55 protein-coding genes, 1 pseudogene and 1 riboswitch (2 of these 57 only partly in view) are annotated in these 57671 nt (G+C 41.0%); of the genes and pseudogenes, 37 read left to right on the top strand and 19 right to left on the bottom strand.

What is annotated here, in order from left to right; all coding sequences use genetic code 11:
* The 11 genes and pseudogenes from ACEN82_RS12470 to ACEN82_RS12420 form a co-directional block, all read left to right on the top strand.
* Nucleotides 1–715, top strand: partial view of a bifunctional YncE family protein/alkaline phosphatase family protein gene (locus ACEN82_RS12470; protein ID WP_413317175.1) — the 3' end only. It extends 2024 nt beyond the left edge of the window; only the last 715 of its 2739 coding nucleotides appear in the window; its start codon lies beyond the left edge, outside the window; it ends in the stop codon at nt 713–715.
* Nucleotides 716–1004: 289 nt separating this feature from the next.
* Complete coding sequence (locus tag ACEN82_RS12465; protein ID WP_090525541.1) at nt 1005–2114, top strand: deoxyribonuclease II family protein; 1110 nt, start codon at nt 1005–1007, stop codon at nt 2112–2114.
* Nucleotides 2115–2275: 161 nt separating this feature from the next.
* Nucleotides 2276–3021, top strand: a pseudogene (locus ACEN82_RS12460) (nucleoside hydrolase-like domain-containing protein).
* 17 nt (nt 3022–3038) lie between these two features.
* The gene (locus ACEN82_RS12455; RefSeq protein ID WP_413317174.1) at nt 3039–3302 is read left to right on the top strand and encodes a hypothetical protein; all 264 of its coding nucleotides are present in this window, start codon (nt 3039–3041) and stop codon (nt 3300–3302) included.
* Nucleotides 3303–3395: 93 nt separating this feature from the next.
* A complete protein-coding gene (gene mqnE, locus ACEN82_RS12450) occupies nt 3396–4589 on the top strand; it encodes an aminofutalosine synthase MqnE (protein WP_413317172.1) in 1194 nt (397 codons plus the stop codon).
* A 91-nt stretch (nt 4590–4680) separates the two neighbouring features.
* Nucleotides 4681–5307 carry a histidine phosphatase family protein gene (locus tag ACEN82_RS12445; RefSeq protein WP_413317170.1) on the top strand — a complete coding sequence of 209 codons (627 nt, stop codon included), beginning with the start codon at nt 4681–4683 and terminating at the stop codon, nt 5305–5307.
* A 13-nt stretch (nt 5308–5320) separates the two neighbouring features.
* Nucleotides 5321–6064, top strand: coding sequence for a menaquinone biosynthetic enzyme MqnA/MqnD family protein (locus ACEN82_RS12440; RefSeq protein WP_413317168.1), 744 nt, complete (start codon nt 5321–5323; stop codon nt 6062–6064).
* A gap of 149 nt (nt 6065–6213) precedes the next feature.
* Nucleotides 6214–7026, top strand: coding sequence for an SDR family oxidoreductase (locus tag ACEN82_RS12435; RefSeq protein WP_413317166.1), 813 nt, complete (start codon nt 6214–6216; stop codon nt 7024–7026).
* Nucleotides 7027–7251: 225 nt separating this feature from the next.
* The gene (locus tag ACEN82_RS12430) at nt 7252–7728 is read left to right on the top strand and encodes a hypothetical protein (RefSeq protein WP_091164597.1); all 477 of its coding nucleotides are present in this window, start codon (nt 7252–7254) and stop codon (nt 7726–7728) included.
* Nucleotides 7729–7878: 150 nt separating this feature from the next.
* On the top strand, nt 7879–10086 hold the full coding sequence (locus ACEN82_RS12425) for a bifunctional alpha,alpha-trehalose-phosphate synthase (UDP-forming)/trehalose-phosphatase (RefSeq protein WP_413317164.1): 2208 nt from the start codon (nt 7879–7881) through the stop codon (nt 10084–10086).
* 233 nt (nt 10087–10319) lie between these two features.
* Nucleotides 10320–11168 carry an N-acyl homoserine lactonase family protein gene (locus ACEN82_RS12420; protein WP_413317162.1) on the top strand — a complete coding sequence of 283 codons (849 nt, stop codon included), beginning with the start codon at nt 10320–10322 and terminating at the stop codon, nt 11166–11168.
* Nucleotides 11169–11267: 99 nt separating this feature from the next.
* On the opposite strand, the gene ACEN82_RS12415 is transcribed toward ACEN82_RS12420, so the two are convergent.
* Nucleotides 11268–13052, bottom strand: coding sequence for a glycoside hydrolase family 15 protein (locus ACEN82_RS12415; RefSeq protein ID WP_373613854.1), 1785 nt, complete (start codon nt 13050–13052; stop codon nt 11268–11270).
* 145 nt (nt 13053–13197) lie between these two features.
* On the opposite strand from ACEN82_RS12415, the gene ACEN82_RS12410 reads away from it, so the two are divergent.
* The 12 genes from ACEN82_RS12410 to ACEN82_RS12355 all read left to right on the top strand — a co-directional run bounded on the left by ACEN82_RS12410 (nt 13198) and on the right by ACEN82_RS12355 (nt 26701).
* Nucleotides 13198–13833: a peroxiredoxin gene (locus tag ACEN82_RS12410; protein ID WP_176624642.1), complete on the top strand. Its 636-nt coding sequence runs from the start codon at nt 13198–13200 to the stop codon at nt 13831–13833.
* 139 nt (nt 13834–13972) lie between these two features.
* A complete protein-coding gene (locus ACEN82_RS12405; RefSeq protein WP_090525558.1) occupies nt 13973–14170 on the top strand; it encodes a cold-shock protein in 198 nt (65 codons plus the stop codon).
* Nucleotides 14171–14296: 126 nt separating this feature from the next.
* A complete protein-coding gene (locus ACEN82_RS12400) occupies nt 14297–15529 on the top strand; it encodes an MFS transporter (protein WP_413317159.1) in 1233 nt (410 codons plus the stop codon).
* Between the two features lie 282 nt (nt 15530–15811).
* Nucleotides 15812–16726 (top strand): oxygen-dependent coproporphyrinogen oxidase, encoded by a 915-nt coding sequence (gene hemF / locus ACEN82_RS12395; RefSeq protein ID WP_413317157.1) that lies wholly within the window; start codon nt 15812–15814, stop codon nt 16724–16726.
* Between the two features lie 91 nt (nt 16727–16817).
* Nucleotides 16818–17216: a hypothetical protein gene (locus tag ACEN82_RS12390; RefSeq protein ID WP_413317155.1), complete on the top strand. Its 399-nt coding sequence runs from the start codon at nt 16818–16820 to the stop codon at nt 17214–17216.
* A 162-nt stretch (nt 17217–17378) separates the two neighbouring features.
* Nucleotides 17379–19970: a DNA gyrase subunit A gene (gene gyrA, locus ACEN82_RS12385; protein WP_413317153.1), complete on the top strand. Its 2592-nt coding sequence runs from the start codon at nt 17379–17381 to the stop codon at nt 19968–19970.
* Between the two features lie 5 nt (nt 19971–19975).
* Complete coding sequence (locus ACEN82_RS12380; RefSeq protein ID WP_413317151.1) at nt 19976–21094, top strand: tetratricopeptide repeat protein; 1119 nt, start codon at nt 19976–19978, stop codon at nt 21092–21094.
* Nucleotides 21095–21099: 5 nt separating this feature from the next.
* Complete coding sequence (locus ACEN82_RS12375; protein ID WP_413317149.1) at nt 21100–22362, top strand: tetratricopeptide repeat protein; 1263 nt, start codon at nt 21100–21102, stop codon at nt 22360–22362.
* A gap of 511 nt (nt 22363–22873) precedes the next feature.
* Nucleotides 22874–23734, top strand: coding sequence for a glycosyltransferase family 2 protein (locus ACEN82_RS12370; RefSeq protein WP_413317147.1), 861 nt, complete (start codon nt 22874–22876; stop codon nt 23732–23734).
* A 164-nt stretch (nt 23735–23898) separates the two neighbouring features.
* Nucleotides 23899–24987 (top strand): GNAT family N-acetyltransferase, encoded by a 1089-nt coding sequence (locus tag ACEN82_RS12365; protein WP_413317145.1) that lies wholly within the window; start codon nt 23899–23901, stop codon nt 24985–24987.
* A gap of 8 nt (nt 24988–24995) precedes the next feature.
* Nucleotides 24996–25799 (top strand): phytanoyl-CoA dioxygenase family protein, encoded by an 804-nt coding sequence (locus ACEN82_RS12360; protein ID WP_354482803.1) that lies wholly within the window; start codon nt 24996–24998, stop codon nt 25797–25799.
* Between the two features lie 107 nt (nt 25800–25906).
* On the top strand, nt 25907–26701 hold the full coding sequence (locus ACEN82_RS12355) for an SDR family NAD(P)-dependent oxidoreductase (protein ID WP_413317143.1): 795 nt from the start codon (nt 25907–25909) through the stop codon (nt 26699–26701).
* A 74-nt stretch (nt 26702–26775) separates the two neighbouring features.
* Here the strand turns inward: ACEN82_RS12355 and ACEN82_RS12350 are convergent, their stop codons facing one another.
* Complete coding sequence (locus ACEN82_RS12350) at nt 26776–26973, bottom strand: hypothetical protein (protein ID WP_091164641.1); 198 nt, start codon at nt 26971–26973, stop codon at nt 26776–26778.
* A gap of 175 nt (nt 26974–27148) precedes the next feature.
* On the opposite strand from ACEN82_RS12350, the gene ACEN82_RS12345 reads away from it, so the two are divergent.
* Genes ACEN82_RS12345 through ACEN82_RS12330 form a run of 4 tightly spaced genes read left to right on the top strand, consistent with a single transcriptional unit; the run spans nt 27149 to nt 30171 of the window.
* Nucleotides 27149–27625 (top strand): DUF4442 domain-containing protein, encoded by a 477-nt coding sequence (locus ACEN82_RS12345; RefSeq protein ID WP_413317140.1) that lies wholly within the window; start codon nt 27149–27151, stop codon nt 27623–27625.
* Between the two features lie 9 nt (nt 27626–27634).
* Nucleotides 27635–28090, top strand: a complete 456-nt coding sequence (locus ACEN82_RS12340; protein WP_413317138.1) for a GNAT family N-acetyltransferase — start codon at nt 27635–27637, stop codon at nt 28088–28090.
* Nucleotides 28091–28103: 13 nt separating this feature from the next.
* Nucleotides 28104–28736 (top strand): AlbA family DNA-binding domain-containing protein, encoded by a 633-nt coding sequence (locus ACEN82_RS12335; RefSeq protein WP_413317136.1) that lies wholly within the window; start codon nt 28104–28106, stop codon nt 28734–28736.
* A gap of 52 nt (nt 28737–28788) precedes the next feature.
* Entirely contained in the window at nt 28789–30171 is a 1383-nt protein-coding gene (locus tag ACEN82_RS12330; RefSeq protein ID WP_413317134.1) for an MATE family efflux transporter, read from the top strand.
* Here ACEN82_RS12330 and ACEN82_RS12325 read toward each other — a convergent pair.
* The 6 genes from ACEN82_RS12325 to ACEN82_RS12300 are packed head-to-tail and all read right to left on the bottom strand — an operon-like array spanning nt 30168 to nt 34979.
* Nucleotides 30168–31070 (bottom strand): histone deacetylase family protein, encoded by a 903-nt coding sequence (locus tag ACEN82_RS12325; RefSeq protein WP_413317132.1) that lies wholly within the window; start codon nt 31068–31070, stop codon nt 30168–30170. The two genes, ACEN82_RS12330 and ACEN82_RS12325, sit on opposite strands and share 4 nt — an antisense overlap.
* A gap of 5 nt (nt 31071–31075) precedes the next feature.
* A complete protein-coding gene (locus tag ACEN82_RS12320; RefSeq protein ID WP_413317130.1) occupies nt 31076–31930 on the bottom strand; it encodes a bestrophin family protein in 855 nt (284 codons plus the stop codon).
* Between the two features lie 14 nt (nt 31931–31944).
* Nucleotides 31945–33228: a kynureninase gene (kynU, locus tag ACEN82_RS12315; protein WP_413317128.1), complete on the bottom strand. Its 1284-nt coding sequence runs from the start codon at nt 33226–33228 to the stop codon at nt 31945–31947.
* 25 nt (nt 33229–33253) lie between these two features.
* On the bottom strand, nt 33254–33856 hold the full coding sequence (locus ACEN82_RS12310) for a DNA-3-methyladenine glycosylase (RefSeq protein WP_413317126.1): 603 nt from the start codon (nt 33854–33856) through the stop codon (nt 33254–33256).
* On the bottom strand, nt 33853–34503 hold the full coding sequence (locus tag ACEN82_RS12305) for an alpha/beta hydrolase (RefSeq protein WP_413317124.1): 651 nt from the start codon (nt 34501–34503) through the stop codon (nt 33853–33855). Before ACEN82_RS12305 ends, ACEN82_RS12310 begins: the two co-directional genes overlap by 4 nt.
* Nucleotides 34503–34979 (bottom strand): GAF domain-containing protein, encoded by a 477-nt coding sequence (locus ACEN82_RS12300; protein WP_413317122.1) that lies wholly within the window; start codon nt 34977–34979, stop codon nt 34503–34505. Before ACEN82_RS12300 ends, ACEN82_RS12305 begins: the two co-directional genes overlap by 1 nt.
* A gap of 74 nt (nt 34980–35053) precedes the next feature.
* Between ACEN82_RS12300 and ACEN82_RS12295 the strand changes: the two genes are divergently transcribed.
* Nucleotides 35054–35755: a DUF3291 domain-containing protein gene (locus tag ACEN82_RS12295; protein ID WP_495644133.1), complete on the top strand. Its 702-nt coding sequence runs from the start codon at nt 35054–35056 to the stop codon at nt 35753–35755.
* Nucleotides 35756–35761: 6 nt separating this feature from the next.
* Nucleotides 35762–36010 carry a hypothetical protein gene (locus ACEN82_RS12290; protein WP_090525603.1) on the top strand — a complete coding sequence of 83 codons (249 nt, stop codon included), beginning with the start codon at nt 35762–35764 and terminating at the stop codon, nt 36008–36010.
* Nucleotides 36011–36236: 226 nt separating this feature from the next.
* Here ACEN82_RS12290 and ACEN82_RS12285 read toward each other — a convergent pair whose 3' ends face one another.
* The 4 genes from ACEN82_RS12285 to ACEN82_RS12270 all read right to left on the bottom strand — a co-directional run bounded on the left by ACEN82_RS12285 (nt 36237) and on the right by ACEN82_RS12270 (nt 40336).
* Entirely contained in the window at nt 36237–36950 is a 714-nt protein-coding gene (locus ACEN82_RS12285) for a Dph6-related ATP pyrophosphatase (protein ID WP_413317118.1), read from the bottom strand.
* A 38-nt stretch (nt 36951–36988) separates the two neighbouring features.
* The gene (locus ACEN82_RS12280) at nt 36989–37675 is read right to left on the bottom strand and encodes an SIR2 family NAD-dependent protein deacylase (protein ID WP_413317116.1); all 687 of its coding nucleotides are present in this window, start codon (nt 37673–37675) and stop codon (nt 36989–36991) included.
* A gap of 87 nt (nt 37676–37762) precedes the next feature.
* Nucleotides 37763–38335 carry a DUF6580 family putative transport protein gene (locus ACEN82_RS12275; RefSeq protein WP_413317114.1) on the bottom strand — a complete coding sequence of 191 codons (573 nt, stop codon included), beginning with the start codon at nt 38333–38335 and terminating at the stop codon, nt 37763–37765.
* Between the two features lie 51 nt (nt 38336–38386).
* The gene (locus ACEN82_RS12270) at nt 38387–40336 is read right to left on the bottom strand and encodes a TonB-dependent receptor plug domain-containing protein (RefSeq protein WP_413317112.1); all 1950 of its coding nucleotides are present in this window, start codon (nt 40334–40336) and stop codon (nt 38387–38389) included.
* A 120-nt stretch (nt 40337–40456) separates the two neighbouring features.
* Nucleotides 40457–40655, bottom strand: a riboswitch (cobalamin riboswitch).
* On the opposite strand from ACEN82_RS12270, the gene ACEN82_RS12265 reads away from it, so the two are divergent.
* Nucleotides 40629–41957: a serine hydrolase gene (locus ACEN82_RS12265; RefSeq protein ID WP_413317110.1), complete on the top strand. Its 1329-nt coding sequence runs from the start codon at nt 40629–40631 to the stop codon at nt 41955–41957. It overlaps the preceding riboswitch by 27 nt.
* A 65-nt stretch (nt 41958–42022) precedes the next feature.
* Entirely contained in the window at nt 42023–42757 is a 735-nt protein-coding gene (locus ACEN82_RS12260; protein ID WP_090525622.1) for an SRPBCC family protein, read from the top strand.
* A gap of 67 nt (nt 42758–42824) precedes the next feature.
* Here ACEN82_RS12260 and ACEN82_RS12255 read toward each other — a convergent pair whose 3' ends face one another.
* The 6 genes from ACEN82_RS12255 to ACEN82_RS12230 form a co-directional block, all read right to left on the bottom strand.
* Entirely contained in the window at nt 42825–43898 is a 1074-nt protein-coding gene (locus ACEN82_RS12255; protein WP_413317108.1) for an acyltransferase family protein, read from the bottom strand.
* 79 nt (nt 43899–43977) lie between these two features.
* The gene (gene rplT / locus ACEN82_RS12250) at nt 43978–44322 is read right to left on the bottom strand and encodes a 50S ribosomal protein L20 (RefSeq protein WP_022829871.1); all 345 of its coding nucleotides are present in this window, start codon (nt 44320–44322) and stop codon (nt 43978–43980) included.
* Nucleotides 44323–44403: 81 nt separating this feature from the next.
* Nucleotides 44404–44604, bottom strand: coding sequence for a 50S ribosomal protein L35 (gene rpmI / locus ACEN82_RS12245; RefSeq protein WP_090525627.1), 201 nt, complete (start codon nt 44602–44604; stop codon nt 44404–44406).
* 148 nt (nt 44605–44752) lie between these two features.
* Nucleotides 44753–45319, bottom strand: coding sequence for a translation initiation factor IF-3 (gene infC / locus ACEN82_RS12240; RefSeq protein WP_090525629.1), 567 nt, complete (start codon nt 45317–45319; stop codon nt 44753–44755).
* A 1-nt stretch (nt 45320) separates the two neighbouring features.
* Entirely contained in the window at nt 45321–47246 is a 1926-nt protein-coding gene (thrS, locus tag ACEN82_RS12235) for a threonine--tRNA ligase (protein WP_274988683.1), read from the bottom strand.
* A gap of 230 nt (nt 47247–47476) precedes the next feature.
* On the bottom strand, nt 47477–50080 hold the full coding sequence (locus tag ACEN82_RS12230; protein ID WP_413317105.1) for a M1 family metallopeptidase: 2604 nt from the start codon (nt 50078–50080) through the stop codon (nt 47477–47479).
* 217 nt (nt 50081–50297) lie between these two features.
* Here ACEN82_RS12230 and ACEN82_RS12225 point away from each other — a divergent pair, with 217 nt between their 5' ends.
* From ACEN82_RS12225 to rseP, 6 genes are all read left to right on the top strand, one after another.
* Nucleotides 50298–51248 carry a glycosyltransferase family 2 protein gene (locus ACEN82_RS12225; protein ID WP_090525633.1) on the top strand — a complete coding sequence of 317 codons (951 nt, stop codon included), beginning with the start codon at nt 50298–50300 and terminating at the stop codon, nt 51246–51248.
* Nucleotides 51249–51324: 76 nt separating this feature from the next.
* A complete protein-coding gene (locus tag ACEN82_RS12220) occupies nt 51325–52293 on the top strand; it encodes a glycosyltransferase family 2 protein (RefSeq protein WP_413317102.1) in 969 nt (322 codons plus the stop codon).
* Nucleotides 52294–52298: 5 nt separating this feature from the next.
* Nucleotides 52299–53075: a glycerophosphoryl diester phosphodiesterase membrane domain-containing protein gene (locus ACEN82_RS12215; protein ID WP_413317100.1), complete on the top strand. Its 777-nt coding sequence runs from the start codon at nt 52299–52301 to the stop codon at nt 53073–53075.
* Nucleotides 53076–53077: 2 nt separating this feature from the next.
* Nucleotides 53078–54577 carry a GH3 auxin-responsive promoter family protein gene (locus tag ACEN82_RS12210; protein WP_413317098.1) on the top strand — a complete coding sequence of 500 codons (1500 nt, stop codon included), beginning with the start codon at nt 53078–53080 and terminating at the stop codon, nt 54575–54577.
* A gap of 6 nt (nt 54578–54583) precedes the next feature.
* Nucleotides 54584–55771 (top strand): 1-deoxy-D-xylulose-5-phosphate reductoisomerase, encoded by a 1188-nt coding sequence (locus ACEN82_RS12205; RefSeq protein WP_413317096.1) that lies wholly within the window; start codon nt 54584–54586, stop codon nt 55769–55771.
* 19 nt (nt 55772–55790) lie between these two features.
* Nucleotides 55791–57125: an RIP metalloprotease RseP gene (gene rseP, locus ACEN82_RS12200; RefSeq protein ID WP_413317094.1), complete on the top strand. Its 1335-nt coding sequence runs from the start codon at nt 55791–55793 to the stop codon at nt 57123–57125.
* Between the two features lie 172 nt (nt 57126–57297).
* Here the strand turns inward: rseP and ACEN82_RS12195 are convergent, their stop codons facing one another.
* A protein-coding gene (locus ACEN82_RS12195; protein ID WP_413317092.1) for a DUF4199 domain-containing protein crosses the window boundary here: on the bottom strand, nt 57298–57671 show its 3' portion. It continues 193 nt past the right edge of the window; the window shows 374 of its 567 coding nt (coding positions 194–567); its start codon lies off the right edge, out of view; it ends in the stop codon at nt 57298–57300.

Below are 57671 nucleotides of genomic sequence, written 5' to 3'. Positions count from 1 at the left end.
CTTCCCGGGATCCGACGAGCATAAGATCAATGAACAGTTAAGGGCCACCGCTTTTATTAAAGAGCTACATGAATATGAGCAAAAGCCCGGCGACCAGTTACCGCAACTAATGATCATGGCCCTATCGGCCGATCATACCGTAGGCACCAGGCCAGGCTACCCGACACCTGACGCTATGGTAGCTGATAATGACCTGGCGCTCGGCCGTATTGTTGAAGCAGTTTCAAAAAGCCGTTTCTGGAAAAACACGGTAATATTTGTTACCGAAGATGATTCACAGGCAGGGTGGGACCATGTATCTGCATATCGTACTACAGGATTTGTGATTAGTCCGTATAGCAGGTTACAGCATAAGGTGAGCAAAAACTATAATCAAACCTGTATAGTGCGTTCTATTGAGCAAATATTGGGCTTACCACCAATGAATATCATCGATGCTACTGCATTACCTATGTTTGATTGCTTTACCGGCAAACCATCTGCATACACTTATACCAGTTTAAAAAACAGGGTTCCGCTCAATACAATCAACCGGCCTTTTTCTGCGCTCAAAGGTTCTGCATTACATTTTGCACGGTTATCATCAAGACCTGAATACGATCATATTGACGGCGGAAATGATGATGTGATGAACAGGATACTTTGGTTTGCAGCCAAGGGTAAAAAAGCTTATCCCGCTAAACTGGCGGGCAAAGATGAAGATCATGATGATTGATCGGGAAAATAGCTAACGTCAACATCATTCCCAGAGATTAACCGTATAATATTACATGGATGATTAGAGCTCGTTGTCTTAACCAGACAGCGAGTTTTTTTATAGCTGATTGCCTTAAATTTCTATTGATCTATTAATTGTTTTATGCGTAAAAATACGGGAAACTCTTCTGAAAATTCCGTGAAATTACGTGGTCATTTGTGCACGATATTACTTTATCTTTATTGCAAACCTCGTCAACGCCTGCAAGCAATTAATCAATCAATTTTTCAACCTAACCAAAAAAATTATGAAAATTTCTGCGCTTGATGAGAACGGCGCACCAGTCGACTGGTGGTTTATCTACAAAGTTCCGCAACTTGACGGAGGTGTGGGTAACGACAAAGCTACAGGGTACGAATATGTTTATTACGACTCAACCATCGATGCAAATACCGATGCCAGAAAAAGAACGATTACCAAATCACCCAATGTTTTGAATGGCGATAAAGGAGCACTCAACCTCACTATGGACTCCGTATTCAAAAACATTAAATCACCGGCTCCGAGTACCGGATGGGTTCTTTATAATGACGAGATGCCCGAAAGTGCCAATAAACATGATGATGGCACCAAAGGGCATACTAAGGGAGTATTGGCATTTGATACCGAATCTAAAACTGCATTTTGGTTACTTCACTCATGGCCGAAATTTGCTGACCCCGGTGCCATCAAAGATCCTACTCCCAAATACGGGCAAACCTACCTGTGCATTTCATTGGATTTGGATACCGCTAATCTTATTGCCAAACAGATGCTGAACCACCAGGAGCCGCAAATCTATCTTCATAATACCGCCAACCTGCCAGCAACTGCCGAGTTGCATTCGCTGACACAGCCTTTGGCGAGCCACCCGATCGCTCTGGGCGACTCGATCGATTTAAAGTCTATTGGCGGTATGCCATTCAAAGTTATAGCCAAGAACCGGGAATGGAATAAAGATTTTTGGAACGAATTGGTAGGGCCTATCCTAAACGACGATTTAGACATTGAAACCTGGATCCGCGGTCCTATTCCACCTATCGCTGATAGCGATGGCATTCATAAAACTTTTGACATCAAGTATATCAATTTAGGTTTCATGGGTGCACACTGGGCCTGGCCCGAAACACATGACCATGCCAAATGGGGAGTCACATTGCATGACCCCTGGGTTTGTGTTGGCGATATCAACCGCATGATTTCGCAAAGGAGACGCGGCGGCTGTACAATTGCATTTCAAAATCAAACTTTATGGTCGGGTTTATCCAAAACAAGTTTGCTTTTAGCGCCTCCGGGGCATAACAGAACTGAAGCTCACGTTCTGATCCAAAAAACACATCATCTTCATGCCGAAGCACCATTGAGGGAACAGCAGTAAACGTAATTTACAATTTAAAACTTTTCCATACACGCCAGTATACAAAAATTCTGCTCAAGCGGGATTTTTGTATACATATTAGGCTGTTTTTTATAACATAGCGGATGGTTTGCTTATATTTAACTATCTGTTTGATATAAAATTATAAGCCAGCGCTGCCAATGATTTTAAACGGAAAATACTTTAGCTTCGAACCGAGGCGATATGTATTTATGCTAATCGCTCTTTTTACTACTAACGGCTTTGCGCACGCTCAAAACTTACCCAACGAAACAAGACCACGCATCGTAATTACAGCAGATCCGGAATTGGATGATAATAATTCTATTATTCGGTTCCTGCTATATAGCAGTGATGTTGAAATTGAAGGATTGATTTATGCCAGCAGCGCTTTTCATTGGAAGGGAGATAGCAAAGGAACCAAATGGTTTGTACCGGGACGGGAGTATACCCGCTTTGGATTAAACTTGTGCCCATGTGAATCGTGGCGGTGGGGTGAAGATGAGCATTTTATTCATGATGCTGTGTATACCTACGCAAATGTTTACGCCAATCTAAAAATTCATAATTCCAATTATCCTGCACCTGATGTACTCAGAGGCAAAATCAAGATTGGGAATATGAATTTGATGGTGATATTTCAAAAGATTCACCAGGTTCAGACCTCATCAAAACCCTGATACTTGATGATAAACCGGGCCAATTGTTTATTACAGCATGGGGAGGCCAAAGCACTATAGCGCGTGCTTTAAAAGCTATTCAGGAACAATATGAGTTCACCGCCAATTGGGAGCAAACGAAATTAAAAATTTATCGAAAGGTGGTTTTACTTGCCTCCAGTGACCAGGATGATACTTATGCAAATTATATTAAACCTAACTGGCCGGGTGTTTATCATATGTTTTAGAGTATAAAACTGCTAATATGACCCCTGTTAAAGCTATCAGGGAACAATGGCATGAGGACAAAAACTCTTTAAACCAGCATGACGCCGGTGCTTCATCAATAACCCTCGACCTGGTTTACCAGAAAGCAAAGAACGAATGGCTATCTGCAGATAAGAAAAAGAATACCATTTATTTTGAAACCAATAACAACGGCATGATCTCAAACGCCAGCTATGTGCCCAATGGCTGTCAGGATGATTGCTCAACAGGGATTTCCATAAGCGAGATCAAGGCACTGTAACTTTATTGTAATTTACTGTGAAATTTGGCCGATATGTGTCATAACGCATATTACTTTTGTGCTTTTTAGTACCTTTGGTCAAATTTTTAATTGATGCATAATTCAGATAATTTACAGTTTTTACTTAACGATCCGAATTTATCTGCTGATTTAAAGCATATTGCTCAAAAAGTTCTTGACAAACAACGCATCACTTTTGATGAAGGCGTTTTGCTTTATGAGCAGGGCGAACTTGGCTATCTCGGCACTTTAGCCAATTACATCCGCGAGGAGCGCCACGGCGATAAAACTTATTTTAACCGTAATTTTCATATTGAACCAACCAATCTTTGCGTTTACGACTGCAAATTTTGTTCATACTCGCGGCTGTTGAAACAAAAGGCGGAAGGGTGGGAGTACACCATGGATGAAATGTTCAACATGGTTACCAAGTATGATGGCGACCCGGTTACTGAGGTTCACATTGTAGGTGGTGTGCTGCCGCAATATGATGTGCCTTTTTACCAGGAACTTTTTGCCCGCATCCGCGCGCATCGCCCGGAACTTCATATTAAGGCATTAACCCCGGTTGAATATCACTACATCTTTAAAAAAGCCAAAATTGATTACGCCACAGGCATGCGCCTTATGCAGGAAGCAGGCCTGGATTCTATCCCCGGAGGTGGTGCCGAAATTTTTGATCCTGAAATAAGGGATCAGATCTCGAAAGATAAGTGTACTGCCGATCAGTGGCTGGCCATTCACGAAGAATGGCACAAGCTTGGCGGCCGTTCAAACGCTACCATGCTTTACGGGCATATTGAAGCATATAAACACCGTGTCGACCACATGGAGCGTTTACGCCAGTTGCAGGATAAAACAGGTGGATTTCAAACGTTTATTCCACTGAAGTTCCGTAATAAGGATAACCAGATGTCGCACGTACCCGAGGTTTCGGTAATTGAAGATTTGCGAAACTACGCCATAGCCCGCATCTACCTGGATAACTTTGATCATATTAAAGCTTACTGGGCTATGATCAGCCGTACTACCGCGCAACTTTCGCTTAACTTTGGCGTAGATGATATCGATGGAACATTAGATGATACCACTAAAATCTACTCAATGGCCGGCGCCGAAGAGCAGCATCCAGGTATGAGCACCAAACAAGTGGTAGAATTAATTAAACATGTGGGCCGCCAGCCTATTGAACGTGACACATTATATAATGTTGTAACGGATTATACCAACTTTGTGTTCGGCGACGAACCGAAACCGCAGTATTACAAATTACCGGTGATTAATTAGCTAAAAGCCGAAGGCTGAAAGCCTAAAGCAAAAATTGTAACAAGCAAAAAAGCTTTAAGCCTTACGCTTTCGGCTTTCAGCTTAAAGAAAAATGGTACAAAAAACCTTATATATAGTACGCCACGGCCAAACTGAGTATAACAAACTTGGTATTATACAGGGTCGCGGTGTAGATACCGATTTAAATGACGAAGGTCGTAAACAAGCCCGCCAGTTTTTTGAGGCTTATAAAACTGTTCCGTTCGATAAAATTTATATATCGGCATTAAAGCGCACGCAGCAAAGTATCCAGCCTTTTATTGATCTGGGGATTCCTTATGAAAAGCTTCCGGGTTTGGATGAGCTGGCCTGGGGCATTCACGAAGGCCAGTCGCCAACTACCGATAATAAGGCTGCTTTTCTGCAGATCATGCGTGATTGGCTGGATGGCAAACTCGACAGTAAATTTGAAGGGGGCGAAAGTCCTATTGAGGTTGAGGTGCGTCAGCGTGAGGCCATGAAGGTGATCATGAGTCATCCCGAAGAAAAAAACGTGCTTATTTGTATGCACGGTCGCGCTTTACGACTGTTGCTTTGCATCCTTACCGAAAAACCATTATCCGAAATGGATACCTTTCCGCACCAAAACCTGGTGCTATATAAGGTAAACTACGATGGCCAAAAATTTGAAATAGTCGACTTTAATAACGCCGAACATCTCAAACATTCCGAAGAATAGAAATAGCGAATTTGTGAACAAGATCAGAATATCAGCAGTAAGCTACACTAATACCAAACCCTTTTTATACGGCATTCAACATACCGACATCATTAATAAAATAGACCTGAGCCTTGATATCCCGTCAGATTGTGCCCAAAAGCTTATTGACGACGTGGTTGATATCGGTCTGATCCCGGTTGCTGCAGCACTGAGTTTGCCGCAATGGGAAATTGTCTCTGATTACTGCATTGGTGCCGTAGGCGCGGTAAACTCCGTTTTCATTTTCAGCAATAGTGATATTAAGGACGTAACTACCATTCAACTCGATCCGCAGTCGCGCTCATCAAATAATCTTGCCCGTGTATTGCTGAAAAACCATTGGTTGGTAAACCCCAAACAGGTAAGTAATGCGCCGGATTATGCTCAATCTGCAGACGAGAAAACTGCCTTTGTACAAATAGGCGACCGTACCTTCGGCAAAAAACAACGATACAAATACGTTTACGATCTGGCCGAAGAATGGCAAAAAATGACCGGCCTGCCTTTTACATTTGCGGCTTGGATAGCCAATAAACCTATCCCGCAGGAATTTATGGATGAGTTTAACGAGTCGTTAAAGTACGGCCTTGAACACCGGGAAGAGCTTTTTAAAGAACTACCCATGCGTGATGACTTTGACCTGGTTGATTACCTGATGGTTAAAATAGATTATGATTTAACAGCGGATAAAAAGAAAGCCCTGTACCTGTTTCATGATTATATAAAGGCGTTGTAATCTCTGAACCGGGATTTGGGTGGATTTTTAAGATTACAGGATTAGAATTGTTCGATTATGTAATCCAATAATCACATAAATCCCGGTTCGGGCAAAAACAATTCCCCTCTCAATTCAATTGCTTATCTTAAACACAAAAACGTTTATCTATGAGCAATACTCCCCAACTATTAAAAGGACAAGCTGCCCTCGTAACCGGCGCCGATAGCGGCATTGGCAAAGGTGTCGCATTAGCTATGGCCGCTGCCGGAGCCAAATTACTGATTAATTATGCCCATAATAAAGCAGCCGCTGATGATGTGGTCAGCCAGATCAAGGCCACAGGCGGCGAGGCATTTGCATTTCAGGCCGATGTAAGCCATGAGGAAGAGGTAAAAGCCATGTTTGCCGAATTATTTAAGAAATATGGCACTATTGACATTTTGGTAAACAATGCCGGTTTGCAAAAAGATGCCAGATTTGTTGATATGACGCTCGACGACTGGAATAAAGTGATCAGTATTAACTTAACCGGTCAGTTTCTTTGTGCCCGGGAGGCTGCTAAAGAGTTTATAAAACGCGGTGTTGTTGAAGGAGGAAGCAAAGCTGCGGGCAAAATTATCTGTATGAGCAGCGTTCATGAAGTTATCCCCTGGGCAGGGCACGTAAACTATGCAGCCAGCAAAGGCGGCATTATGATGTTTATGAAAAGTATAGCGCAGGAGCTTGCCCCACATAAGATCAGGGTAAACGGCATAGGGCCAGGTGCTATACAAACACCTATTAATAAGGAAGCCTGGGAAACCCCGGAAGCTCTTGATAAATTATTGACGCTCATCCCTTACAACCGGATAGGCCAGCCGGCTGACATCGGAAAACTGGCAGTTTGGCTGGCTTCAGATGAGTCGGATTACATTACCGGGGTCACAATTTTTGCAGATGGGGGCATGACTTTGTACCCGGGCTTTGCAGATAATGGCTAAATGACATTTTCATGACAACATAAATCGGTTTAGCAAACTAAAAACGCCATTAATTGGCGTTTTTAGTTTTAGATATTGTAAAATATACACTAAGGTTATTGATAAAATTAAAATTTTGAGGCTATAAAAGGCTATAATTATTAAATATTCATAAAAGTTCAAGAAAATTTTAAATATTGACAAGTGTAGCGTATTTTTGTTGCAGGATTTAAAATTTAAACGAACATGAAAAAGATATTTTTAACAATAGCAACCGCAGCATTATTTACCGTTAACGCTTTTGCCGATGGTGGCAAAAAATCAGATGGTGGTACCAACGTTTCTTACGTAGCATTACACGGCTTTACTGCTGACTTCGCTGAAGCTACCAACGTTAACTGGACTGTAACAAAAAACGTTCAAAAAGCTACTTTCACTGTTGACGGCGTTCAAAAAACTGCTTTCTACAACCTGCAAGGTGAGTTTTTAGGTACAACTCAACGTGTTGACAACAAAGCTATCCCTGCAAAAGCCCTTCAACAAATCAACAGCGATTACAAAGGTTACGAAGTAGGCGAAGTTATCGTTTACCAGGCTAACACTTCAATCAATGACGCTATCGAGCCAACTTCATATTTTGTTGACTTGAAAAACGACAAACACGAAGTTTTGGTTAGGATTACTCAACAAGCTAACATCGAGTTTTTCCAACAAGTAAAATAACTCCGAAAAATTATAACAATGGAAAGCCGTCCCGAATATCAGGACGGCTTTTTTTATGATTATAAATCACACTTTTATGTCATAAAGCCTCTTTTCATAAAACAAAAAGGGTGTTTTCGTCTTTTAAATATTAATTAATATTTACTTCATATGTCGAAAACAATAATTGTATCAAACCGTTTGCCTGTTAAAATTTCCAAAATTGATGGTGCATACCATTCATCACCAAGCGAGGGAGGATTAGCCACCGGTTTAGGTTCAATATATAAACAGGGCGATAACGTATGGATAGGTTGGCCCGGAATAGAAGTTGCTGAGCAGGAAGATAAAGACCAGGTTACAAAAGAATTAAAAGAGTTAAGCCTGATTCCTGTTTTTTTAGATCAGGAAGAGATCAACCAATATTACGAAGGTTTTAGCAACGAGGTTTTATGGCCCGTTTTTCATTATTACGCTTCAACTTATGCTGCATACAAACAATCAAACTGGGATTACTATAAAGCGGTAAATAAAAAGTTCAGGGATATGATCCTGAGCATTGCCGGGCCCGGCGATGTGATCTGGATCCACGATTACCAGTTGCTATTATTACCCGCCCTGGTTAGGCAGGAGTTGCCGGATGTTTCTATTGGCTTTTTCCTGCATATTCCTTTCCCGTCAAATGAAATGTTCAGGTTAATCCCGTGGCGTTCGGAACTGTTGGATGGAATGCTTGGCGCCGATCTGATCGGTTTACATACATTTGATGATGTGCGCCACTTTTTAGGTGCGGCTACACGCCTGCTGCCGGTAACATCCAGTGCCAATATCATCAGCAATGGCGAGCGCTCGGTTGTTATAGAGTCGTTCCCGATGGGTATTGATGAAAAAAGGTATTCATCGTTACCGCTGCAGGATGATGTGAAACAGCAGATTGACCTTATTAAAGAGAATTTCCAGAACAAAAAACTGATCCTTTCTATCGATAGGCTTGATTACAGCAAGGGGATCCTGCAAAGGCTGGAAGCTTTTGAGCTGCTGCTTGAACAATGCCCGGAATGCATTGAGCGCATTACACTTTACATGATCGTGGTTCCATCCCGGGATACGGTACCGCAATACGCTCACCTTCGGGATGAAATAGATAAAAAAGTAGGGAAGATCAATGCGTTGTATCGCACTATGGACTGGAGCCCGGTGCACTATTACTATCGCTCATTCCCGATAGAAACCCTATCGGCACTCTACTATTCGGCCGATGTTTGCCTGGTTACACCCATGCGCGATGGCATGAACCTGGTAAGCAAAGAGTATGTCGCCAGCCGGATAAATAATGATGGTGTGTTGATTATGAGTGAAATGGCAGGATCATCTAAAGAACTTATAGACGCTATAATTGTTAACCCTAATAATACCGGGGAAGTTTGCCGGGCGATTTTGCAGGCTATCAATATGCCGCTTGAAGAACAGCGCCGGCGCATGATCCCTATGCGGCAGCTTGTAGCAAAGTTCAACACATCGCATTGGGTTAAAATTTTTATGGACAGGCTGAAAGAAGTAAAACTCATGCAGCGCTCCATGCAGGCCAGGCACGTAAGTAACACTACCGAACAAAGCATTATTAACCGTTATATGAAAACTAAAAAGCGGATTATCTTTTTGGATTATGACGGCACACTGGTGAATTTTAAATCAAATATCGATCAGGCCTCTCCCGATAAGGAGTTGTACAATGTCATCAATAAACTCGCGGAAGATCCTGCAAATCAATTGGTTTTGATTAGCGGACGAAAGCATGAAAACCTCGACGAGTGGTTTAAGGAAAACGACATCTATCTTATTGCCGAACATGGTTCATGGTTTAAGCAACCCGGCACTTTATGGCATAAAATAAGCGGACTAACCGATCAATGGAAACATGATATTTATCCAATATTGGAAACCTATGTCGACCGTACGCCGGGCTCATTCATTGAAGAGAAAACATATTCACTGGTTTGGCATTACCGTAAAGCCCAGGCCGGGCTTGGCGAGCTGAGGGCCAACGAGTTGATGAATAATCTTAAATATCTTGCAAGCGATAAAGGGTTACAGTTACTGGCAGGGGATAAGGTACTGGAAGTGAAGAATATGGATATTAATAAAGGCAAAGCCGCTTTAACACTTACCGAAGGCCGCGATTATGATTTCATTATAGCTTTCGGCGATGATTATACCGACGAAGATATCTTTAAAGCGTTGCCCGAAAGTGCTATTACCATTAAAGTTGGCAGTAATCTTTCGGCAGCTAAGTTTTACCTGCGAAACCCATCGGAGGTTAGGAAATTGCTGACCAGTTTTGCTAAGTATACGCCGGTTGAGGAACCGGCAGACAAGTAGGGTTGAATAGTTTTAATCTTGCGCTCGTTTGCAACGAGCGCTTAATATGGCTTAGCGATTGCATCGCCAATGGCGTTATAAACGCAAACCCAGGTTACGCACTCGTTGCAAACGAGCGCGAGATGAAACCGGCAGACAAATAGGGTTTAGTCTGTTTACTTAAAAATTATTTATGCCTGCGGTTTATTAGCCGCGGGCAATTTTTATATTCGGTTCGCGATAATGTAACCTTTATGAAAAAAATCAGCCTGCTTGTTTTTGCATTAATGCTTAGTTGCCATATCATTTATGCGCAAGCCCCGGTCTATAAAATTTATGCCGTAAAATTCGCCGAATCGGGATATCCATTTAAAGTGGGCGATTGGGCGTTGAACGGTCCCAAAAATGAACCGGTTAAAATTGATTTTATGGTATGGCTTATCAAAGGTAGCAACGGCAAAAATATTTTGGTTGATGCCGGCTTTTTGCCCGATATTGAAGATGCCAAAGAATTTAAACTTAAAACCTATCAACGCCCTGACTCGGCGCTTTTAAAGCTTGGTGTAAAGCCCCAGGATATAACCGATATTATTTTAAGCCACCCTCATTGGGATCATATAGATGGTTTAAGTCTTTTCCCTAAAGCTAAGGTTTGGATGCAAAAGCTGGATTATGAGTTTTTTGTAGGCGCAGCATGGCAAAAAGCGGGAGAGGCAGGGGGGTATGCTAAGCGCGATGTTATCAATACCGTTAATTTAAATTTGGCGGGCAGGCTCAAACTGATAGACGGCGACAATAAAGAGATCATTAAAGGTATAAAAGTTTATGCCGGTTCAAAGCATACCTACAATTCGCAATATGTGCTGGTACAAACCGGGAAAAACAGGGTAGTAATGGCATCTGATAATATCTGGATCTATTACAGCCTTGAGCATTTGGTGCCACCTTCGCAAGGTGGCACGCTTGATCCGGCAGGCTATGTCAAGGCAATGAAACGCATGAAAACACTTGCAAGCGACGTTAAATTTATCATTCCCGGGCATGATGGCAGGCAGCTTGAGATCTTTCCAAAAGTAGCGGATGGGGTAGTGGAGATCAGGTAATTATTTAGGTGAATAGCGAATTACTTAATCCAGACTTACGAAGTTTTAGAAACTTCGTAAGTCTTATCTGCTGCCAATTTATGCAAGAGAATATTAATCCTACAAAAATATCGGCCTGTCTAATTTCATGGCAATCCGGTACGCCGCGTTCATCAACCCCACATGGCTGTAAGCCTGGGGGAAATTGCCCCATTGGCTTCCGTCACGCTCGTCAACATCTTCGCTAAAGAGCAACAGGTGATTGGAATATTGCAGCAGGTTGCCAAACTCGCGCTGGGCATCATCCAAGCGACCAACAGCAGCCAGCGCTTCTACATACCAAAATGCGCAGATCAGGAAAGTAGTTTTAGGCTTACCAAAATCGTCTGTATATAAATACCTGTAAAATAATCCATTAGGCGTCTTTAGTTCTTTTTCTAATGCAACTAAATGATCCTTCGCTTTCTGCGAATTTGGATCGAGATAGTTCATCATAATCAATTGCAAAGTGCTGGCGTCAAGGTTACTGCTCCCGGCCGAGTTGGTGTAAACTTTGCGCACCGGGTCATAGCAGCTCTCGATATGCGCGGCCGCACGTTCTTTAAGAGAAATGGCCTTATCAATCAGCTCCTGGTTTTGGATGGTACGCGCCATTTTTTCGGCAGCGGATGCGCCTGCCCATTGAAACAGGTTGCTGTAACAATGAATGTTGGCCATATTCCTGAACTCCCAGATGCCGGCATCTTTTTCATCAATGGTATGCTCTATCTTACTCAACAGAAAGGCTATCCAGTGAACCGAATCTTTTCGTTCCGAAAAAACAAAACGATGATCGGTGTATAATGGGAGCAGGGAGATCAATACCTGGCCGTAGATGTCATTCTGAATGTGTTCAGACGCCTGGTTGCCAACCCGCACCGGCTGGTTGCCCATATAGCCTGCTAAATCAGTCATGATATTTTCGACAAGGTCTTTTTTACCAGTGATGCCATATAGCGGCTGGTAGCGTTCCATTTCCGAAAAGGTGATATCAGTAACATAGCCGAAATACTTCTCCATCTCCTCAAAATGGCCAATGTGGTTTAGCGCGGTTATTACGTAATAAGTATCGCGCAGCCAGCAATAACGATAATCCCAGTTACGGCCGCTTCCCGGCGATTCGGGCAGACTTGTGGTGCTTGCGGCGATAATTGCACCGGTATCCTCATACTGGTGTATTTTAAGGGCCAAAGCAGAGCGGATTACAAAGGGCTGAAAATAAGTAGCAATTGATGAATGTTTGATCCATGTACGCCAGTATTGCACGGTTTCGGCCAAAAACCGATCAGCTGTGCTGATGAGGGGCGCTTCAAGCGGTTCGCCGTAGGTCATGGCCAGGTACTTGGTTTCATTGAGTACAAAAGCCTGTCCATCAAAAACATAACTTATGGGGATATTGGTGGTAAGGCGGATGTTTTCTTCGCCGCCCAGATATTGGATATGATTGCTGCCACGGTTTACACTCAATTTAACAGCGCCATATTCAGATACCGGCGTGCATTTGACAATGATGCGCGGTGAGCCCTCAATAACCTCAATTTTCCTGATCAGCATTAATGGTTTATAATAACGCTGATGCTGGTAAAATCTTGGTGCAAAATCGGTTATTCGATATTTGCCGCCGCTTGCAGGGCATATTTCAGTAATTAAAATATTGGTATTTTCCAGGTAATGTTGATTGGTAGTGTATTCCCCTTCCGGACGGATCGAGAATTCGCCGCCCTTATCTTTATCAAGCAGGCCGCCAAAAATAAAGGTGCTGTCGAACCGGGGCCAGCACAGCCAGTCGACATTGGTGTTTTTATTAATATGGGCTAAAAAGGCGCAATTGCCAATTATACCGGTATCATAGGTGTGTTTACTCATAGATAGCTGTTATTAATTTCAAACTTCAACAACACAGCCTTTGTAATGTTGGCGTAAATAATGCGATTATTTAAAGTTTGTTTGCATTTGTTTATGAATGTATAGTAACTTAGTCGTATTAAATTACCATCAAAAATCTATCATCATGAGTTTAAGACTGGGCGATAAAGCGCCAAACTTCAAAGCAAAAACATCAGAAGGCGAAATTGACTTTTACGAATATTTAGGGGATAGCTGGGGCGTACTATTCTCGCACCCTGGCGATTATACACCTGTATGTACCACTGAACTTGGCAAAACTGCCGCGTTAAAAGATGAGTTCACTAAACGCAATGTTAAAGTATTGGCACTTAGTGTTGACTCGGTTGAATCGCACCACGGCTGGATCCAGGACATTAACGAAACACAGGGTGTTGAAGTTAACTTCCCGATCATTGCCGATGAAGACCGCAAAATTTCTGAAGCTTATGATATGATCCATCCAAATGCTTCGGTAAATGCCACAGTGCGCTCATTATTTATTATAGGTCCTGATAAGCTGGTTAAGCTCATCATCACTTACCCTGCATCAACCGGCCGTAACTTCCAGGAAATTTTAAGGGTTATTGACTCATTGCAGTTAACCGCCAATTACAGCGTGGCAACACCTGCCGACTGGAAAGAAGGGGAGGACGTGGTAGTAGTGCCGGCAATTAAAACTGAAGATATCCCTGCCAAATTTCCAAAGGGTTTTACTGCAGTTAAGCCCTATTTGCGCCTGACACCACAACCAAATAAATAATTTTATTTGGTTTATTTAATAATTTTATATATTTGAGGGAAGCAGGGTATCTATTCCTTCTGAACCAATAAGCCTATTTTGTTTTCAGTTTGGTTTTAGTTGATCTTAACACGAATTTTTTATTACGATTATTATAATTATGAAAACTGGAAAAGTAAAATGGTTTAACACACAAAAAGGCTACGGCTTTATTATTACCGAAGAAGGTAAGGATCTTTTTGTACACTTTAAAGACGTGCAAGGCGGTGTAAATGCTATTAAAGATAATGACAGCGTCACGTATGATGTGGAAGAAGGAAGAAAAGGGTTACAGGCAGTAAACGTAAAAAAAGCATAAAATATATAAAATTATTGAGCAAAACTTACTTACAAAACCTCTGTCATGACAGGGGTTTTTTTGTGCCGATTTTTTTGTTTTTATCTTCATAAATCACCTACATTAGCCAACCAATTTTTACACGCTATGACCGATCCTACTAATGCCAAAGCCACAAGGAACGCTGTTTTCTTAGTACTTGTTGCTTCCCTGGGCTATTTTGTTGATATATATGATCTTTTGGTTTTTTCTATAGTACGCATCCCCAGCCTTAAAGATATCGGCTTAAATGCACAGGAAATAACTGATAAAGGTCAGTTCATTATCAGCATCCAGATGTTTGGGCTGTTACTTGGCGGCATCATATGGGGCATTGTCGGTGACAAACTGGGCCGTATTAAGGTGCTTTTTGGTTCGATATTACTTTACTCCATTGCCAATTTTGCCAACGGCCTTGTTCATGACGTAAATACCTATGCCATAGTAAGGTTTATTGCAGGCCTGGGGCTTGCAGGCGAACTTGGCGCCGGTATTACCCTGGTTAGCGAAACATTAAGCAAGGAAAACCGGGGTTACGGAACCATGATGGTAGCTGTTATCGGCTTGTTTGGCGCTACTGCTGCTTATGCCGTAGCTAAATTTGGCTGGCGTAATGCTTACTTTGTAGGCGGCGGCTTAGGAATTTTATTGTTGCTGCTGCGTGTTGGTACTTTTGAATCGGGCATGTTCAAAAATGTTGAGAACAGCGATGTATCTAAAGGCAACATGCTCATGTTGTTTACCAACTGGGAACGTCTAAAAAAATACCTGTTTTGTATCCTGATAGGCGCACCGCTTTGGTACGTAGTGGGTGTATTGATCAGCTTTTCGGATAAGTTTGGGGCTGCTTTAGGGGCTAAAACCCTGATCAAACCGGGCGATGGTATTTTTTACAGTTACATAGGCATTGCCATTGGTGATATTGTGGCCGGCTTACTGGCCCAGGTTACCAAATCGCGCAAACTAACGATGGCCGTATTTCTGGTTATATCATTAATTAGTGTCCACTTTTATTTAAGCAGTTACGGCATTACTCCCGAAAAATTTGCTGTATTAAGCTTTTTTATGGGTTGTACTGTAGGTTATTGGGCAACGTTTGTTACCATTGCGTCCGAGCAATTCGGCACCAATATCCGCTCAACAGTTACCACTACGGTACCCAACTTTGTGCGCGGCTCACTAATCCCTATAACTGTTGCATTTAATGCTTTCAATGCAAAGTATGGGTATATTAAATCGGGATATATCATGATGGGGATACTTACTGCAGTAGCCCTGTTATCCTTAAGCCAGTTAAAGGAAACCTTCGGCAAGGATTTGAATTACGTAGAGATAAGCTAAAATCGGCCAGGTGTTCAACTTTTGAAAAACGGGTGTTCAAAAATGTTGCGTTTAGCCTAATGTTAAAAACACAGGCATTGATTATCAGTTATTTACGTTTTTAGCAATAAAATAATGAACACATAAATTATTGATTATCAATTGATTTATTTTTACGGGATGTTTACACCTAAAAAAGTTGAACACTTCCCATTATCGGCTGTGAATGCGGGTAGCTATGGGTTTCCACGTTGAAAAAAGGCCTTCCGCTGCAATTCCCAAAATTCATTACTTTTACAGCCTATGATCAGCAAAGAACAAATAGCCGAAGATTATAAACAAATACAGAATGAGATCTGCACCGCACTTGAGCAATTAGATGGCGCCGCAAAATTTGAGGAGGAGATTTGGGAGCGCGAGGGCGGAGGCGGGGGGCGTACCCGGGTTATCCAGAACGGTAACATCCTTGAAAAGGGCGGGGTTAATTTTTCGGCGGTTCACGGTCATTTGCCCGATACCATGAAGCGTGCCCTACAGGTTGAGCAGGATGATTTTTTTGCTACCGGTGTATCAATTGTGATCCATCCCAATCACCCGCTGGTACCTATCATCCACATGAACATCCGCTACTTTGAAATGCCATCAACCATGGGCGACAGCCAGAAACCGGTTCGCTGGTTTGGCGGGGGCATAGATCTAACGCCTCATTATGTAACAGAAGATGACGCCCGTTTTTTTCATGCAGGCCTAAAAGCTGTTTGTGATCAATACTATGCCGATTTTTACCCCCGGTTTAAAAAATGGGCTGATGATTACTTTTTCATCAAACACCGTAATGAAACACGTGGAATAGGCGGCATATTTTACGACAGGCTTACCGCTAATGATGAGTTAAGCTGGGAAGATATCTTTGAGTTTTCAAAATCTGTTGGCCGCTCTTTTGCACCCTTATATACTGACCTGGTTAACCGAAATCGCGATAAATCATTTACCGAAGCGCAGCAGCTTTTCCAATACCAGCGCCGCAGCCGTTATGCAGAATTTAACCTGGTTTATGATGCCGGCACCAAATTCGGGCTGGAAACCAACGGCCGCATCGAATCAATATTAATGAGCCTGCCGCCTACAGCCAAATGGGTTTATGACTATCACCCGTTAGCTGGCAGCGAAGAGGAAAAAACACTATCTTTATTAAAAAAAGGAATTAACTGGACATAGCGTTAAGCTGAAAGCAGAACGCTGAAGGCCAAAGCCTCTGAAAAAAAGCTTTCAGCGTTAAGCTTTAGGCTTTTAGCTAATAATATCACCAATGAAAAAATCTATTGTGCCGGTTATCGGTATTTTACTGTTATGCGCTTCCCGTTTTGATGATAGTCCGCTGAAAGGCGTCTGGGAGTATCGCGGAGGTATAATTAACGGAAAGCTTGATGCCGCTCCTGCAGCTTATAAGCTACAACGGGATTACGACAACGAGCATTATAAGGCTAAAGTGATTGAAGAAGGGGAGAAGACCCAAATATACGAAAAGGGCGATTACCGGTTAAAAGAGGACACCTGTTTTGAAACCCAAACCTATTGCATGCAGGAGTCAAAACTGCTTAACAAAACCATTAAATACAACTACATAATCAGTAACGATACGCTTAAACTGCTTTCGGTTTTACCTAATGGCAACAAGGTTGAAGATTACTGGGTAAAGGTGAAATAAACCTGTATTAAAGTAACAAAATTGTTAGCCTCATGGCAATAAGTCCCCATGGTTTATTGTTACTAAGTTGGCGCAATCCCAAGTATTTTTTTAACTTCGCAGGTCGTTGAAAAATCAATTTTAACACGCAATTATAAGAGAAGGTTCTACAAATAATTAAAAATGGCTGAAGGAACAGAAAACGATAATTCACACGCAGAAGACAGGATAATTTCGATAAATATTGATGAGGAAATGCGATCGGCGTACATTGATTATTCAATGTCGGTGATTGTTTCCAGGGCGCTGCCCGATGTCCGCGACGGACTGAAACCGGTACACAGGCGCGTACTTTACGGTATGCTTGACCTGGGTTTAACAAATAATAAGCCCTATAAAAAATCTGCCCGTATTGTGGGTGAGGTAATGGGTAAATATCACCCTCACGGTGATAAATCGGTATATGATACCATGGTACGTATGGCCCAGGAGTGGAGTTTACGCTACCTGCTGGTTGAAGGCCAGGGTAATTATGGTTCTGTTGATGGTGACGAGCCAGCGGCAATGCGTTATACAGAAGCACGCTTACAAAAGCTTGCTGAAGAGATGCTGGCCGATATCAATAAGGACACCATTGATTTTCAATTAAACTTTGACGACTCGCTGCAGGAACCAACCGTACTGCCATCCAAATTCCCAAACCTGCTGGTTAACGGTGCTTCGGGGATTGCGGTAGGTATGGCTACCAATATGGCGCCGCACAACCTTTCGGAAGTTATCGATGCTACTATGGCATTAATTGATAATCGCCAGATTGAGGTTGCCGAGTTAATGAAATATGTAAAAGGCCCTGATTTCCCCACAGGCGGTATCATTTACGGGTACGACGGCCCTCGCGAAGCGCTTGAAACAGGTCGTGGCAGGGTTGTGATCCGCGCACGTGCCGAAATCGAAACCTACAATGGCGAACGTGAGCGCATCGTTGTTAGCGAAATACCTTACCAGGTAAATAAAGCTTTGATGATTGAGCGTACTGCCGAATTGGTTAACGAAAAGAAACTGGAAGGCATTTCGGCTATTCGCGATGAATCGAGTCGTGAAGGGATCCGCATCGTTTATGAGATCAAACGTGACGCCAATGCGGCTATTGTATTAAACAACCTGTTTAAATATACAGCTCTCCAAACATCGTTTAGTGTAAACAACATCGCGCTGGTTAATGGCCGACCAATGCTGCTTAATCTAAAAGACCTGATCCATCACTTTGTTGAGCACCGTCATGAGGTTGTGGTACGCCGCACCAAATTTGAGCTTAATGAAGCTGAAAAACGCGCGCACATCCTTGAAGGCTTATTGATCGCTTTAGATCACCTTGATGAAGTTATCCGCCTGATCCGCGCTTCACAAACTCCGGATGAAGCAAGGGAAGGCTTGATGAGCAGCTTTGGTTTAACCGATATCCAGGCACGTGCTATCCTCGATATGACCCTAAGGAGGTTAACAGGACTTGAACGTGATAAGATCAAAGACGAATATGCCGCTTTAATGAAACTCATCGAACACTTAAAAAACATCCTGAGCGACGAAGGTTTAAGGATGCAGATCATTAAGGATGAGTTATTGGAAGTTAAGGAGAAATATGGCGATGAGCGCCGTACCGAAATGGTTCACTCATCTGCAGAAATGCAAACTGAAGACTTTATTGAGGACGAGGATGTAGTAATCACCATCTCCCGCGAAGGTTATATCAAACGTACCCCGCTTACCGAATATCGCAGGCAGAGCAGGGGAGGTAAAGGCGCTATTGGCAGCAACAGCCGTGATGAGGATTTCATTGAGCACCTGCTTATTGCCTCAAACCACAACTATATGCTCTTCTTTACCGAATCGGGACAATGTTTCTGGCTCCGGGTGTTTGAAATACCGGAAGGCACACGTACCTCAAAAGGCCGCGCCATCCAGAATATCATCAATATTCCGAAAGAAGAGAATATCAAGGCCTACATTAAACTGATTTCGCTTAAAGATCAGAATTACCTTGAAAATAACTTCATTATCATGTGTACCAAGAAGGGTACCATCAAGAAAACTTCGCTTGAAGCTTATTCACGTCCGCGCTCAAATGGTATCAATGCTATCAATATTAACGGTGGCGATTCATTACTTGAAGCAAGCTTAACAAGTGGCAGCAGCGAAATTGTGATGGCACTTAAGTCTGGTCGTGCTATTCGTTTCAATGAATCAACAGTAAGGCCAATGGGACGTACCGCTACCGGTGTTCGTGGCATTACACTTGATGATGAAAATGACGAAGTTGTTGGTATGATTGCTATTGATGACGCTGAAACAACCGTATTGGTGGTATCAGAAAAGGGATACGGTAAACGTACCGACATTGAAGACTATCGTGTTACAAACCGTGGTGGTAAAGGTGTAAAAACATTAAATATTACTGAAAAAACCGGAAACCTTGTTGCCATAAAAGGTGTTACAGATAAGGAAGACCTGATGATCATTAACAAGTCAGGTATTATTATCCGTATAGCTGTAAGCGAATTAAGAGTGATGGGCCGTGCAACACAGGGTGTAAGGCTGATAACGCTTAAAAACAACGATGAGATAGCTTCAGTAGCCAAAATTGAGCATGATGAGGATGAGGAAGTAAAAGAAGGTGATGAAAATGCAGAAGGCTTTGATACCACAGCCGAAAATACAGGCGGTGGTGATACAGCTGAAAATGGTGCAGAACCATCAACTGACGATACAACAGAATAATAAATATGCACTACCGCAAGATCATTTTATCGGTTTTAATTACAAGCTTTACTACAACCTTTGCCTTCGCACAAAAAGAAGCGCTTAAGGTTGTAGTAAATAACCTGGCTTTTTATAAACAGAAAAACGACCTGAAATACTTGGCCGCGGCCAAAAAATCTGCAGATAGTTTGATCATTACCAAGTCGGATACGGCTGATATTGAAAAAAACCTTTACCGGGCTATTGTAAATTCGAGTATCCTGTACATCGATTCTTTAAACAAACTCGGGATGCCTGCAGATATGCTTGACAAAACAACCAAACTGGTTGATCGGCTATCGGGTATGAACAAGATTTTCAAGTACCAGTCAGAACTTGATTATACCAGGCGCTGCCTGGCAAACGTTTATATCCGAAAGGGGTTTGATGCGGTAAATAATTCAGATTTCACCAATGCTAAAACTTGGTTTGAAAACGCGAAAAAGTATGCGCCGGCGATGAATCAGATCAATACCTATATCGCTTTCGCAAACAATAAAGCTGGTAATTTGCAGGATGCCGCTGTGTATTATAGCAATATGCTAAGGGTTGACAGTGCACGTACTGAATATATTGAAACAGCATCAAATATCTATAAATCATTGGGGGATACGGCCAAGGCTTTACAGATTCTTCAAAAAGGGAGGAAAATCTTGCCTAACGACAGATTTTTATTACTTGATGAAGCCAATATCTATAACAATAAAAAAAATTACAAAGCCTTAGAGCCCCTAATTGGCCCCCTGCTTGATATTAATGCAAATAACGCTGATATTGCATTTGTTGCAGCTAATTGCTACGATCATTTAGATAAATTTGATCAGGCAGAATCTCTTTACTTACACGCCATTGAACTAAGCGGAACATATTTTGATCCGGTATTTAATTTGGGGTTATTATATTTAAAGCAAAGCGCGACTTCGAAAGGGGAGAGGAGCATTCAGGACCTGGGGCGGGCTATTCAATGGCTTGAAAAGGCCAATGAAATATCACCGAATAACGTAAACAGCCTGCAGGCTTTGCAGTTGGCATACGCAAAAACCAATAACCAGGATCAGTTAGACAAAATAAACAATAAACTAAAACAGTTAACCAATCAATAATAATCATGAAAATCAAACTTTTGATGGCGGGCCTGTTAGGCTTGGTTTCAGCAACAGCTTTTGCACAGAAAGGCGAGTTAAATACCGCAAAAGAAGAATATGAAAAATATTCGGGCTTAAGGGGCCAGCCGGCAATGGCAGCAATGGCAGGCAAAAGCCTCACTACTGCAAAAGAATCAATTGACAAAGCTTCAGCCAATGAAAAAACCGCTACTTTACCGCTTACTTACGCTGTAAAAGGTTCAATTTATTCAGCGTTAGCTGTTCAGGATACTGTACCCGCTACTTCATTGCCTTTGTTTACCACAGCCGAAGAAGCCTTGAAAAAAGCTAAAGAAGCTGACACTAAAGGTGAAAATAAAAAAATGATTGATGAGGCATACTTAAATCTGGCTCAATATCAATTAACTAAAGGTGTAAAAGAATATTCGTCCGGTAAATATGATCTTGCTTACAAATCATTTGACTTTTACCGCACCGTATTACCAGAAGATACCAATGCCATTTATTACACCGGTCTTGCAGCTGCAAACGGAAAAAATTATCCGGCTGCAATTTCAAACTACAGCAAACTGGTAACTACAAAATATTCAAAAAATGCCGGGGTCTACCTTGATCTTTCTTCATTATATCTCGCCAGTAAAGACACTGCGGGAGCTCTCAAAGCAGTATCTGAAGGTGTGAGTAAATACCCGGCAAACAGTGAATTGCGTAAACGTGAAATCGAAATCAGCCTGCAAACAGGAAAAGAAAAAGAAGTTACCGATAAGATCCAGGCAGCTTTGGCTAATGACCCTAAAAACAAGACTTTGTATTACTATGCAGGTCTAACTTATTCACAAACAGCCGATAATTACGCAAAAGAAGCGGGTGCAACTAAAGATGCTGCTGCAAAAGCGAAACTGCAGGCCTCAAAAGCCGAGGCTTATGTTAAAGCTGGTGAAATGTATAAAAAAGCTTTAGAAATTGATCCTAATTATTTTGAAGCTAATTTAAACTATGGTTATGTAATACTTAACCCCGCTATTGACGCTTATAACGCTGCTAATAAATTGCCTGCTAACAAACAAAAAGAATACGATGCTGCTATTGCTAAAGCTAAAGCTCAGTTTGAACAAGCTAAACCATATTTGGTAAAAGCTGTTGAACTACAGCCAAAATCAATTGACGCATTGCAAAATTTAAGAACCTATTATTTGGGTGTTAAAGATGATGCGAATGCTTCAAAATTGAAAGCCCAGATTGATGCGTTGCCAGCCAATCAATAATTGGATAATACAATATAAAAAAGAGGGGCCTTGAAAAAGGCCTTTCTTTTAAAAGTATTACTTAACATAATGTTAATTATGGGAATAATATTCATTTGCAAATTTCACATAGATACTATTGATTTTAGCTTAAACTTTTACCGAATTGCACGGGTATACAGATAATATTTACAGGCGTTCACAGGTATGTAAAGTAATTGAAAAGTAGTTTACAATTTAAGAGTCAATAAAGTAGCGCGGGCTGCTGATAAGCATGAATTAAATATATTTGACATAGCAAATTGCTGTTATAAGCCGACTCGTAATTATTGATTTTTGATCGAACCAAAGACGAATTAAAAGTTTATTTAAACAATAAACCTTTCGATCAAATAAATAAAAAATGTGAGTCATATGGCGAAGCATTGCGCGATGGTTCAAACGTATACAAGGTTCGGTATCTCGTTAAAGTACCAGGCATGTGAAGCTCAAATTCTATTTAATACTTCTGAAAATAAATTTTTTCTTTTATATGGTAACAGGTCAGAACTTGATGGTTAGCGTTTGCTGTACAACTTACAATCACAAAGATTTTATCGGCCAGGCTATCGAGAGTTTCCTGATGCAGGAAACTAATTTTAGGTACGAGATTGTTATTGGCGACGATTGCTCAACCGATGGCACAACTGAAATAGTGAGATCATACAAGGAAAAATATCCTGATAAAATCAAAATCATCTACCCGGAAAAAAACCGTGGAGCCCATTTAAATACTATTAATACCATCAAAGCATGTGAAGGAAAATACATTGCTCTTTGTGATGGTGATGACTTTTGGACAAGTCCTCAAAAGTTGCAAAAGCAAGTCAATTTCCTGGAAAATAACCCGGAATATGTTATTTGCTGTCACTACACAAGAGTGATTGATATCAACAATAACACCCTGAATATCGAGCCAAATCCTGTACCGCTTGAATATACCTATCAAGATTTATTAGTTGGCCGGCAGGTAGAAACTAAAACAGCAACTGTTGTCTATCATAACATCCCAGAAGTACATGAATTGTTTCAGGAGTCATGGTATACCAGTTGCTATGCAGCCGATAAATTCTTTAAAATCTTTGCCACATTCAACACCGGGCGCAAAATATATGTAATGCCTGAGGTCATGAGCTGCTATCGCAATCATGTTGGCGGCATTTGGAGCATGATAAGAAATGATGCCCGGATGGAGATGGTTATCAGTGATTTTAATCTTATTATCAGGCGCTTTCGCTATCGTGGAATGCAAAAGAAAATGCTGCTGCTGCTGTATCTTAAAAGATATATACTATTTGAATTAGGCCGGTTTCGGTTACGTAAAGCTTTTGATACTGTAAAATATCTGCTTTAAACTTTATCCCAGTTTTTCCTTCCTGCTGTATTATGATCAACCTGTACCCAATCGGTACCTGGATAAGTATTGGGGCATAAACTGCCTCGTATTATTGACTAACAAGCACCCCATGCCCTACCCTCGGGCATATAATCAATAATTAAACGTAATTAAAACCACTTATGAGCTATCGAAGTTTCACCATACATAATAGAAAAGATTGGGACGAATATATAAACCGGTCATATGCGCACGAGGGATTTCATACCTGGTACTATCACTCTTTAAATAATGAAGGCGAGCCGCTTTTATTTGTTTATGAAGAAAATACAGTTTTTATAGCATTACCCGTAATCAAGCGGAAAATTGAAGGTTCCGAATACTTCGATATGACTTGCGTGTATGGCTATTCAGGGCCTTTATCCAACATACCCCTTGAAAACTTACCGGTCGCAATAACTACACAATTTAAGGTTGCGTTTACAGGTTTTATGAAAGAAGAATCGGCCATTTGTATCTTTTCAAGATTACATCCGTTCCTCAATCAGCATCATATTTTGGAAAATATTGGCGGTATTAAGGATAACGGCACAACGCTGTACGTTGATCTTTCCTTGTCTGAAGAAGAACAACGGAATGGCTATGACAAAAGGCTTGGTCGGCAGATAAGAAGCCTGCGAAAAATGGGCTTTGTTATTAAAGAAGCGGATACAATTCAGGAAATTGAACATTTTGCGGAAATCTATTATAAAAACATGGATAGGCTGCATGCCTCATCTAATTATTATTTTGATGTTCAGCATTTTATCAATCTTCTTAACGAGGAGTACATGAAAAATAAACTGATCTTAATTTACGATGGCCTAAACCTGATGTGCGGAGCGCTCATTTTATTATCAGATACCATAGTGAGAAACCACCTTTCTGCTACTTCTCCCGATTATCTGAATATTTCTCCGAGTAAATTATTAACAGACGAGATAAGTATGATTGGAAGAAGATTAGGAAAAAAGATCTTTCACCTTGGAGGCGGCGTAGGCGGAAAAGAAGATTCACTTTTTAATTTCAAAAAGCTTTTCTCCAACTCACAGGTAAAAGACCGGATCTGGTGCTATATCAATGATGAGCCTGCATATAACGAGCTTGTTTTAAAATCGGGTGTGGATCCCAATCCTGAAATTAAATTCTTTCCATTATATCGCCATCCTAACAGAAAAACACGGTCAACTACCTCTGAACCAGAAACCACCACAATTGAAAACCTTAATTAAATACAGAAATGAAAAATAAGTTTAACTATTCCGATGCTGACCTTGCCGTATTCGACCGAGTAATGGATGAATATGGATGGATTATATACGAAAATGCCCTGGACGAAGAATTCATTGATGAAATAACAGATTCATTGATACCTGCATACGATATCAGGCGTAAAATTCAAATTGCAAATGGTATAGGTGATAACATGAACGGAACGTTACACCACCTTGTTGAACGGGAAAGATTTTCACTGAAGTTTCTTGAACGAAAATATTGTGCAGATCAGATGATGCATTTCTTAAAAGGAAATTACATTATAAATTCGCTGGGCGCGGTCATCAATTTAAAAGATGAAAAACCATATGTTCAAAACATCCATCGGGATATAAGAAGTTTTACCGGCGATTTTAAAGTAATGATTCAAATGATGATAATATTAGATGATTTTACTCCTGAAAACGGATCAACTTATTTTTTGTCAGGCTCGCATAAAAGCGATGAAAAACCGGAGAGTGATTTCTTCTACAAAAATGCAGATCGTGCCAATACAAAAAGAGGCAGCATTATCTTGTTTGACTCCAATTTGTGGCATGCGGCTGGTAAAAATTATACTGATGCAACAAGGCGGACATTAACCATGGCTTTTACTAAGCCTTTTTTTAAACAACAGCTTGATTATCCAAGATTTTTGGGATATGAATTTGGCGAAGGATTAAGTGATGACCTGAGGCAAGTTTTGGGTTATAAATCCCGGGTGCCGGAAAACTTAAACGAATATTATCAGCCTGTTGAAAAAAGAATGTACCAGCCCGGTCAGGGTTAAATTCAAAATTTGCCATCTATTGTCAATGCTGTTTAATCTTTGATTTTAAAATCTGCCTTAAACTAACAACAATGCTACACTTGTGTTATTAAGCAAAAACTAAAATCATGGATCTTAAACTTAATGACAAAATCGCGCTGGTAACCGGATCAACAGCCGGAATTGGCTATGCTATTGCAAAATCATTAGCCAACGAGGGCGCCACGATATATATAAATGGCCGAAGCCAAACCAAGGTTGACGAAGTTGTAAAAAAGCTGATTGCCGAAACCGGTAACAATAAAATTAAAGGCATTGCTGCTGATTTTTCAAATATTGCGCAAGTTGAAACACTGACAGCACAATTGCTGGAAGTTGATATCCTGGTGAACAACGTGGGTATTTTTGAACCTAAACCATTTACCGAAATTACCGATGCCGACTGGCTGAAGTTTTTTGAGGTCAATGTACTAAGCGGGGTACGGTTGTCGAAAGCCTATTTTGATAAAATGATCAGTAAAAATTGGGGCCGTATTATTTTTATCTCCAGCGAATCGGCATATCAGATCCCCGAAGAAATGATCCATTATGGCACAACCAAAACGGCTCAAATTGCAGTTGCACGTGGTTTGGCCGAACTTACTAAAAGCACAGGTGTTACAGTAAATACTGTTTTGCCCGGGCCGACTTTATCTGAAGGCGTGGGCGATTTCATTGAGGCTTTAGCAAAAGATCAGGGTTTGAGTAATACTGAGGTAGAAAAAGAATTTTTCACTAATGTGCGTGGCACGTCATTAATAAAACGCTTTATTACTACAGAGGAAATTGCAAACTTGGTTACCTATATTGCAAGTCCGCTATCGGCAGCAACTAATGGTGCAACTTTACGTGCTGATGGCGGGGTTATAAAAACCGCATTCTAAAATTTAAACGAAAACGCATAAAAAATCCCGGTCAGGTGTAATACCTGGCCGGGATTTTTTATGCGTTCTAAATTCTAATGTTTTGTAGTGTCTTTTTTGCTTGTGTCGGTCTTAGCTGTGTCAGTAGCCGCCGGTGCAGGTGCACTTTGACTTGTTGAATCCATTTTTGTACTGTCAGAACCATCGCCTGCTTTTTTTTCCGAGCTACAGCTGGTTGCAATAGCGCCGATCATTGCCGCGACAAGTGCGAAACTTAAAAATTGCTTTTTCATAGTTATTTGCTTTTGATTAAATGATCAATTTATGATGAACCATACTATTAACGAAGCTTTAACCGTATTGTTTACCGGTAATTCTGGATTTTATTATCTTTTTATTTTTAAACATACGTCTGTTTGATTCACATTTGCCACTTATTGTTTAATTTTTTTCTGATCTTTAAGCGCTATGGTAGTATCCGAAGGATTATTAAAGTGGGTAATGCGCTTCTACCCTCCTCTCCTTTTCCAGCGTATCTGGGTAGTTAAATTCAGCAAAGGCTACCGTGGTGTTAAGGTAAAAGTCAGGAAAAGTTTTCTTAACAAAAACTATAATAACTCAATTTTTGGCGGCACGCTTTTTTCGGCTGCAGATCCCTTTTACCCTATCCTGTTTTATCAAATATTTAGCCATAAAGGTTATAAACTTACGGTTTGGTCAAAATCGGCAACAGTAAAATACGCAAGGCCGGCAGCAACAAATTTATCTTTTGATATCGAGCTATCAGACAGCGATATAGCCGAAGCAGAACATGTTTTAAATACAGCCGGGAAATTTATTCGCTCGTTCCCTATTGACATTTACAATAAAGATGGCGAAATATGCGTATCCCTCATGATTGAGGTATATGTTCGAAACTTAAACTTTACTGATACTACTATATAACTTATACTGATGACTGTAATTATGAATGACGAAGCTTTTGAAAAAAAAGGCTTCAAAGTCTCAACCGATAAAAACCTGCTTAACGTTGATGTTATTTATGATTATCTGAATAATGAATCGTACTGGGCAAAAGGCATCCCGCGTCAAAAATTAGCCAGGGCAATTGAAAACTCCATGTGTTTTGGCATCTATCTCAAGAATGAGCAGGTGGGTTTTGCGCGCGTTGTTTCTGATAATGCTACGTTTGCCTATATCTGCGACGTATTTATTTTACCCGGTTACCGAGGCATAGGCCTTTCCAAATGGCTGGTACAAACCATTGTTAAGCATCCCGATCTGAAAGGTTTAAGAAGGTGGTCTTTAGCCACAAAGGACGCGCACAACTTATACAGCCAGTTTGGTTTTTCACCCATCTCACGCCCTGAAACCTGGATGGAAATTTTTACACCATATATTAAGCCCTAATAATCAAAAGGCTATGAACAAAACAAACGTTAAGAAGCTGATTTTTGAAGGTGAAGGGGTTACTGTCGATTTTAAAAAAACGATAACCAGTTGCGAAAAAATAGCCCGGACGATGGTATCATTCGCTAACAACAAAGGTGGTAAATTACTTATTGGGGTTACTGATGACGGCACAATAAAGGGTGTGAAATCAGACGACGAAGAAAGGTACATGATAACAAAGGCAGCTCATTTTTTTTCGAGGCCGGCGCTTGAACCTGTTTTTGAAGAGGTATATTTTGATGATAAATTGGTACTCGTTGTAGAGATTGCTTCAAGCGAGCTAAAACCTCATTATGCCCTGGCCGAAGACGGTAAATGGTGGGCTTATGTACGCGTAAAAGATAAAAGTGTACTGGCCAGTAAAATTGTACTGGAAGTTTTAAAACGTTCGTCAAATGATCAGGGTGTTTTAATTGAGTATTCTGAAAACGAAAGTACCTTGCTTGGCCATTTGGAAAAAGCTGGCCGCATTACCATAAAAGAATGCAGTGAACTGCTTAAAGTTGGGCGCCGGCGTGCTCAGAATGTACTTGTTGACCTGATATTATCAGGCCTGATCAAAATCAACACAACCGAAAAGGAAGAATATTATACAGCCTGCTGACTTTTCTGTGTGCCCGAATGGTTACTTTTGTCCTCCTGTTGCCTGAGTAATCATGAGAGCCCTTTACCAAAAATACAAACCTTATTATCTTGAAAGCCTTAAATTGGCTATCCCGGTAATTATATCAAACGTAGGACACACACTTGTTCAAATGTCTGATATCATCATTGTGGGGCATTTTGCGGGCACTGTTTCTTTGGCTGCGGTATCAACCGTAAACAGTCTGTTCATGGTTCCGTTGGTGATTGGCATGGGGATCTCTTATGGTTTAACGCCACTTATCGCCCAAAATAATGGGCGCAAAAATCACAAAGAATGCGGCCTGTTATTATCCAATAGTTTATTCCTGAATATACTGAGCGGAATCATCCTGTTTTGCGGAATCTACTTTGGGACCATGTTGCTTATCGGCCACCTTGACCAGTCGCCCGAGGTTGTAAAAGAGGCTAAGCCATATTTATTTTTGCTTAGCTTGTCCCTAATCCCCTTGCTCATTTTTAACACGTTTAAGCAATTTGCAGAAGGTTTGGGTTTTACTAAACAGGCCATGATGATATCGATATGGGGTAACCTTATTAATATTTTGTTCGGGATAATTTTTGTTAAGGGCCTGTTTGGCATCCAACCAATGGGTATCAGAGGTGTTGGCTACAGTACACTGATTGATCGTTGCTTAATGGCAACTGTTATGGGTATCTATGTTTTCCGTTCAAAAAATTTTAAAACTTATTTAACAGATTTTGCCATTAAGCATATCGATAGGCTTCGAGGTATCCAGATCATGAAAATCGGTGCGCCTGTGGCAATGCAATACACATTTGAGATCAGCGCCTTTGGCGGCGCTGCATTATTGGTTGGCACCATCGGCGTGGTTGCGCAGGCCGCACACCAGGTTACTATAACTATGGCATCCATGACTTATATGATGGCAAGCGGCATTGGTGCGGCTGCAGCAATTAAATCGGGTAACTATTTTGGTGTAAGTGATCATCGTAATTTAAGGCTCGCGGCTATATCCAATTATCACATTGTATTGCTGTTTATGACGTTTACGGCAGTAGTATTTGCTTTAGGCAGGCATCTTTTACCATGGATTATTACCTCGGATAAAGAAGTAATAACCATTGCATCACAGCTACTTATAATTGCAGCATTTTTCCAGCTGTTTGATGGCGCACAGGTTGTTGGGCTTGGTGTACTAAGGGGCATGGGCGATGTAAATATCCCAACTGTTATTACTTTTCTGGCGTATTGGATAATTGGTTTGCCTGTTGGTTACCTGCTTGGTATTAAATTAAACCTTGGGGTTTATGGGGTTTGGTATGGCCTTGTGCTGGGCCTTGGAACCGCATCGGTACTTTTATTTGTACGGTTTAACCTGTTAAGCAAAAGCCACAAGCAAAAGCCGGTAATACCAGTAATAGCAATGGATTAAAAATAGAGGTCGATAGCCGCCTTGAACGTATTACAGTGCGCTTCCACAATATCTTTAATTTGTGGTGAATACCCTCCTCCCATACTTACCTGCACGGGGACATCGTGTTTGATGCATTGTTCAAAAACAAACTGATCACGGGCTTTACATGCGTCTTTACTTAGTGCAAGCTTACCCAGCTTATCAGTAGCCAAAATATCAACACCCGAAAGGTAAAAGATAAAGTCGGGCTTATGTTGCTCAATCAATCGCGGCAGCGTTGTTTTAAGTATGTCGAGAAACTCGCCATCACTTACGCCATCTTTTAAAGGGATATCCAGATCAGATTGCTCCTTTCTGTAAGGGAAATTGTTAGCTCCATGCATTGAGAAAGTAAATACCCTGGACTCATTTTCAAAGATCTCAGCTGTGCCGTTGCCTTGATGTACATCTAAATCAATTATTAAGATAGATGTGGCTAATTTATTGTCCAATAAATAATTAGCTGCAATGGCTTGGTCATTTAACAGGCAGAAACCTTCACCCCAGTTACTGCCTGCATGATGTGTACCGCCTGCAACATTGAACGCGACACCATCGTCAAAAGCGTACCGGCAGCCATCAATTGTGCCTTTTGCTATCCTGATCTCCCGTTCAACCAATTGCGCCGATAAAGGAAAACCCGTGCGGCGTTGTTCCTTCGGTGAAAGCGTGAGGTCTCGAAGCTGATGCCAGTAATTTTCATCATGGGTACGGGTAATGATATTTTCTTCCAGCAGCCCCGGCGAAAACAGATTATTCCTGCCTATCACGCCTTCATATAATAACTGGCCCGGGATCAGTTCATACTTCAGCATAGGAAAGCGGTGCCCCTCGGGTAGCGGATGGGCATATATCGGATCGTAAGCTATTTTGAGCATACCTTCTATCCTATCAACTCTCCAACATGTTTTTGAATATTGTCGCAAATACTATCCAACGGTAAATCATTAGCATCCCGACCAAAAGGGTCCTCAATTTCCTCAGCTAATAACTCAATACTCGCAAAAACAAAAAGTACAAAGCAGATTATCGGGATAATAAAATATTTGAGGTCAAAGGCCCAGGTAAACGGCAGGGTCATGATGTACGTAAAGATAAATTTCTTGATAAAAACATTGTACGAAAACGGAATAGGCGTTTTCTTAATTCGTTCACATGCACCGCAAATATCTGTAAAACAAGTAATTTCAGCTGTTATGCTAAACAATTGCTCCGGGTTGATAGCACCTTCTTTATTTAACCTGTAAATGTTTTTAATCATTTCAGAAGCTACTTGGTTGGGTACATGTTTTTGTGCATCGACACTGATGAACGACTGCTCCTCCGGAACATATTCATCCCGTAAATGATCTCTCAAGGCTCTTGCATAACGCGGAATAGCGTAGTTAAAAAAAGCCAGTTCATTTTCGCCAATCAGATGTTTTAATTTTATGGCAAGGTTGCGGCTATTGTTAACCAGGCTTCCCCAAATCTTACGCCCTTCCCACCAGCGGTCATAAGCAGAGTTGATACGAAATGCGAGCAATAAAGAGAATACGAAACCTATTGTTTGATGAATAAAGATCACCTTCTTGAGTATGCTTGTATCGGGCAATTGCCAAAAATCAATCAGGAAATAGGTAACAACACCTGCATATGCACCTACGGCAAGCATAAGTGGAAATAACTCGCGTAGCGTTTCGGCTTTATTTATTTTAAAAATGAATGAAAACCACTCTTTGGGATTGTAGTAAACCATATATCTCTGAAAATTTAAACAGCTTTTAGTGCATCAGCCATCAATCTGGCTGCTTTGTAAACATCCTCAAATGTATTGTAAAGCGGTACAGGGCTCAGGCGGATCACATCCGGTTCGCGCCAATCGCCTATCACGCCATTTTGCGCAAGGTAGTTGAAAATAGCCCTGGCATTTCGCTTGCAAACTACTGAAAGCTGGCAGCCTCGGGCAGCCGCATCAGCCGGAGTAATTATCCGATAAATCTCTTCGCCCTGCTGTTCATTGATGCCTTGAATCAAAAACTCCAAATATCCCGTTAAATGAATGCTTTTTTGACGAAGGGTATCTAACCCGCCCGCATCATCAAAAATAGCCATAGAAGCTTTAAATAAAGCTAGGAGTGGAATTGGGCTGGTGCTTACCTGCCAGCCGGCCGCGCCAATCTCAGGATCGAAACCAGGGGCCATCAGGAATTGCTTGTCGCGACGGTATCCCCACCAGCCGGCAAACCTGTTCAGTTCCTTATCGGTAAAATGTTTTTCATGCACAAAAATGCCGCTTATACCGCCCGGTCCGGAGTTCATGTATTTGTACGAACACCAGCAAGCGAAATCGGCTCCCCAGTTGTGCAACTGCAAGGGAACGTTCCCCGCAGCATGAGCCAGATCAAAGCCTGCATAAGCGCCTGCTGCGTGGGCGGCATCTGTAATTGCTTTCAGATCAAAAAACTGTCCGGTATAGTAATTGATTCCGCCGAACAGCGCTAAGGCAAGTTCATTTTTGTTTTGATCAATGGTTTCAATGATATCTTCGGTACGTAATGTAACCTCCCCGTCCCGCGGGAAAATCTCAATTATTGTATCCTTAGGATCGAGACCGTGGAATCTCACCTGGCTTTCCATTGCATATTGATCAGAAGGGAAAGCCCCTCCCTCCATGAGAATTTTAAAACGCTTATTATCTGGTTTATAAAAACTTACCATCAATAAATGAAGATTTACTGTAAGTGAGTTCATTATGGCAACTTCATTATCCCGCGCGCCTACAACGTCGGCGATTGAGCCCGTAATGGATTTGTGATAATCAAGCCAGGGATCATCTCCCTGAAACCAACCTTCAACGGCAAGGTTTTTCCAGGTGTTTAATTGATCGGCTAAATATTGTTGCGCGGAAACAGGTTGCAAGCCAAGCGAGTTACCGCAAAGGTAAACCGCGTCTTCACCATTGTGCTGGGGAATTAAAAAACGACTTCGGAAATTTTTTAATGAATCCTGCTCATCCTGCCGCCGGGCAAACGCCAGATCGTTTTGATAGTTCATTCGCCAATAATACAAAATAGGAAGCTTATTTGTTGGGCTTGCTCACGTAAATATTGCCTTTTACATAGAAACGATAAGGCAGCAGGGCATCTTCAGCAGCGTAAGCCACTCCTATTCGTGGGCCGGCTTTTATCTGATTATCCGGAAAATGAAGGCCACGGTCTTCAAGCCAGATCGTATCGCCCTGCAAACTAAACGCATTGATATTGCGCGAAATGCCTAACGCCTTGGCTACCGAACCGGGCCCGGCAGTTATGGTTGGCTTAAGAACCGGCATGTTGCGCCGTACCTGCATTGCTTCAAGCCCATCGGTAGGTTGAATAGCCCGGATAAGAATTGCCTGCGGATGCCCTTCGCTTGAGGTAACGATATTAAACATTTCATGAATGCCATAACAGAGGTAAACATATGCAATGCCACCCTGCATGAACATGGTTTTAGTGCGGGGGGTAAGTCGATTGCCAAAAGCGTGAGAGGCTTTATCCACAACACCATTATAAGCTTCTGTTTCAACAATATAGCCTCCTGTTGTTATACCATCAATGCAAGTAAATAAATACTTACCTAACAGATCTTTACTGATATTTACAACATCGTTACCCAGGTAATAACTTTCAGGTAATTTCATTTTTTCAGGATTCCCTTCAATAATTTGTTAATCTCTTTTGACTTGTCAAAGATCATGATATGTGTACCTCCTTTAACAATGGTGGCGTTTTTTACTCTTTTGTAATCAAACACCAAATCCATATCACCGGTGATGTGATAGAGGTTTGGCGGGATAACTTCGTTCTTCCAGTGCAAAATGGCATACATAGCCCATTTCATAAATACCGGCGATGATCTTTTGAGCATATCGCTAAATAACCAGGCATCCTCCTGACTCATGTGACCAAACAAAGGTTTGATCATAAAACCCATCAAATTAAATACTTTTCCCGGGACAAGTTTGTAAACAGGCAGCGCGTGAAAGAGTTTAAAATACCATGGCGCCTCATCACTGGTTTTAATACTGGAAATCAAAATAACCTTTTCGGCAGGGATGAGCTTCGCCATTTCAACAGCGACAATTCCGCCTAAGGAGTTGCCGATCAGTACTGAGTTTGATTTTATATTGTATTGATAAATAAGCTTTTGAGCATAACTAACTAAAGTGTCTTTTGAATTCGGTTCTATCCAGTCTACCGTAATTACCTCATGCTCATCACTGAGGTTAATATTGTTGTATACACGCGTATCTGCACCGAGACCGGCAATTAGATAGATCCTGCTCATTAAAAATTAATAAGCTTTACTATTTGCTCAAGATATTGCGCATCTGTTTCATTGAACTGATCAAGCAACTCGCTGTCTACATCAAGTACGGCCGCTACCTTATCGTCTTTAAATACCGGCACCACAATTTCTGACCGGGAAAGCGAGCTACAGGCAATATGCCCGGGAAATGCCTCAACATCCGGCACAATCAAAGTTTTAGCCTGCTGCCAAGCGGTACCGCAAACACCTTTCCCCAGGCCAATACGGGTACACGCAACCGGCCCTTGAAATGGCCCTAAAACCAATTCGTTTCCTTTAACCATGTAAAAACCTACCCAAAACCATTTAAACTGCTCTTTTAAGGCTGCCGCTACGTTTGCCATATTAGCAACGAGGTCAGGCTCACCATAAAGTAATGCTTCTATTTGAGGGACAAGTGAAGCGTATTGCTCAGCTTTATCGGTCGATTTATTTATTGTTAGATCTTCTGCCATGATGTAAAAGTAACTATGCTGCATTGAAAGTAAATAAGGTAAATATCATATTTAATCTTTTATTTAGCATTTACATGATCGTTAGCCTTACTATAATCCGCTACCGCAAACTATTTATTCCTTTTGCCCTGTTGGCTATGGTTATTCATCGCCTTCCCCTATTGATGCAAAAAGGATGCAGTTTTTACAAACTTCTTGGCTCTGGAAAAAACGGAACATTTGACCTTGAACCCGACTGGCAACAATGGGGCTTATTGGCTTGCTGGGATAGCAGGGAAAATTTTGACGCATTTTATAACAGGTCGTTCGTCTCATCCTGGTGGAAGCTGTTAGGTACTGAAAGCTGGACAATGATTTGTCAGCCCCTGCAAAGCCACGGGAGTTGGGATGGAAAAGAGCTATTCGGCAAGCCCGATGTAAGCGACATTAATGGCCCAGTCGCCGTGCTCACACGCGCAACAATCAAACTTAGCAGGTTAAAGAATTTCTGGGCCAATGTAGATACCGTTGCAAACATAATGACATCCGCTCCCGGATATATAAATTCATTTGGCGTTGGTGAAGCTCCGGTATACAGACAAGCTACATTTTCTGTTTGGGAAAGCCTGGAACACGTCAAAGCTTTTGCATATAAAAGCCCCGAACATGCCGAAGTAATTAAAAAGACAAGAAGCGAAGGTTGGTATAGCGAGGAACTTTTTGCACGGTTTAAGCCTATTGCCAGTTTCGGTACCATTAACGGAAAAGACCCATTAAAGGGCTTATTGAATAATTAAAAAGACATGAGAATTATTGCAGAACTCCCCCATCCCGATTTTAAAATCTCTATCCTGAATATGAATAATAAATTTATTGTAAAGGTAGAGCAGGGTTCCCTTGAGCAGAGTTACAAGATCCCGGAAATGGATTTAACCGACGGGGTAAACAGTGTTTTTGAATTACTTGATGAGGAGTTTTTAAAAAAGATAGCCGCCCGGTTTATCGACATGCGTAACGATTATAAAGACGCTTATTTTAGATATAACTATTGAAATAAAACATCAATTTACATTGATAAACAATAACTTATAAGTAAAAGTAACTGTAGGCAAAATTTAATTTGGCAAAAAAATTGCATTTTAAGTTCTGCTTGTCTTTATTTTACATAGTATCTAAATAAAAAATTAAATAAACTAATATTAATGTATTGATATTAAAGTAGTTATATAGTTAAACAAAATTTTATTCTGCACTGATTTTAACGGAATAAATGAAAGGTCAAGCCAATAACAGGTCGCAATACCAAAAACCGGAAGGTTTGGCATCGGTAGCAGAAACGCAGGAATCATTGGCGTTTTTCGGCGTGGCGTATTCCTTAAAAATTTTCACACCTGTTTTGTATTCAATTGGGTTTTTAAATATCGGCCCTTTAAAAGTGAAGGTATGAAATTCCCCATTCTCGCCGCAAACGTCAACATCGTCAGGCAACGCATCAATTAACTCCCGACTGATCTCTTTACCAACAATGCGTTCCAAACGTTGCTGGGTACAGGCTATCACGGTTCCGAAACCGAGGTTCAAAAATTCATTTATTAATTCGGATGTATCCCTTTTCCATAAGGGGTAAATACCTTTGAGCCCAACCTCGCTTAACCGTGCATCGCGGTAATCTTTTAGGTCTTGCAAAAATATATCGCCAAAAATGGAATGGGTTACACCTTCATTTTTAAAGCGAGTTAAATGGTGTCGCATCACATCGTCATATTCCTGCATACCCGGCATTTCGGGCAGGCGGATTTGGTATAAAGGAATACCAATGGCTTCGGCCTGTTTAATCAGCAGTTCAGTCCGTACACCATGCATGGAAATCCGGTCGGCTGCATCATTGATCGTAGTTACAAGATAGGCGATTTCGAGATCCGGATTTTGCAGGCAATGATATAAAGCGAGGGCGCTGTCTTTACCGCCGCTCCAATTGAAGATACACTTCATATTTAATTGGTGATTTAGTGAGTTAGCGAATTAGTGATTTAATCTTTTAATAATTGGTTCACTAATTCAGGTACGCCAACTGTTGCTTTTTCCTGGATTTTAATAACCGGCCCTTTAACATTTACAAAAGGTATATTGGGATCGATAATATACTTTGGCGTCTCGCGGTCAACATAACCGATAAGCCCTGCGGCCGGGTAAACAGCAAGGGAGGTACCTATAAGCATAAATATATCAGCCCCCACGCATATAGCGGCTGCATGTTCTATCATTGGTACGGGCTCACCAAACCAAACTACGTGCGCACGTAATTGTGAACCTAATTCGCAAAGCTCTCCCATTTTAATTTCCCACCCATCGATAGGATAAGTAAGTTCTGGTTTGATACTTGATTGTGAGCGGGTGATAATGCCATGTAAATGCACCACATTGGTTGAACCTGCCCTTTCATGCAGGTCGTCAATATTTTGAGTGATGATGGTTACATTATATTTTTCTTCGAGGGTGGCAAGGGCGTAGTGTGCTGCATTGGGCTTGGCTTCCAATACTGTTTTACGGCGTTCGTTATAAAATTGCTGTACCATAACCGGGTTATGCTCCCAGGCCTCAGGCGTGGCTACGTCTTCAATATTATACCCTTCCCAAAGCCCATCGCTATCCCTGAAGGTTTTTAAACCACTTTCGGCGCTGATACCTGCGCCGGTTAACACTACTAAGTTCTTCATTTTAATATAAACAGATGATAATTGATTAGGCCATAAAAAAAGCGGACTGCCTTTCAACAATCCGCTTTAAATTTAAATGCTTTTATATTATAAAGCCAATTGCTTTTTGTCCTGAAGAAAAGTGTACTTATTCTTAGCCAATTCAAAACCACCAAAAAGTATTGCACTAAATACTAATGTACCCAATGCCATATTTTTCTCAAACGGAATAGCTTTAATCAATGATTCACCATAGCCAGCTAAAGTATGCGGATAAAGTGTACCATATAACCAGGGCAGATCTGTAATTAACCAGTGAATTAAAACTGCTGCGATTGAGCCTAAAAGCACATTAAGAACATTTACCTTTTCAAGCAAATTACCAACAAGCACCATTAATGCAAAACACAGGTAAACCCATGCGGCTCCGCCATACCATAAAGTTAACTTTGAAGTATACAGGTAATTAATCACGATATCTGTAGTAAACAACGTAAGCAATACAGTAGCATACCCTTTCCACTTTGAGGTAAAATAAGCACCGCCAAATAATGCAATAGCACCCACCGGATTGAAATTACTCAATTCTTTATACTTAAATGCTAAAAGCCTGAATGCGGCAGCAACCAGGATTATCAGGATCAGGAACAGGTTGCGGTTGGTGTTATCTTTTGCGGTCATGATTTTATATATGGCGTAAAATTACTTAATAATCCGAACAATACGCAAACGCTATTTAAATTGATACCCGGCACCAAGCATGAAGTTGATACCGCGGGTGTTATATCCTAACCAATCTACGTATTTAGTATCCAAAACGTTGTTCAGATCGCCAAAAACATTTAGATTTTTGGTTGCCTTGTATTCCAAATGCAAATCTACCAGGTTGTAGTGCTTCAGTGCAATCACTTCTGATCCAGTGTTTGTAAAAGTCAGATCGGTACGGTTACCTGTATATTTGTAGTTAACACCTACCTCAAAATCACTTAAAACATCATAGCTGATATTAGCGCCGAAAGTACTTTTAGGCCTGCGGTAAAGGTTGCCGGTTTGTGTACCGGCTTCGTCGGTTAGTTTACCTGTTACATAAGCGTAATATGCAGATGCATGAATTTTATTGTCGTGATATTTTAACTCGCTTTCAAAGCCTTTATCTTTTTGCTGTTGCCCGTTTGCATATTGACTATAAGGGGGGCCAGGCAGGTTTTTAAAATAGATAACATCTTTGGTATCACGCTTGAAAAACTGGATATTAAATGAAAGGGTATTCTTAACAATCTCCCAATCAAAACCAGCTTCATATGATGTGGTGATTTCGGGGTTTAATTTGGGATTACCATATTGCGAAAACAGTTGATATAGCGAAGGTGATTTGAAGGCCGAGGCTATGGTACCAAAGATCTTAAACTGATCGGCAAGGAATAATGATGGGTTGATGGTGTAGGTAAACTTGTCGCCATATTTGCTATGGTTGTTGTACCTGCCACCTAACTCCATGTGGAAGATATCGTATTTGAAAAATAACGACGTATAAGCGCTGAATATGTTATTAGCAGCATCACCAGCTTTAATAATGCTCGGCACACCCGGATAAGATGTTGATTCATACAGACTGTACTGGCTTGTGTTGCTGTATTTAAAGGCCGCACCGCTGGTAATATCAAAATACTTATTCAATTCATAATTAAACACAGCTTCGACATTGGTTATACGACCTGTATTTTTTGTAACCTGGTGGGTTCCGTAATTGTCAGATGGCAGGTTATTGAAATCATTTTGAACCGTATTTTGCGACAGGTTCACGTTGAGGTTACCTTTTGGCAAAATCAATTTTGCACCTATGCCACCAAATAAAAATGTGTTTTTATAAGTGTAATCATTGTCGTTTATAAAAGCACCGTAAGGCAGATCACCAGTATTGTGGCTTACCTGCAGGTTTCCATTAAGAATAAATTTAGATGAGACATTTTGGCTCAGGTTCACACTGGCCGAACGTTGGTGAAAACCATCTTTCTTAAAATCACCTTTGCCCGTGGTATCTGTAGCCGCGGCAAAGCCTTTTGAATCGGTATTTGACAGGTTAATGGCTATGCCTGTATTTTTCACCTGTCCAATTAATGAGGCCGACTCTTTAAACGTATTATAGCTGCCGCCTGTTAACTGCAAGCCGCCGGTCAATCCCTGTTGTTTAGCTTTTTTTGTGATGATATTAATAACGCCTGCTACAGCATCAGAACCATAAAGCGTTGAACCACTTCCTTTCAAAATCTCGATATGATCTATCAGATCCAGCGAAAAGGCGTTAAGATCATAGCTGCCATCAATACCTGAAGCGTTGTTTACCGGAAAGCCATCAACCAGGATAAGGGTATTGCCAGATGAAGCCCCGCGCAGGAAAACCGATGTGCTGATACCGGGGGCATTATTTGCACCTGAAAAAGTTATACCGGCAACCGTATTTAATAATTGAGGCAATGATTTGCCCTGCGATTTATTGATCTCATCGGCAGAAATGATGGTAACAACGCGGCCAATGTCTGACAGTTTTTTAGGCGACCGGCTTGCAGTTACTACTACCGTATTGAGTGTGCGTGTGGTATCCTGTGCATATGCTGCTGAGGTAGATAACCCAACAGTTAACAAACCGAATCCTAAAATAATTTTAGCGTACTTTTTTTCCATGTATGATTGATATGTATAAAATAATAATGCAGCCTTAATAGCATACACGGAAATGAATAAAATGAAAACACGCCAAACGAAGAGCATTCACATCCAAGCTTCAATCCCCGAAAGCTATGAATAACATATAATGCCTTGGCAGGTCTTCTGACTTGCTCCCCTTTTGCCTGGCCTTCCCTCCTGTTTACAGAAAGTGGCTATATAGATTTGGCAACGGTTACAGAGCTTACAGCTGCGGGACAGTTACGGACTTACACCGTATTCCCTTTTAATTCATTAAAAAAATAGTTTAATGAAACCTAAAGCGCTGCAAAAGTACAATAAGTATCTGTTAACCTCAAACTACATAACTATATTTATCATGATGAAATATTGCTGCATTTTATTATTGATTATGGGCGCGCTTGGCAGTTTTGCCCAGCAACCCGATACCGTTTTTCTGAAGGGTTTGCTACATGAACATCCCGAATTATTTTCAGGTATCCTGAACCATCCTACACAAAACGAGGTGCAAATATTATATACCCGGATAGACAGGGATAAAAACAACATTCCTCACTTTACCTCATACAGTTATCGTCTTAATACGCAGCATTATTTTTATCCGGCAAGCACAGTAAAGCTTCCGACGGCCATATTTGCGCTTGAAAAGCTTAACGAGTTAAAAATAAAAGGCTTAAGTCGTAAATCGGTCATGATTACCGATAGCTCATTTGCCGGCCAAACCAAGGTACGGGTGGATACATCATCTGCAACAGGTCTTCCCTCTATCGAAAACTATATTAAGAAGATCTTACTGGTGAGTGATAATGAAGCATACAACCGGCTATACGAATTTGTTAGCCGGGCAGAGATCAATCAAAAGCTAAAAAAATACCACCTTAATAACACCCGTATTGTAGGCAGGCTGGCTATTGGCGATGCGGGAGAAAGTACCCGGCATACCAATCCAATCAATTTTTATAACGGCGATACATTGGTTTATCATAAACCTGTATTATATGATGCTTCAAACTATCCGATGCACCTGGAAAACATGCTGCAGGGCAAAGCTTATTTAGATAGCAGCGAACGGCTGGTTAACAAGCCTCTTGACTTTTCTGAAAAGAATGTTTACTCTCTTGCCGATCAGCAAATGGTGCTTAAAAGGTTGTTGTTTCCTGAAACTTTCCCTAAAAAGCAACGCTTTAATTTAACGATAGATGACTATCGCTTCATTTACCGTTATATGAGTACCTTCCCCACCGAAAACACCAAACCCACCTATCGCCGCCCCGAATATTTCCCGGCTTATTGCAAGTTTTTGTTCTATGGCGGAGACAGTACAGCAGTTATTAACCCTGACATCAGGATCTTTAATAAAGTTGGTGATAGTTATGGTTATGATATTGATAATGCATATATCGTAGATTTTAAAAACAATGTTGAGTTCATGCTCAGTGCCGTCGTGCAATCAAATGAAGATGGGATACTGAACGATAATAAATACGAGTACACAACGGTATGCCTGCCTTTCCTGAAAAACCTTGGCCAGGTGATATACCAATATGAACTCAAGCGCCCTAAAAAACACCTGCCCCATTTAACTAAATTTAAATTTACTTATAGCAAAAAGCAATAAAATTCACTTCTGGAAAACTTAGTAGCCCTAAAGGTGTTTTAAAAACGATAACTATTTAAAAACCTATGGCAACTACAATAGTAAAATATACCGACAACTTCCCTGTGCTTTATGGAGATGACCGCATAAACCTGAATTGGCCCGAACGCTTTACGTCCATCGCAGGTGGTATGAAGCTCGGTTTCTCAGGTTTTAAAAATATTTTTAAAAACCCGTTTGCAAGTATCGTAAAAATAGGTGCCGGTGGCTATTTGTTAAACAGGGGCATCACAGGGCATTGTGAGCTTTACAAACGTATTGGTAAACTATCCACCAATCCCATAAATGTAAATATTCGTTCGTCGTTTATTGTAAATAAACCCCGGCAAAAGGTTTATGAATTTTGGCGCAAGCTGGATAACCTGCCCCTTTTTATGAAACACCTGGAAAGTGTGGAGGTCATCGACTCTAAATATTCACACTGGGTTTTGAAGCTTCCCAAAAATGTAGCTACAATCAGCTGGCATGCCGAAATCGTTCATGACGAACCCAATGAAGTGATCGGCTGGAGTTCGCTGTCTGATTCGATGATTAATAATGCGGGTAAAATTCGTTTTCAGGATACGGTTGACGGACAAGGTACCATTGTTGATGTGGTGATCAGTTATCAGCCCCCGGCAGGCGGTGTAGGCGCAGGCATAGCCAAAATACTAAACCCGGTATTCAAAAATATGGTTGATAAAGATATTCAGAACTTTAAACAGTATATGGATATCAATAACGATCCGGATGAGTTTGTTGAAGTAATTGTCGTCAAATAAAAAAATAACACCTTTATCCAAGGGCGCTCAGGTAATGCGAGCGCCTTTATATCTTACAACAATAGCATCATTTACGGGTGAATTTTGATTTGAGTTTTAGAAAACGCCGTTCATAAAGATAATACGATAATAAAGGGACAGTAATCAAACCCAATACATTGTTAGGAAATATGCTTAATAGCATTTTACTATCCCGGCCGGTAAATAACTGTTGCCATATGTATATGCCATAAGATAGAATACCAATAAATGATAGAAATTTATTGTTTAACACCTTAAAAATCCAATCGTTTGCGGGTATGATATTGCTTAAAATTAAATAGCCGGTAATTACCGAAATCGCCAGGTTTATGTACAGTGATTTTAAGGTATAAAATTCGTCAAAGCGCAATCCAAACATCAATATTATAGCCAAAATATTGCCGGCTGCCTTTGTTTGTTTGAGCCAAATTACATTCAAAATTTCTTTGGACGCCATCAACGCAAAAAAACAGCCGACACCAATTGATTGAAACTTTATAAAATAGTGAGTAAAACCGTAAATAATGCCACGATTCAAAACCGGAACAAACTGTTGCACTGTACACAATAGCGGCAATGCGAATACAATGCTGATAATGATATAATAAAATGCAGTTCTGTTGATCTTTAAAATAAAAGGAAAAAGGAGATAAAATTGTTCTTCAACCGATAACGACCAATAATGACTGAAGTAATAAGTGAAATCATGGCTGCGGAAATAGCTAAAATTCATTAGATATAATGCCGAGCCAAAAAATTGAATCCAGGAAATGTTTAAACTATAGAAATGGTTTAATAAAAACACCACTCCAATATATAAATAGGCTAAAGGAAATATTCGCAAAAAACGCCTGATATAAAATTTTTTTAACGATAAGCCACCTGTTACTTCTTTTTCTTTTAAACATAGGCTCGTAATTAAAAAACCACTTATTACAAAGAAAATGTTTACTCCCAACCCACCATTGAATATTGTAGTATAAAAATAATTATCAGATAACTGAAGGTGGTAAAATACAACCAGGATAATTGAAATGCCGCGAAATCCATTTAAAGAGTAATAATAGTTACTGCGCAATAAGCTGGATAAGACAGGCTGTCCCTCCTTGTTTGATGTCATACCGTAAAAATAGACACTCAAATAATTAAAACAAAAAAGGCCGCAAATTGCGGCCTCTCTCATGCATTAGAATGCGATATTATTTTACTGCATCAACAACTGCTTTGAAAGCGTCTGGGTTGTTCATTGCTAAGTCAGCCAATACTTTACGGTTTAAACCGATTTCTTTAGCGGCTAATTTACCCATCAACTGAGAGTAAGAAATTCCGTGCTGACGGGCACCAGCGTTAATACGTTGGATCCATAAAGCCCTGAACTCTCTCTTTTTGGTTTTACGGTCGCGGTAAGCGTACTGTAAACCTTTTTCAACTGTGTTTTTTGCAATGGTGTATACCTTGCTACGTGAACCCCAATAACCTTTGGCGAGGTTCATGATCCTTTTCCTGCGTCTTCTCGACGCTACTGCGTTAACTGAACGTGGCATCTTGTGTGTTTTTTGGTAGTGAGTGCCTGCATCTCGTGTGCCGGACTTAAAACTCTAATACCTGGTTTTAAAATTTGTGAATTACTTTCCGATACAAAGCATACGTTTTACGTTACCCATGTCGGCATCAGATACTAAGCTGGTTTGACCAAGGGCACGCTTACGTTTTGTCGACATCTTGGTTAAGATGTGGCTTTTGTATGCGTTTTTTCTTGCGATTTTACCTGTTCCAGTAAGCTTGAAGCGCTTTTTTGCACTGGAATTGGTTTTCATTTTTGGCATAACTATATTTATTTGGATATGAGATTTGAGATGTTAGATTTGAGATATTACTTCTCTAATCTTTTCATCTCACCCCTCGTGTTTTACTTTTTTATTCCGATTTGGTCTGCAAATTTTAATCTCACTTCTCAAATCTAATGTCTCACATCTATTTTTTAGCCGCCTTAGGTGCAAGGGTTAAAAACATCCTTTTTCCTTCAAGCTTTGGTAACTGCTCCACTTTGCCTACTTCTTCCAATGCCTGGGCAAAACGAAGTAGTAAGATCTCGCCTTGTTCTTTGTAAACAATGGCACGACCTTTAAAGTGTACGTAAGCCCTTACCTTTTCGCCAGCTTCCAAAAACTTAATGGCATGCTTTAATTTAAACTCAAAGTCATGGTCATCAGTATTCGGTCCGAAACGGATCTCCTTAATAACCGTTTGCTTGGCATTGCTTTTTATCTCTTTAAGCTTTTTCTTTTGTTCGTAAATGAACTTGTTATAGTCCGTTACTTTACAAACCGGCGGTACGGCGTTAGGAGATATTTCAACCAAATCCAGTTCCTGCTCCTGCGCTATTGCAAGGGCATCTCTTAATGAGTAAACTCCCTGCTCAACGTTGTCACCTACAAGGCGAACTTCCTGAGCCCTAATGAATTGGTTTATGTTATGTTCGGCTTCTTTTTTCTTAAAAGGAAGCCTTGGTCCTCTATTGAAAGGTTTGTTTAATGCCAAGTTATACTGTTATTTCTTTAGTTATCTGTTCTTTAAAATCTTCTATGCTCATACTTCCCAAATCACCGGTACCATGTTTACGTACAGAAACCAAGCCTTCGGCAGCTTCTTTTTCGCCCACAACCAGCATGTAAGGGATTTTTTTGACTTCAGCATCTCGTATCTTTCTGCCTATTTTCTCGTCCCTGAAGTCGATTAGCCCGCAAATATCGGAATCTTTTAATATATCAGAAACTTTTTTTGCATATTCTTCATATTTTTCTGATATGGGGAGTATAATGAACTGCTCGGGCGATAACCACAGCGGGAAATTGCCTGCACAATGCTCGATTAATACTGCTATAAAGCGTTCCATCGAACCAAACGGAGCCCTGTGGATCATTACCGGGCGGTGTTTTTGGTTATCGCTTCCGGTATATTCCAGTTCAAAACGCTCGGGCAGGTTATAATCAACCTGGATAGTACCCAATTGCCACTTACGGCCAAGGGCATCTTTTACCATAAAATCAAGCTTAGGGCCATAAAACGCAGCCTCACCGTATTCAACAACGGTAGGCAAGCCTTTTTCGGCTGCTGCCTCAATGATGGCATTCTCTGCCAATGCCCAGTTTTCGTCACTGCCGATATATTTAGCGCGGTTCTCCGGATCGCGTAACGACACCTGTGCTATGTAGTTATCAAAGCCCAAAGCTTTAAACACATACAATACAAGGTCAATTACTTTTTTAAACTCATCTTTTACCTGGTCCGGGCGGCAAAATAAGTGGGCATCATCCTGAGTAAAACCACGAACACGGGTTAAACCGTGCAACTCGCCGCTCTGCTCGTAACGGTACACAGTACCAAACTCAGCAAAACGAACCGGCAGGTCTTTGTATGAACGCGGTTTTGTTTTGTAGATTTCGCAATGGTGAGGGCAGTTCATCGGTTTTAAGAAAAACTCCTCCCCTTCCTGCGGAGTCTTTATAGGCTGGAATGAATCGGCACCATATTTTTCGTAGTGACCTGATGTTACATACAGGTTCTTATGACCAATATGAGGAGTGATTACCTGTTCATAGCCTGCTTTTACCTGTGCTTTTTGCAAGAAATTTACCAAACGTTCGCGCAATGCAGTTCCTTTAGGTAACCACAATGGTAATCCCATACCTACCTTTTCCGAAAAAGCAAACAGCTCCAGTTCCTTACCCAATTTGCGGTGATCGCGCTTTTTAGCTTCTTCGATCATGTGCAGATATTCGGTAAGCTCGCTGGCTTTAGGGAATGTAACGCCGTAAATACGGGTTAATTGCTTGCGGGTTTCATCACCGCGCCAGTATGCACCGGCAAGGCTCATCAACTTAACCGCTTTTATAAAGCCTGTGTTAGGGATGTGAGGTCCACGGCACAGATCTGTAAAATTACCTTGCGAATAAAAAGTAATAGCACCATCAGGCAAATCTTTAATCAGATCGAGTTTATACTCATCGCCTTTTTCAGTAAAATACTCAATAGCATCAGCCTTGCTCACCGGTTTACGGATGTACTCCTCTTTGGTTTTAGCAAGCTCAATCATTTTATCCTCTATCTGCTTAAACTCGTCAGAAGATAAAACCTTGTCGCCAAAGTCAACATCGTAATAAAAACCTGTTTCAATTGCCGGGCCGATACCGAATTTAGTACCCGGATACAGCGCTTCCAAAGCCTCTGCCATTAAGTGCGCCGATGAATGCCAGAAAGTTGACTTGCCATCGGCATCGTTCCAGGTTAATAATTTAACGTGCGCATCTTGCTCAATAGGGCGGCTTGCGTCCCAAACCTGACCGTCAACTTCGGCCGCTAATACGTTACGAGCTAATCCTTCGGAAATCGACTGTGCGATTTGCATGGAAGAGATCCCTTTGTCATACTGACGAACGGATCCATCGGGAAGTGTAATGTTAATCATCTACAACTATGATTTAAAGTTTTATAAAATTACGTTTAAACGGTCACCTACAAAGTGACCCTCATTTTGTGGGTACAAAAATAGAATTTTAAATAGCATTTAACATCAAAGCAGTTTCAAATTTTTGTTTAATAGGGATTTTCAGACTCACTCCATAGAAAATAAAATGGGGCGTCTTCATTTTCATATAAATTGAAAATTAAGATGCCCCATCAGTTTATGTATTGAACCTACTTAAAAGCCTCGTTCGACGGATTTGAATTAACAGATGTTTCTTTAACCTTAAATTCAATTGGTTGCCCAACCAGGATGGCTTTTACAGAGAACGGAATTTTAATACCTCCGTTTATTCCTTCGTAGTTACCAAACTCAACAGTCAGGTCATTTGCTCCTTCAATGGTTTGTTTAAGCTTCAGCCCTGTTTTTTGGCTGTAATAATTATGGATATGAATTTCAGTACCTATGTTGATATCAACCTCGTAGGCAAGCTCGTTATTTACCACTCTTAAAATAGGCTGCAGCGTTATATTTTGATTTATCCGTTCATAATCAAGTTCAGGAAACGGGCGACTTTTAAGTTTGATCATTTTTTTAGCTGCATCATCAAGCTGTACATCCCTGTTAACCTGCCTTGCTTTTATGCTATCGCCATTAAGTGTTATATGCGACACAACGAGGTTGTTATATGAGGGTACTATTGCTTCCTGGTAGTACTTATCAGGCATTTTATACCGGGTTACCAATTGCACGTCAGCGCCTTGTATATTACCAACTGCCGATGTTTGCAGATCACGAATATTTTTTAGTTTGTCGGCACCGCCAATGGCATCTAAATACGCCTTGATTACAGTACTTGCAGTTGTGCCTTGTGGAATCGGCAGCCCGCTATATGAGTTATTTTCGGGATTAACATCAGGTAAATTATGATCAGGATCGATGGTTGCATAAGCAATTTTCGAGGTCGATTTGTACGGGAAGGTCCAGGTATCGCCGCGCTGCCAGATCTCAGCCGGGAGTTTTACAATGCCGGTTTTTCCGTTCTCTTCTTTAATTGATATGGTAACCGGCAATGCCATTTCTTCCAGGTTTACAATGGTGATCATAGCACCTTTGGTGGCATCATTATCAGGATATGAAATATCCTTGATACCCTGATCAACTTTCCAGGTGGTGAAAAACCATTCGTTCCAAAACCAGCTCAGGTCCTCACCTGCGGCATTATCCATCGTATGGAAAAAATCCCAGGGGGTTGGATGTTTAAAAGCCCAGCGTTTGATATAGGTTTTAAATGCATAATCAAAACGTTCTTCACCTAAGATCTGTTCGCGTAAAATAGTTAATCCTAAGGCCGGTTTTTCATAAGCAGCAACTGCTAAAAAATCCTCCTGTATCACATCGGGTGTATTCATAATAGCCTCAGCACCTGGGCTAAATAAATAAGCGGCACTTTTTTGCTGATCGGGCTTTTCATAATATTCACCCTTGTTAAATACCTTGGTATCAACATTATTTAAAAAGGTGTTAAAACCCTCGTCCATCCAGGCGTATTTACGCTCATTTGAACCGACGATCATCGGGAACCAGTTATGGCCAAACTCGTGGTTGGTAACCTCCCACAAACCCCCGTTTTGATTATTTGAGCCACAGAATACGATACCCGGGTACTCCATCCCTCCTACTATACCGGCCACGTTGGTAGCTACAGGATAGGTATATTCAAACCATTTATCACTATATAGTTCAATTGCGGCTTTAACATATTCGGTTGAGCGGCTGTACGAATTATTCCCTTTAGCCTCAACTGGATAAACTGATTGTGCAAGAGCTTTTTTACCACTCGGCAAATTGATGCGTGCGGCGTCCCAGATAAATGCTTTTGACGCAGCCCAGGCCACATCACGGGCGTTTTTACACATAAAATGCCAGGTAAGCGTCGGCTTTTTCGGGTAATCGTTATTACGTAAAATATCAGTCGAATCTTTAATGATAACTGTTTTATCACTCTTACGGGCTTCGGCCAAACGGTTTATCGAGGCAGGTGATAATACTTCAGCAGGGTTAAGCAGTTCGCCCGATCCTGCTACAACCAAACTTGCAGGCGCGGTAATAGTATAATCAAAATTGCCGTACTCCAGGTAAAACTCGCTTGCACCAAGATATGGTATGGTGTTCCATCCGGTTACATCGTCGTAAACTTCCATGCGTGGGTACCACTGCGCAATTTCATATATCCAGCCATTTTTAGTATGCTGACGGCCCATTCTGTCGGTACCATATTCGGGAATATCAAAACCGTATTCAATCTTGATCTGCAATTTGCTCCCGGCTGCACGTAATGAATCTTTAAGCTTGATCTGCATACGGGTATCAGTGATCAGGTAATCGGCTTTCAGCGTTTTGCCTTTGTTGATGATATAAACCGATTTTATTTCGGCACCCTTTGTATATGATTTATTTGCAAACCTTCCACCCGAAACATTGCTTGTAGATTCGGCACGTGAATCCTCTTTATAAATATTCTGATCTACCTGGAGCCATAAAAACCCAAGCGCATCCGGGCTGTTATTGGTGTAAGTAATTAAAGTACTGCCCTCTACCCGGTGTTTAGTGGTATCAAGCGTAACATCAAGCTTATAATCGGCCCGGTTTTGCCAGTATTTTGGACCTGGAGCACCACTGGCCGTCCTGAACTCACCGCCCCTTTCGGGGTAAAATATAGGGTTAAATACTTTGTGCTGATCATACTTGGGTGCTACCTGATCTGCATTTTGCGCTTTTACTTCACCGGCATAAATGCCTAAAACCAATAACAACGCGGCTTTGTAGAATTTCATTAACTGTGTTTTAATTGTGAGGGAAAGATATTAAAATATATTTGACTTGAAACGTAATTGCTTGGTTACGTAGTATCAGGCTCATTTGTTTATAACAATTACGAATAAACTATTTTGCTAAAATGGCCGTTGATACATTGTTGCAAATCAATCCCTATTTTTTATATTTTTGCGGATGATTTACGGCACATACAGTCGTTGATCGCAGCCCTAATAAATGGATATATCAGTTGTAGTACCTCTTTACGATGAAGTAGAATCATTACCCGAATTAACCTCATGGATTAGCCGGGTAATGGACGAAAACCGTTTTACTTACGAGATAATTTTGGTTGACGATGGCAGCAAGGACGGATCATGGGAAATGATCAGGAAGCTGCAAACCGGTAATCCTTTTATCAAAGGCATTAAATTCAGGCGTAATTATGGTAAATCCGCAGCCCTTAACACCGGTTTTATCGCTGCTAAAGGGAATGTGGTAATCACCATGGATGCCGATTTGCAGGATAGTCCGGATGAGATCCCGGAACTTTACCGCCGGATAACTGAAGAGAAATACGACCTTGTTTCGGGCTGGAAAGCAAAAAGGCACGACCCATTGAGCAAAACTATACCTACCAAACTATTCAACGCGGCAACCCGTCGTATGAGTGGCATCCATAACCTGCATGATTTTAATTGCGGTTTAAAAGCCTATCGGAATGTTGTAGTTAAAAACATTGAAATTTATGGCGAGATGCACCGTTATATCCCGGTTCTGGCAAAATGGGCCGGCTTCACCAAAATTGGCGAACAGGTTGTTGAGCACCGTCCTCGTAAATATGGCAAAACCAAGTTTGGCTTAAGCCGGTTTATCAACGGCTTTCTCGATCTGCTTTCAATTTTCTTTGTAGGTAAATTTGGCAAGCGTCCGATGCATTTTTTTGGTACGCTGGGCACATTGAGCTTTTTTACGGGTTTGATTATGGCCATTTGGATAATTTGGGAAAAGCTTTACAATATAGCACACAACCTAAAATACAGGGATGTAACCACGAGTCCGCTGTTTTATATAGCCTTAGTTGCTATTATATTAGGCTCACAATTGTTTTTAACAGGCTTTGTTGCCGAGCTTGTTTCACGCAGCGCAAGCGAACGTAACCATTACCAAATTGAGGAAACAATTTAATCAGATTTGAGACTTTTTGAATACTTGCCTCCTGTCTCATATCTAACATCTCAAATCTCACATCTATTCTAAAAACATGTTTTTTTCCATCATCATTCCTTTATATAACCGACCGCAGGAGATTAAAGAACTGCTGGAAAGCCTCACATTGCAAACCTATAGCAATTTTGAGGTTTTAGTTATTGAAGATGGTTCTGTAAATGATGCTGAAGCCATAGTAAATACCTTTACCGATAAGCTTAACCTGCGTTATTTTAAAAAACAGAATGAAGGCCAGGGTTTTACACGTAACTTTGGTTTTGAGCGTGCCAAAGGCGATTATTTTGTAATTTTTGACTCGGATTGTTTAATCCCCCCAAATTACCTGCGAATTGTAAACGATTCATTGGCAAAAAACTGTCTTGATGCCTATGGTGGCCCGGATGGTGCACATGAATCTTTTACCCCTACACAAAAAGCCATAAGCTATTCAATGACCTCCCCTTTTACTACCGGAGGTATTCGTGGTAATAAAAAAGGTATAGGGCAGTTTCACCCGCGTAGTTTTAACATGGGTGTTTCGAGGCAGGCCTGGGAAAAAGCCGGCGGATTTATTATCACCCGTCTTGGTGAGGATATAGAATACAGCATTAGGATCCATTCGCTGGGCTTTAAAATTGGGTTGATTCCAGATGCAATAGTCTATCATAAACGACGAACCAACTTTTATCAGTTTTATAAGCAGCTGCACTTTTTCGGAAGGGCGCGCATCAATATTTCTAAATTTTTCCCGCAGGAGTTAAAGCTGGTTCATTTTTTCCCGGCTGCTTTTACAGTAGGTGTTATCCTTACTATTATTCTAAACCTATTTGGCTCTGTATTAGCACCTGTAGGTAATTTTATACTGTTGATTTTCACTTTGTTAATATTTTTCCATTCCTGGTGGAAAAATAAATCGTTAAAAATCGCATTTTTGAGCATTATAGCTGCCTTCACACAACTTATTGCCTACGGGTTAGGATTTATACAGGATTTTTGGAAGCGGAAAGTTTTAAGTAGATCATAAGCAATATGTACCACCCCTTTTCTGTAGCGGAGACCATTAAAACCGCATGGAATATTTTAAAAAGAAATTTTGTACCGCTGGTGGTTTACTCTATCATATCGTTGTTTATAAACGAATTTGTTGAGTTTTTAAAGGCATTTATCATTGATAATGACGACCGCTTTATTGAAATAGGTTTTGTAATTGTACAGATGATTGTACAGTGTTTTATCGGTTTAAGTTTTTACAAACTGATACTCACGCTTATCGACAAAGAGTATTACGAATTTGAATTCAAAGACATCTTGCCATCGTTCAAAATGACCTTCAACTTCGTGATCATAGGTATAATAACGGCGTTCTTCGTAGCTACTTTGGTTTTTTTATACGTATTGGCCAAACGCAACATTGGGTACGACAGCATTTTTGAGGTTATTGAGCTGCTGTTTATTCTTTATGTAAGCCTCAGGTGCATCTTTTGTATTTGTTTCATTGTTGATGACGATTCATCACCTATTGAATCATTGCGTCAAAGCTTTGAGATCACAAAGGATAATTTCTTCAAAACTTTAGGCGTTTTTGCTATAATTATACTGATACTGGTTGCCGTATTACTACCTGTAGTAGCTACGATGGGCTTATTTGGTTTTGACCAGGAAAAAGATGGTTTTGCATTCAGGCTTGCATTCTATTGCTGGTTCATTCTTTGCTTTCCTTTTACCCAGGTGATCATTATGGTTACTTACCGTAAACTGGTTTACAGCCACCTTGATGTGGATGATGACCTATCTGAAACCAATTAAAAATGGGATTTAAATCTGCACTAAGTAAAGTATTTGCTGCCTTTGTTAATCGGGAATTAAATAAGGTTCGTAAAAACGCGGTTGCATTTCAGCAAAAGGCATTTACAGATCTGGTGCATGCGGCCAAAGACACCAGTTTTGGTAAAGATCATCAGTTTGAAAAGATCAACAACTACGAGGATTTTAAGCGATTGGTGCCTGTACATGACTATGAAGACCTTCGCCCCTATATCGACCGAGTGGTTAATGGCGAGGAGGATGTGCTATGGCCCGGGAAACCTGCTTATCTCGCCAAAACATCCGGTACAACATCCGGTGTAAAATATATCCCCATTTCTAAAGAAAGCATGCCGGAGCATATCAAAGCGGCACGTAATGCTTTGCTAAGCTATATCCACGAAACCGGTAACTCTGATTTTGTTGATGGCAAATTGATATTTTTGCAGGGCAGCCCCATTTTAGCCGAAAAGCATGGCATTTCAACAGGCAGGCTTTCGGGTATCGTTGCGCATCATGTTCCCGCTTATCTGCAAAAAAAACGCTTGCCCAGCTACGAAACCAATTGCATTGAAGATTGGGAGCAAAAGGTTGACGCCATTGTAGACGAAACTGTTAATGAAGATATGCGCCTCATCAGTGGGATCCCGCCATGGTGCCAGATGTATTTCGACAGGCTTTCGGCCAAAGCAGGAGGTAAAAAGATAAAAGACATTTTCCCAAACTTTAAGCTTTACGTTTATGGAGGAGTTAATTACGAGCCTTACCGCGCCCGTATTGAGGAAAGTATCGGTTTCAAGATCGATTCGATAGAAACCTACCCGGCATCCGAAGGCTTCATCGCGTTCCAGGATTCACAAAAAGAAAAAGGCCTTTTATTATTAGTTGATTCGGGGATCTTTTACGAGTTTATCCCATCCGATGAGTATTTTAATGAAAACCCAACCCGCATCAATATTAAAGATGTAGAGTTGAATAGAAACTACGCGCTCATCATGAACACCAGCGCTGGTTTATGGGGCTATAGTATAGGCGATACGATTAAATTTATTTCGAAAGATCCGTATCGTATTGTCGTAACCGGCCGTATCAAGCACTATATATCGGCCTTTGGCGAACATGTTATAGGCGAAGAAGTGGAGCATGCATTAATGAGTGTGGCTAAAGAAGAAGGCATTGACGTAGTTGAATTTACCGTTGCACCCCAGGTTAACCCGGCAGCGGGGCAATTACCTTACCATGAATGGTTTATTGAGTTTGGTACAGCTCCTGACAATCTTCAGGCTTTCGCCATAAAAGTGGATAAGGCGCTGCAGAATAAAAATATTTACTATTTTGACCTGATTGAAGGTAACATTTTGCAACCTTTGGTGATCCAAAGCCTGCAAAAAGATGCTTTTATAAATTATATGCGTTCGGAAGGCAAGCTTGGCGGGCAAAACAAAGTACCAAGGCTATCAAACGACAGGAAGATTGCCGAAGGATTAAAGAGTTTTATAAAATAAAGATACTTGAGTAACCAGATAAAAAATATTGCCATCCTTGGCTCAACAGGCAGCATCGGTACACAAACACTTGATGTAATAAGGTGGAACAGCAATTTATTCAGGGCGTTTTTGCTCACAGCACATTCTAATGCCGATTTACTCATCAGCCAGGCTATTGAGTTTGTGCCTGAATATGCCATTATCTGCGATCATAGCAAATACCAGGAAGTTAAACAGGCTTTAGCGCATTTGCCCATACAGGTACTTGCCGGTCACCAGGCTATCATTGATACGGTAATTCATTCCGAAATTGCAGTTGTGCTGACTGCTATGGTGGGCTTTGCCGGTCTGGAACCAACAATTGCTGCTATTAAAGCGGGTAAAGACATTGCTCTTGCCAACAAAGAAACATTAGTTGTTGCCGGCGATATCATAACAGCATTGGCGAAACAACATCAAGTTCAAATTTTACCGGTAGATTCTGAACACTCAGCTATATTTCAAAGTCTTGTTGGTGAGGATTATAAATCGGTAGAAAAACTAATCATCACGGCTTCCGGCGGGCCTTTTCGTGGCCGTGGGCTTGATTTCTTAGCCAACGTTACCCGCGAAGACGCGCTTAAACATCCAAACTGGGTAATGGGCGCAAAAATCACTATCGATTCGGCATCCCTGATGAACAAGGGCCTTGAGGTTATTGAAGCCAAATGGCTATTTGATGTCGAGGCAGATCAGATTGAAGTTGTAGTTCACCCGCAATCTATTATTCACTCACTGGTACAGTTCAGGGATGGATCAATTAAGGCACAATTGGGTTTGCCCGATATGAAGCTGCCTATACAATATGCCCTCACCTATCCCAACCGGATCGAAATGAATTTTAAACGTTTCAGCTTTGCTGACTACGCTAACCTCACTTTCGAAAAACCAGACATGGAAACTTTCCGTAATCTAAGCTTAGCGTACGCTGCTTTAAAACAGGGAGGTAACATGCCTTGCATTATCAATGCGGCAAATGAAATAGCGGTTGCCGGGTTTCTTGACCGTAAAATTGGCTTTTTAACTATGAGCGGCATCATTGAAGAATGTATGCAGAAAATAAATTTTATTGCAAAGCCAACCCTAACCGATTATTTGAATACTGACAAAGAAACACGCATCTTTGCGCAAAATTATATACAGCAACTACCTTCAAAAACATTACAGTTTTAATATTACATAGATATAGATAATGAGTATAGTGATCATGGTGGGCCAGCTTATACTGGGCCTTTCAATTTTGATAATCCTGCATGAACTGGGGCATTTCCTGGCGGCACGGGCCTTTGGCATTAAGGTAGAAAAATTCTACCTGTTTTTTGATGCCTGGAACGTGAGCCTGTTTAAATTTACATATAAAGGCGTTGAGTATGGTATTGGCTGGCTACCACTTGGTGGCTATGTTAAAATTGCCGGTATGATTGATGAATCGATGGATACAGAACAAATGGCTGGTCCGCCGCAACCTTGGGAGTTTCGTTCAAAACCAGCCTGGCAGCGCCTTATTGTAATGCTTGGTGGTGTTACGGTAAATGTTATACTGGGCATCCTGATATTTTGGGTGCTAACCATGCGTTTTGGCGATAGTTATATACCTAATTCGGCAGCAAAATACGGTATTGTACCAGGTGAAGTCGGCAAAAAAATAGGCCTTCAAATTGGTGACAAGGTTGTTGCTATCAATGGTAAACCATTTGAACGTTTTGATGATCTTACAAGCCCGCAGGTATTATTGGATAATACTGTATTTACCGTATTACGCGGCACCCAAACTTTGCAGATCAGCATCCCGCGTACCATCCTAAATGATTTAAACGATCATGACATTGAAGGTTTTATTAGCCGCCTTCCCCGTGCCAAGTTCATTGTTGATTCATTGGAGCCGGGCAGTAACGCTGTAAAAGCAGGTTTAAAAAAGGGCGACAGCATTGTGATGGCCAACAACCATCCGGTTGTATTTTGGGATGAGTTACAAGCTCAGCTATCTGCCAACAAAGGCAAACAGGTTGAGTTAGGTATAAAACGTAACCATGAATTGGTTACACTGAAGGCACAGGTTACACCGGAAGGAAAGCTGGGCTTTTACCGTGCAAAAAGCGACTTTCCGGATATCAAGACTATAAAATATGGTTTTTTCGAGGCTTTCCCTATAGGGGCTCAACGCGCATGGGGAACCTTCAGAGATAACGCAAAAGGAATTGGCAAGATTTTCAGAGGTGATGTTAACCCGGGTAAAGCAGTAAGCGGACCGGTAGCTATAGCCAACCTGTTTGGTGGTACTGTTGATTGGGTCCACTTTTGGACATTGGTAGGCTTTCTTTCGATGGTATTGGCATTAATGAACCTTTTGCCTATCCCGGCGCTTGACGGAGGTCACGCGGTATTCCTGATCATTGAAATGATTAAAGGCAAACCATTGAGCGATAAGTTCCTTGAACGCGCCCAGATTGTAGGCTTTGTAATTTTAGTTACCCTGATGGTATTTGTTTTTGGTAACGATATTGTGAAGCTGGTAATGAAGAAATAGCGATTAGAGATTAGTGATTGGAGGTTAGAGATGCCTCCCAAGCATATAAAACAAGAAAGGTCTTTCAACTACTGAAAGGCCTTTCTTGTTTTATATGAATTTATCAATCAATTGAATAGCTGTACAAATTAGAATTAGCTTTAAGCTTTGAGCATTCTGCTTTCAGCTTGTTTTATACGGCCGGATCAGTAGGTTTAGGATCTTCGTAATTATCGGAAACGGTGTCAAAAGGTGATCTTTCATTTTTGAATACCGCTGCCGAGATCAGACTCACTATAGCGCCAAAAATGGCGTATATAAATACAACGCTTACTGTTGCTATAACCGCAAAATATTTACTTACCATACTTAAGGCATTGTCTATTTGATCCTGCGACAGATTTCCTTTTGCTTCCATTTGCGCGCGTGAGGCAGTTAGGGCCTTATTAACCATTTCCGGACTTAATATCGCATAATATACATAAGTGAATACCGCAACGAAAACTCCTGTAAAAATCGCATATAAAAAACCGGATAAAAAGCCTTCTCCGTAGGTAATATATCCGC

Source organism: Mucilaginibacter sp. Mucisp73 (genome assembly GCF_059491465.1).
Note: the sequence above shows the minus strand (reverse complement) of the source record. Positions and strands in the feature narration are given on the sequence as shown.

What these genes read in the sequence shown, in the direction of transcription:
- ACEN82_RS12465 (WP_090525541.1), top strand. Translation starts at nt 1,005, where the DNA reads ATGAAAATTTCTGCGCTTGATGAGAACGGCGCACCAGTCGACTGGTGG.
- ACEN82_RS12455 (WP_413317174.1), top strand. Translation starts at nt 3,039, where the DNA reads ATGACCCCTGTTAAAGCTATCAGGGAACAATGGCATGAGGACAAAAAC.
- mqnE (WP_413317172.1), top strand. Translation starts at nt 3,396, where the DNA reads ATGCATAATTCAGATAATTTACAGTTTTTACTTAACGATCCGAATTTA.
- ACEN82_RS12445 (WP_413317170.1), top strand. Translation starts at nt 4,681, where the DNA reads ATGGTACAAAAAACCTTATATATAGTACGCCACGGCCAAACTGAGTAT.
- ACEN82_RS12435 (WP_413317166.1), top strand. Translation starts at nt 6,214, where the DNA reads ATGAGCAATACTCCCCAACTATTAAAAGGACAAGCTGCCCTCGTAACC.
- ACEN82_RS12430 (WP_091164597.1), top strand. Translation starts at nt 7,252, where the DNA reads ATGAAAAAGATATTTTTAACAATAGCAACCGCAGCATTATTTACCGTT.
- ACEN82_RS12425 (WP_413317164.1), top strand. Translation starts at nt 7,879, where the DNA reads ATGTCGAAAACAATAATTGTATCAAACCGTTTGCCTGTTAAAATTTCC.
- ACEN82_RS12420 (WP_413317162.1), top strand. Translation starts at nt 10,320, where the DNA reads ATGAAAAAAATCAGCCTGCTTGTTTTTGCATTAATGCTTAGTTGCCAT.
- ACEN82_RS12415 (WP_373613854.1), bottom strand. Translation starts at nt 13,052, where the DNA reads ATGAGTAAACACACCTATGATACCGGTATAATTGGCAATTGCGCCTTT.
- ACEN82_RS12410 (WP_176624642.1), top strand. Translation starts at nt 13,198, where the DNA reads ATGAGTTTAAGACTGGGCGATAAAGCGCCAAACTTCAAAGCAAAAACA.
- ACEN82_RS12405 (WP_090525558.1), top strand. Translation starts at nt 13,973, where the DNA reads ATGAAAACTGGAAAAGTAAAATGGTTTAACACACAAAAAGGCTACGGC.
- ACEN82_RS12400 (WP_413317159.1), top strand. Translation starts at nt 14,297, where the DNA reads ATGACCGATCCTACTAATGCCAAAGCCACAAGGAACGCTGTTTTCTTA.
- hemF (WP_413317157.1), top strand. Translation starts at nt 15,812, where the DNA reads ATGATCAGCAAAGAACAAATAGCCGAAGATTATAAACAAATACAGAAT.
- ACEN82_RS12390 (WP_413317155.1), top strand. Translation starts at nt 16,818, where the DNA reads ATGAAAAAATCTATTGTGCCGGTTATCGGTATTTTACTGTTATGCGCT.
- gyrA (WP_413317153.1), top strand. Translation starts at nt 17,379, where the DNA reads ATGGCTGAAGGAACAGAAAACGATAATTCACACGCAGAAGACAGGATA.
- ACEN82_RS12380 (WP_413317151.1), top strand. Translation starts at nt 19,976, where the DNA reads ATGCACTACCGCAAGATCATTTTATCGGTTTTAATTACAAGCTTTACT.
- ACEN82_RS12375 (WP_413317149.1), top strand. Translation starts at nt 21,100, where the DNA reads ATGAAAATCAAACTTTTGATGGCGGGCCTGTTAGGCTTGGTTTCAGCA.
- ACEN82_RS12370 (WP_413317147.1), top strand. Translation starts at nt 22,874, where the DNA reads ATGGTAACAGGTCAGAACTTGATGGTTAGCGTTTGCTGTACAACTTAC.
- ACEN82_RS12365 (WP_413317145.1), top strand. Translation starts at nt 23,899, where the DNA reads ATGAGCTATCGAAGTTTCACCATACATAATAGAAAAGATTGGGACGAA.
- ACEN82_RS12360 (WP_354482803.1), top strand. Translation starts at nt 24,996, where the DNA reads ATGAAAAATAAGTTTAACTATTCCGATGCTGACCTTGCCGTATTCGAC.
- ACEN82_RS12355 (WP_413317143.1), top strand. Translation starts at nt 25,907, where the DNA reads ATGGATCTTAAACTTAATGACAAAATCGCGCTGGTAACCGGATCAACA.
- ACEN82_RS12350 (WP_091164641.1), bottom strand. Translation starts at nt 26,973, where the DNA reads ATGAAAAAGCAATTTTTAAGTTTCGCACTTGTCGCGGCAATGATCGGC.
- ACEN82_RS12345 (WP_413317140.1), top strand. Translation starts at nt 27,149, where the DNA reads ATGGTAGTATCCGAAGGATTATTAAAGTGGGTAATGCGCTTCTACCCT.
- ACEN82_RS12340 (WP_413317138.1), top strand. Translation starts at nt 27,635, where the DNA reads ATGACTGTAATTATGAATGACGAAGCTTTTGAAAAAAAAGGCTTCAAA.
- ACEN82_RS12335 (WP_413317136.1), top strand. Translation starts at nt 28,104, where the DNA reads ATGAACAAAACAAACGTTAAGAAGCTGATTTTTGAAGGTGAAGGGGTT.
- ACEN82_RS12330 (WP_413317134.1), top strand. Translation starts at nt 28,789, where the DNA reads ATGAGAGCCCTTTACCAAAAATACAAACCTTATTATCTTGAAAGCCTT.
- ACEN82_RS12325 (WP_413317132.1), bottom strand. Translation starts at nt 31,070, where the DNA reads ATGCTCAAAATAGCTTACGATCCGATATATGCCCATCCGCTACCCGAG.
- ACEN82_RS12320 (WP_413317130.1), bottom strand. Translation starts at nt 31,930, where the DNA reads ATGGTTTACTACAATCCCAAAGAGTGGTTTTCATTCATTTTTAAAATA.
- kynU (WP_413317128.1), bottom strand. Translation starts at nt 33,228, where the DNA reads ATGAACTATCAAAACGATCTGGCGTTTGCCCGGCGGCAGGATGAGCAG.
- ACEN82_RS12310 (WP_413317126.1), bottom strand. Translation starts at nt 33,856, where the DNA reads ATGAAATTACCTGAAAGTTATTACCTGGGTAACGATGTTGTAAATATC.
- ACEN82_RS12305 (WP_413317124.1), bottom strand. Translation starts at nt 34,503, where the DNA reads ATGAGCAGGATCTATCTAATTGCCGGTCTCGGTGCAGATACGCGTGTA.
- ACEN82_RS12300 (WP_413317122.1), bottom strand. Translation starts at nt 34,979, where the DNA reads ATGGCAGAAGATCTAACAATAAATAAATCGACCGATAAAGCTGAGCAA.
- ACEN82_RS12295 (WP_495644133.1), top strand. Translation starts at nt 35,054, where the DNA reads ATGATCGTTAGCCTTACTATAATCCGCTACCGCAAACTATTTATTCCT.
- ACEN82_RS12290 (WP_090525603.1), top strand. Translation starts at nt 35,762, where the DNA reads ATGAGAATTATTGCAGAACTCCCCCATCCCGATTTTAAAATCTCTATC.
- ACEN82_RS12285 (WP_413317118.1), bottom strand. Translation starts at nt 36,950, where the DNA reads ATGAAGTGTATCTTCAATTGGAGCGGCGGTAAAGACAGCGCCCTCGCT.
- ACEN82_RS12280 (WP_413317116.1), bottom strand. Translation starts at nt 37,675, where the DNA reads ATGAAGAACTTAGTAGTGTTAACCGGCGCAGGTATCAGCGCCGAAAGT.
- ACEN82_RS12275 (WP_413317114.1), bottom strand. Translation starts at nt 38,335, where the DNA reads ATGACCGCAAAAGATAACACCAACCGCAACCTGTTCCTGATCCTGATA.
- ACEN82_RS12270 (WP_413317112.1), bottom strand. Translation starts at nt 40,336, where the DNA reads ATGGAAAAAAAGTACGCTAAAATTATTTTAGGATTCGGTTTGTTAACT.
- ACEN82_RS12265 (WP_413317110.1), top strand. Translation starts at nt 40,629, where the DNA reads ATGAAACCTAAAGCGCTGCAAAAGTACAATAAGTATCTGTTAACCTCA.
- ACEN82_RS12260 (WP_090525622.1), top strand. Translation starts at nt 42,023, where the DNA reads ATGGCAACTACAATAGTAAAATATACCGACAACTTCCCTGTGCTTTAT.
- ACEN82_RS12255 (WP_413317108.1), bottom strand. Translation starts at nt 43,898, where the DNA reads ATGACATCAAACAAGGAGGGACAGCCTGTCTTATCCAGCTTATTGCGC.
- rplT (WP_022829871.1), bottom strand. Translation starts at nt 44,322, where the DNA reads ATGCCACGTTCAGTTAACGCAGTAGCGTCGAGAAGACGCAGGAAAAGG.
- rpmI (WP_090525627.1), bottom strand. Translation starts at nt 44,604, where the DNA reads ATGCCAAAAATGAAAACCAATTCCAGTGCAAAAAAGCGCTTCAAGCTT.
- thrS (WP_274988683.1), bottom strand. Translation starts at nt 47,246, where the DNA reads ATGATTAACATTACACTTCCCGATGGATCCGTTCGTCAGTATGACAAA.
- ACEN82_RS12230 (WP_413317105.1), bottom strand. Translation starts at nt 50,080, where the DNA reads ATGAAATTCTACAAAGCCGCGTTGTTATTGGTTTTAGGCATTTATGCC.
- ACEN82_RS12225 (WP_090525633.1), top strand. Translation starts at nt 50,298, where the DNA reads ATGGATATATCAGTTGTAGTACCTCTTTACGATGAAGTAGAATCATTA.
- ACEN82_RS12220 (WP_413317102.1), top strand. Translation starts at nt 51,325, where the DNA reads ATGTTTTTTTCCATCATCATTCCTTTATATAACCGACCGCAGGAGATT.
- ACEN82_RS12215 (WP_413317100.1), top strand. Translation starts at nt 52,299, where the DNA reads ATGTACCACCCCTTTTCTGTAGCGGAGACCATTAAAACCGCATGGAAT.
- ACEN82_RS12210 (WP_413317098.1), top strand. Translation starts at nt 53,078, where the DNA reads ATGGGATTTAAATCTGCACTAAGTAAAGTATTTGCTGCCTTTGTTAAT.
- rseP (WP_413317094.1), top strand. Translation starts at nt 55,791, where the DNA reads ATGAGTATAGTGATCATGGTGGGCCAGCTTATACTGGGCCTTTCAATT.